Origin of the sequence: Flagellimonas sp. HMM57 (assembly GCF_021390175.1) — a bacterium.
Lineage (GTDB): Bacteria > Bacteroidota > Bacteroidia > Flavobacteriales > Flavobacteriaceae > Flagellimonas.
This window is the reverse complement of the sequence record NZ_CP090004.1, coordinates 2595001-2652671: the sequence shown is the minus strand read 5'-3', so window position 1 is coordinate 2652671 and position 57671 is coordinate 2595001. Positions and strand designations below refer to the sequence as shown.

Annotated in this window: 50 protein-coding genes, 2 tRNA genes and 1 pseudogene (2 of these 53 only partly in view); 26 read left to right on the top strand and 27 right to left on the bottom strand. The window is 38.5% G+C overall.

All coding sequences use genetic code 11. From position 1 onward, the window contains the following. Positions 1 to 215 carry the beginning of a GTPase ObgE gene (gene obgE, locus LV716_RS11620; protein WP_163417983.1) on the bottom strand. 787 nt of this gene lie to the left of the window's left edge, so the window shows 215 of its 1002 coding nt (coding positions 1-215); the start codon lies at positions 213 to 215; the stop codon falls past the left edge of the window. Between the two features lie 38 nt (positions 216 to 253). Beyond that, positions 254 to 1360: an adenylate kinase gene (locus LV716_RS11615; RefSeq protein WP_163417982.1), complete on the bottom strand. Its 1107-nt coding sequence runs from the start codon at positions 1358 to 1360 to the stop codon at positions 254 to 256. 116 nt (positions 1361 to 1476) lie between these two features. Here LV716_RS11615 and LV716_RS11610 point away from each other — a divergent pair, with 116 nt between their 5' ends. The 8 genes from LV716_RS11610 (at position 1477) to LV716_RS11575 (ending at position 8284) form a co-directional block, all read left to right on the top strand. Beyond that, positions 1477 to 2631, top strand: a complete 1155-nt coding sequence (locus LV716_RS11610; protein ID WP_163419430.1) for a 5-(carboxyamino)imidazole ribonucleotide synthase — start codon at positions 1477 to 1479, stop codon at positions 2629 to 2631. A gap of 3 nt (positions 2632 to 2634) precedes the next feature. Next, complete coding sequence (gene purE / locus LV716_RS11605) at positions 2635 to 3123, top strand: 5-(carboxyamino)imidazole ribonucleotide mutase (protein ID WP_163417981.1); 489 nt, start codon at positions 2635 to 2637, stop codon at positions 3121 to 3123. A 214-nt stretch (positions 3124 to 3337) separates the two neighbouring features. Beyond that, on the top strand, positions 3338 to 5368 hold the full coding sequence (locus LV716_RS11600; RefSeq protein WP_163417980.1) for a M3 family metallopeptidase: 2031 nt from the start codon (positions 3338 to 3340) through the stop codon (positions 5366 to 5368). A gap of 54 nt (positions 5369 to 5422) precedes the next feature. After that, positions 5423 to 5926 (top strand): GbsR/MarR family transcriptional regulator, encoded by a 504-nt coding sequence (locus LV716_RS11595; protein WP_163417979.1) that lies wholly within the window; start codon positions 5423 to 5425, stop codon positions 5924 to 5926. A 52-nt stretch (positions 5927 to 5978) separates the two neighbouring features. Further along, complete coding sequence (locus LV716_RS11590) at positions 5979 to 6419, top strand: hypothetical protein (RefSeq protein ID WP_163417978.1); 441 nt, start codon at positions 5979 to 5981, stop codon at positions 6417 to 6419. Between the two features lie 10 nt (positions 6420 to 6429). After that, entirely contained in the window at positions 6430 to 7317 is an 888-nt protein-coding gene (locus LV716_RS11585; RefSeq protein WP_163417977.1) for a cyclopropane-fatty-acyl-phospholipid synthase family protein, read from the top strand. Positions 7318 to 7496: 179 nt separating this feature from the next. After that, on the top strand, positions 7497 to 8051 hold the full coding sequence (locus LV716_RS11580) for a sigma-70 family RNA polymerase sigma factor (RefSeq protein WP_163417976.1): 555 nt from the start codon (positions 7497 to 7499) through the stop codon (positions 8049 to 8051). Between the two features lie 2 nt (positions 8052 to 8053). Then, positions 8054 to 8284: a hypothetical protein gene (locus LV716_RS11575; RefSeq protein WP_163417975.1), complete on the top strand. Its 231-nt coding sequence runs from the start codon at positions 8054 to 8056 to the stop codon at positions 8282 to 8284. Here LV716_RS11575 and LV716_RS11570 read toward each other — a convergent pair. Continuing rightward, positions 8281 to 9105 carry a hypothetical protein gene (locus LV716_RS11570; protein WP_163417974.1) on the bottom strand — a complete coding sequence of 275 codons (825 nt, stop codon included), beginning with the start codon at positions 9103 to 9105 and terminating at the stop codon, positions 8281 to 8283. The genes LV716_RS11575 and LV716_RS11570 overlap by 4 nt on opposite strands. A 125-nt stretch (positions 9106 to 9230) precedes the next feature. Between LV716_RS11570 and gcvP the strand changes: the two genes are divergently transcribed. The 4 genes from gcvP to LV716_RS11550 all read left to right on the top strand — a co-directional run bounded on the left by gcvP (position 9231) and on the right by LV716_RS11550 (position 14733). Next, positions 9231 to 12080: an aminomethyl-transferring glycine dehydrogenase gene (gene gcvP / locus LV716_RS11565; RefSeq protein WP_163417973.1), complete on the top strand. Its 2850-nt coding sequence runs from the start codon at positions 9231 to 9233 to the stop codon at positions 12078 to 12080. A gap of 161 nt (positions 12081 to 12241) precedes the next feature. After that, complete coding sequence (locus tag LV716_RS11560; RefSeq protein WP_163417972.1) at positions 12242 to 13300, top strand: 3-oxoacyl-ACP synthase III family protein; 1059 nt, start codon at positions 12242 to 12244, stop codon at positions 13298 to 13300. Continuing rightward, entirely contained in the window at positions 13301 to 13822 is a 522-nt protein-coding gene (locus LV716_RS11555; RefSeq protein WP_163417971.1) for a methyltransferase, read from the top strand. Positions 13823 to 13887: 65 nt separating this feature from the next. Beyond that, positions 13888 to 14733, top strand: coding sequence for a glycosyltransferase family 2 protein (locus LV716_RS11550; protein ID WP_163417970.1), 846 nt, complete (start codon positions 13888 to 13890; stop codon positions 14731 to 14733). A gap of 524 nt (positions 14734 to 15257) precedes the next feature. Here the strand turns inward: LV716_RS11550 and pafA are convergent. After that, entirely contained in the window at positions 15258 to 16931 is a 1674-nt protein-coding gene (gene pafA, locus LV716_RS11545; RefSeq protein ID WP_163417969.1) for an alkaline phosphatase PafA, read from the bottom strand. A 119-nt stretch (positions 16932 to 17050) separates the two neighbouring features. On the opposite strand from pafA, the gene LV716_RS11540 reads away from it, so the two are divergent. The 3 genes from LV716_RS11540 to LV716_RS11530 all read left to right on the top strand — a co-directional run bounded on the left by LV716_RS11540 (position 17051) and on the right by LV716_RS11530 (position 20470). Next, a complete protein-coding gene (locus LV716_RS11540; RefSeq protein ID WP_163417968.1) occupies positions 17051 to 17788 on the top strand; it encodes an ABC transporter permease in 738 nt (245 codons plus the stop codon). Beyond that, positions 17788 to 18555, top strand: a complete 768-nt coding sequence (locus LV716_RS11535) for an ABC transporter ATP-binding protein (RefSeq protein WP_163417967.1) — start codon at positions 17788 to 17790, stop codon at positions 18553 to 18555. Before LV716_RS11540 ends, LV716_RS11535 begins: the two co-directional genes overlap by 1 nt. A gap of 88 nt (positions 18556 to 18643) precedes the next feature. Beyond that, entirely contained in the window at positions 18644 to 20470 is a 1827-nt protein-coding gene (locus LV716_RS11530; RefSeq protein ID WP_163417966.1) for a metallophosphoesterase, read from the top strand. Here LV716_RS11530 and LV716_RS11525 read toward each other — a convergent pair whose 3' ends face one another. The 9 genes and pseudogenes from LV716_RS11525 to porV all read right to left on the bottom strand — a co-directional run bounded on the left by LV716_RS11525 (position 20471) and on the right by porV (position 29965). Then, on the bottom strand, positions 20471 to 21922 hold the full coding sequence (locus LV716_RS11525) for a DUF389 domain-containing protein (RefSeq protein ID WP_163417965.1): 1452 nt from the start codon (positions 21920 to 21922) through the stop codon (positions 20471 to 20473). 2 nt (positions 21923 to 21924) lie between these two features. Further along, a pseudogene (locus LV716_RS11520) lies at positions 21925 to 23003 on the bottom strand (mannose-1-phosphate guanylyltransferase). A gap of 5 nt (positions 23004 to 23008) precedes the next feature. Then, positions 23009 to 23611 carry a SprT-like domain-containing protein gene (locus tag LV716_RS11515; protein WP_163417963.1) on the bottom strand — a complete coding sequence of 201 codons (603 nt, stop codon included), beginning with the start codon at positions 23609 to 23611 and terminating at the stop codon, positions 23009 to 23011. Between the two features lie 21 nt (positions 23612 to 23632). Further along, positions 23633 to 24310: an SDR family oxidoreductase gene (locus LV716_RS11510; RefSeq protein ID WP_163417962.1), complete on the bottom strand. Its 678-nt coding sequence runs from the start codon at positions 24308 to 24310 to the stop codon at positions 23633 to 23635. Positions 24311 to 24357: 47 nt separating this feature from the next. Next, on the bottom strand, positions 24358 to 25398 hold the full coding sequence (locus tag LV716_RS11505) for a M20/M25/M40 family metallo-hydrolase (protein WP_163417961.1): 1041 nt from the start codon (positions 25396 to 25398) through the stop codon (positions 24358 to 24360). Between the two features lie 119 nt (positions 25399 to 25517). Beyond that, entirely contained in the window at positions 25518 to 27167 is a 1650-nt protein-coding gene (locus tag LV716_RS11500; RefSeq protein WP_163417960.1) for a pyruvate dehydrogenase complex dihydrolipoamide acetyltransferase, read from the bottom strand. A gap of 4 nt (positions 27168 to 27171) precedes the next feature. Then, the gene (pdhA, locus tag LV716_RS11495; protein WP_163417959.1) at positions 27172 to 28170 is read right to left on the bottom strand and encodes a pyruvate dehydrogenase (acetyl-transferring) E1 component subunit alpha; all 999 of its coding nucleotides are present in this window, start codon (positions 28168 to 28170) and stop codon (positions 27172 to 27174) included. Positions 28171 to 28251: 81 nt separating this feature from the next. Beyond that, positions 28252 to 28743 (bottom strand): cytidine deaminase, encoded by a 492-nt coding sequence (cdd, locus tag LV716_RS11490; protein ID WP_163417958.1) that lies wholly within the window; start codon positions 28741 to 28743, stop codon positions 28252 to 28254. A 76-nt stretch (positions 28744 to 28819) separates the two neighbouring features. Then, entirely contained in the window at positions 28820 to 29965 is a 1146-nt protein-coding gene (gene porV, locus LV716_RS11485; protein WP_163417957.1) for a type IX secretion system outer membrane channel protein PorV, read from the bottom strand. A 403-nt stretch (positions 29966 to 30368) separates the two neighbouring features. Between porV and gldJ the strand changes: the two genes are divergently transcribed. The 3 genes from gldJ to LV716_RS11470 all read left to right on the top strand — a co-directional run bounded on the left by gldJ (position 30369) and on the right by LV716_RS11470 (position 33817). Beyond that, positions 30369 to 32024 carry a gliding motility lipoprotein GldJ gene (gene gldJ / locus LV716_RS11480; protein ID WP_163417956.1) on the top strand — a complete coding sequence of 552 codons (1656 nt, stop codon included), beginning with the start codon at positions 30369 to 30371 and terminating at the stop codon, positions 32022 to 32024. Between the two features lie 65 nt (positions 32025 to 32089). Beyond that, complete coding sequence (murF, locus tag LV716_RS11475; protein WP_163417955.1) at positions 32090 to 33364, top strand: UDP-N-acetylmuramoyl-tripeptide--D-alanyl-D-alanine ligase; 1275 nt, start codon at positions 32090 to 32092, stop codon at positions 33362 to 33364. A gap of 81 nt (positions 33365 to 33445) precedes the next feature. Further along, a complete protein-coding gene (locus tag LV716_RS11470; RefSeq protein WP_163417954.1) occupies positions 33446 to 33817 on the top strand; it encodes a thiol-disulfide oxidoreductase DCC family protein in 372 nt (123 codons plus the stop codon). 11 nt (positions 33818 to 33828) lie between these two features. On the opposite strand, the gene LV716_RS11465 is transcribed toward LV716_RS11470, so the two are convergent. The 5 genes from LV716_RS11465 to LV716_RS11445 form a co-directional block, all read right to left on the bottom strand. After that, a tRNA-Val gene (locus LV716_RS11465) sits at positions 33829 to 33903 on the bottom strand. A 33-nt stretch (positions 33904 to 33936) separates the two neighbouring features. Continuing rightward, positions 33937 to 34347 carry a 6-carboxytetrahydropterin synthase gene (locus LV716_RS11460; protein WP_163417953.1) on the bottom strand — a complete coding sequence of 137 codons (411 nt, stop codon included), beginning with the start codon at positions 34345 to 34347 and terminating at the stop codon, positions 33937 to 33939. A 77-nt stretch (positions 34348 to 34424) separates the two neighbouring features. Then, the gene (locus LV716_RS11455; protein ID WP_163417952.1) at positions 34425 to 35135 is read right to left on the bottom strand and encodes a hypothetical protein; all 711 of its coding nucleotides are present in this window, start codon (positions 35133 to 35135) and stop codon (positions 34425 to 34427) included. A 78-nt stretch (positions 35136 to 35213) separates the two neighbouring features. Next, on the bottom strand, positions 35214 to 36629 hold the full coding sequence (locus LV716_RS11450; RefSeq protein ID WP_163417951.1) for a RagB/SusD family nutrient uptake outer membrane protein: 1416 nt from the start codon (positions 36627 to 36629) through the stop codon (positions 35214 to 35216). 11 nt (positions 36630 to 36640) lie between these two features. Beyond that, the gene (locus tag LV716_RS11445; RefSeq protein ID WP_163417950.1) at positions 36641 to 39661 is read right to left on the bottom strand and encodes a TonB-dependent receptor; all 3021 of its coding nucleotides are present in this window, start codon (positions 39659 to 39661) and stop codon (positions 36641 to 36643) included. A 375-nt stretch (positions 39662 to 40036) separates the two neighbouring features. Between LV716_RS11445 and modA the strand changes: the two genes are divergently transcribed. Genes modA through LV716_RS11425 form a run of 4 tightly spaced genes read left to right on the top strand, consistent with a single transcriptional unit; the run spans position 40037 to position 42750 of the window. Next, on the top strand, positions 40037 to 40810 hold the full coding sequence (gene modA / locus LV716_RS11440; protein WP_163417949.1) for a molybdate ABC transporter substrate-binding protein: 774 nt from the start codon (positions 40037 to 40039) through the stop codon (positions 40808 to 40810). Further along, the gene (locus LV716_RS11435) at positions 40803 to 41204 is read left to right on the top strand and encodes a molybdopterin-binding protein (protein WP_163417948.1); all 402 of its coding nucleotides are present in this window, start codon (positions 40803 to 40805) and stop codon (positions 41202 to 41204) included. The genes modA and LV716_RS11435 overlap by 8 nt, the downstream gene beginning before the upstream one ends. Further along, entirely contained in the window at positions 41204 to 41875 is a 672-nt protein-coding gene (modB, locus tag LV716_RS11430; protein ID WP_163419429.1) for a molybdate ABC transporter permease subunit, read from the top strand. The genes LV716_RS11435 and modB overlap by 1 nt, the downstream gene beginning before the upstream one ends. Next, positions 41872 to 42750 carry an ATP-binding cassette domain-containing protein gene (locus LV716_RS11425; RefSeq protein WP_163417947.1) on the top strand — a complete coding sequence of 293 codons (879 nt, stop codon included), beginning with the start codon at positions 41872 to 41874 and terminating at the stop codon, positions 42748 to 42750. Before modB ends, LV716_RS11425 begins: the two co-directional genes overlap by 4 nt. Before the next feature lie 85 nt (positions 42751 to 42835). Here LV716_RS11425 and LV716_RS11420 read toward each other — a convergent pair whose 3' ends face one another. After that, entirely contained in the window at positions 42836 to 43681 is an 846-nt protein-coding gene (locus LV716_RS11420; protein WP_163417946.1) for an abortive infection family protein, read from the bottom strand. Between the two features lie 6 nt (positions 43682 to 43687). Beyond that, entirely contained in the window at positions 43688 to 43897 is a 210-nt protein-coding gene (locus LV716_RS11415; protein WP_163417945.1) for a helix-turn-helix transcriptional regulator, read from the bottom strand. 166 nt (positions 43898 to 44063) lie between these two features. Here LV716_RS11415 and LV716_RS11410 point away from each other — a divergent pair, with 166 nt between their 5' ends. Further along, positions 44064 to 44240, top strand: coding sequence for a hypothetical protein (locus LV716_RS11410; RefSeq protein WP_163417944.1), 177 nt, complete (start codon positions 44064 to 44066; stop codon positions 44238 to 44240). Between the two features lie 141 nt (positions 44241 to 44381). Here LV716_RS11410 and LV716_RS11405 read toward each other — a convergent pair. From LV716_RS11405 to nhaD, 6 genes are all read right to left on the bottom strand, one after another. Continuing rightward, positions 44382 to 44459: transfer RNA gene (locus tag LV716_RS11405), tRNA-Val, on the bottom strand. Positions 44460 to 44533: 74 nt separating this feature from the next. Then, entirely contained in the window at positions 44534 to 45745 is a 1212-nt protein-coding gene (locus LV716_RS11400) for a folylpolyglutamate synthase/dihydrofolate synthase family protein (RefSeq protein WP_163417943.1), read from the bottom strand. A gap of 4 nt (positions 45746 to 45749) precedes the next feature. Then, positions 45750 to 46628 (bottom strand): energy transducer TonB, encoded by an 879-nt coding sequence (locus tag LV716_RS11395; protein WP_163417942.1) that lies wholly within the window; start codon positions 46626 to 46628, stop codon positions 45750 to 45752. Then, positions 46628 to 47014 carry a biopolymer transporter ExbD gene (locus LV716_RS11390; RefSeq protein ID WP_112377411.1) on the bottom strand — a complete coding sequence of 129 codons (387 nt, stop codon included), beginning with the start codon at positions 47012 to 47014 and terminating at the stop codon, positions 46628 to 46630. Before LV716_RS11390 ends, LV716_RS11395 begins: the two co-directional genes overlap by 1 nt. A 9-nt stretch (positions 47015 to 47023) precedes the next feature. Further along, positions 47024 to 47716, bottom strand: a complete 693-nt coding sequence (locus LV716_RS11385; RefSeq protein ID WP_163417941.1) for a MotA/TolQ/ExbB proton channel family protein — start codon at positions 47714 to 47716, stop codon at positions 47024 to 47026. Positions 47717 to 47773: 57 nt separating this feature from the next. Continuing rightward, positions 47774 to 49162: a sodium:proton antiporter NhaD gene (gene nhaD, locus LV716_RS11380; protein ID WP_163417940.1), complete on the bottom strand. Its 1389-nt coding sequence runs from the start codon at positions 49160 to 49162 to the stop codon at positions 47774 to 47776. A gap of 248 nt (positions 49163 to 49410) precedes the next feature. Between nhaD and LV716_RS11375 the strand changes: the two genes are divergently transcribed. From LV716_RS11375 to LV716_RS11365, 3 genes are all read left to right on the top strand, one after another. Further along, positions 49411 to 50553, top strand: coding sequence for an acyl-CoA dehydrogenase family protein (locus tag LV716_RS11375; RefSeq protein WP_163417939.1), 1143 nt, complete (start codon positions 49411 to 49413; stop codon positions 50551 to 50553). Between the two features lie 324 nt (positions 50554 to 50877). After that, positions 50878 to 55383 (top strand): glutamate synthase large subunit, encoded by a 4506-nt coding sequence (gltB, locus tag LV716_RS11370; protein ID WP_163417938.1) that lies wholly within the window; start codon positions 50878 to 50880, stop codon positions 55381 to 55383. An 8-nt stretch (positions 55384 to 55391) separates the two neighbouring features. Next, a complete protein-coding gene (locus tag LV716_RS11365) occupies positions 55392 to 56858 on the top strand; it encodes a glutamate synthase subunit beta (RefSeq protein ID WP_163417937.1) in 1467 nt (488 codons plus the stop codon). 64 nt (positions 56859 to 56922) lie between these two features. On the opposite strand, the gene LV716_RS11360 is transcribed toward LV716_RS11365, so the two are convergent. Continuing rightward, positions 56923 to 57671 carry the 3' end of a T9SS type A sorting domain-containing protein gene (locus LV716_RS11360; RefSeq protein ID WP_163417936.1) on the bottom strand. Its footprint extends 985 nt past the window's final position, so the window shows 749 of its 1734 coding nt (coding positions 986-1734); its start codon lies off the right edge, out of view — the gene reads right to left on this strand; it ends in the stop codon at positions 56923 to 56925.

Here is a 57671-nt window from a genome sequence, read left to right as displayed (position 1 = left end):
TGACCAGCTTTAAAGTGCTTTTTAAATTTGAAAGTGACCAACGTCCAAAGATTGCTGTTACCACGAACAATAACGTGGCCTCCACGTCCACCGTCACCACCATCTGGGCCTCCTTTAGTAATGTATTTCTCGCGATGTAAATGTACTGAACCTTTACCACCATTACCGGAAGCAACATGTACTTTTACATAATCAACAAAATTACCTTCGGTCATGGTTCTTTTGAAAAGATGGTTAAAAAAAGAAAATGAATTTATAGGGTATCGATAACCTCGCCCAAACGCTCGGAAATCTCAGAAATCTCTCCTATTCCGTTTACCGAATGAAACTTACCCTGTTCTTCGTAATATGCTTTTAAAGGGGCCGTTTTTTGATTGTACTCATCAAATCGGTTGCGTATTTTACCTTCATCCTGATCATCGGTACGTCCACTTAGCTTTCCGCGTTCCAACAAACGTGCAACTAAAATATCATCATCCGCTTCTAAAGCAATAGTTGCATTGATCTGCATATCCTTCGAGCCTAAAAAGTTATCCAATGCTTCAGCTTGTGCCGTTGTTCTGGGAAAGCCATCAAATATAAAACCAGCAGCATCCGGATTCTTCTCAACTTCTTGTTTTAGCATATCAATGGTAACTTCGTCCGGTACTAAATCCCCTTTATCCATATAGGATTTTGCAAGCGCACCAAGTTCAGTTCCGTTTTTAATATTGTACCTAAAAACATCCCCTGTGGAGATATGCTTCAGATTGTATTTTTCTTTTAAAACATCGGCTTGGGTTCCTTTTCCCGCTCCCGGCTTTCCAAAAAGCACTAGGTTGATCATAGTTGTTTGATTTAATTGATATACTTCTCTTAAATTTCTTCCTAATTCGTTGTAATCCAATCCATATCCCACAATAAAAGTATCTGGAATTTCCATTCCTACATAGTCGATGGCATACTCTCCATTATAGATATCCGACTTGTAAAACAATGAAGCAATCTTGAATTCCTTTGCGTTGGTTTGGGAAAACAGATGTACTAATTTTTTCAAGGTTCTGCCCGTATCTATTACATCTTCCAAAATAATCACACTACGCCCTTCAATATCTTCGGGCACATCCAATAAGGTCTCTACGATTCCGGTTGAAGTCAAACCCTGATAAGAGCTTAATCGAACAAAAGAAACCTGACACGGAAATTGATATGCCTTTAGAAAATCGGAAACAAACATGAAAGCCCCATTGAGCACACCCACAAAAATGGGGGTCTCATCCTTGTAGTCCTCCGCTATTTCCGCTGCTATTTTTTCTACGGCAGCTAAAATTTCCTCCTCCCCTAAATAGGGCTTAAAAACCTTATCATGAAGTTTGATCAAATCGTCATTAATTTATCAGGTTGGCAAAGATAACACTTTTAAGAGCGCTTTGTCCTTTGGACTTGCATCGCTTCAAGGAATTCACGTATTTTTGTTTTCATTCCAATTACAAATCAATGGACTTTTTCTCTTCCAATTTTAAACTCGGTATTTTAGGCGGTGGTCAATTGGGCAAAATGTTATTGTACGAAACCCGAAAATGGGACATTCAGACTAAAGTAATGGATGCTTCCCTAGATGCTCCTTGTCGAATAGCATGTGATGAATTTGTACAGGGAAGCCTAATGGATTTTGATGCTGTTTATCATTTTGGGAAAGCTGTTGATCTATTGACCATCGAAATCGAAAATGTCAATGTGGATGCACTGGAAAAACTAGAAAATGAAGGGGTACAAGTATATCCTCCCACAAAAACATTGAGAACTATTCAGAATAAGGCAACGCAAAAATTATTTTATACAGATAACAAAATCCCTACTTCGCCATTTTCTCGATTTGCCTACGCCTCAGAAATCGAGGACAGCATTTCCAATGGTGGACTTCAGTTCCCGTTTGTGTGGAAAAGTGCCCAGTTTGGATATGACGGACAAGGTGTTAAAGTGGTCCGTTCCTTAAGGGATTTAGAAGGATTGCCCAATGTGGAATGTATTGCCGAAGAACTAGTTGATTTTAAAAACGAGCTGGCCGTCATTGTGGCACGAAATACTAAAGGAACCGTAAAAACCTATCCTGTGGTTGAAATGGAATTTCATCCTGAAGCCAATCAAGTGGAATATGTTATCTGTCCTGCTAGGGTTGAAGCAGCAGTGGCTAAAAAAGCTACAGAGGTCGCTTTAAGGGTATCTGAAGGACTAGAACATATTGGGTTGCTTGCCGTGGAATTGTTCCAAACCAAGAACGATGAAATTCTAGTGAACGAAGTTGCGCCAAGACCCCATAACAGTGGCCATTACAGCATTGAAGGAAGTTACACCAATCAATTTGAGCAACACATTAGAGCTATTTTGGGATTACCTTTAGGTAAAACGGAGAGCAAGGTTGCTGGTGTCATGGTAAATCTGGTAGGTGCCGAAGGGCATACAGGAGATGTCGTCTATGAAAATATAGATTCCATTCTTAAAATGGATGGGGTCACTCCCCACGTATATGGAAAAAAACAGACACGCCCATTTCGAAAAATGGGACACGTAACCATTGTGGACGAGGATATGGATAAGGCAAGAGCAACCGCTCAAAAAGTAAAGGAAACCATTAAAGTAATAAGCAAATAAACTATGAGCAAAGTAGCCGTAATCATGGGAAGTACAAGCGACCTTCCCATAATGCAAGATGCCGTTGAAATTTTAAAGGGTTTTGACATTGAAGTGGATGTCGACATTGTTTCTGCGCACCGTACCCCAGAAAAACTATTCGATTTTGGCAAAAACGCCCATAAAAATGGATATTCCGTTATTATAGCTGGTGCAGGCGGTGCAGCGCATCTACCTGGCATGGTAGCTTCTTTATCGCCTTTGCCCGTAATAGGAGTACCCGTAAAAAGCAGTAATTCCATTGATGGCTGGGATTCGGTACTTTCCATTCTTCAAATGCCCGGCGGAGTTCCCGTTGCCACAGTAGCTCTTAACGGAGCCAAAAATGCAGGTATTCTTGCCGCCCAGATTATTGGGGCTTCGGACAAATGTGTACTGGACAAAGTTGAAATCTATAAACAAGGTCTAAAAGAAAAAGTCATCAAAGGAGCGGAGGAAATTCGAAATAAGTAGTCAGTAGTCAGTAGTCAGTAGTCAGTAGTCAGTAGTCAGTAGTCAGTAGTCAGTAGTTAGTAGTTAGTAGTTAGTAGTTAGTAGTTAGTAGTTAGTAAAAAGGTATATCAACTACCATAAAATCAATTGAATAAAATTCAAGAATCGAACGATCCAAAAATCCATTTTACAGTATTTTTCCCAATACTCAATACTAAAATCTCATATCTAGAAAATGAACAATCCCCTTCTTCAACCTTTTGATCAAGCTCCCTTTGAGCAGCTAAAGAATGAACATTTTAAACCAGCTTTCGTACAGGCTATCGAAAACACCAAAAAAGAAATTGATAAAATTGCCAATAACCCAGAGGCGCCTACCTTTAAAAACACCTTGGAAGCTCTGGATTTTTCAGGTCGGCAGTTGGATAGAATCTCCAGCGTTTTCTTCAATCTGAATTCTGCCGAAACCAATGATGAAATTCAAAAGATTGCGCAAGAAGTCTCTCCACTATTATCCGAATTCAGTAATGATATCACGTTGAATGAGAAACTTTTTAAACGAATTAAATCAGTCTACGAGCAAAAAAATTCCTTGAATCTTTCCGTAGAACAGCAAACCTTGTTGGAGAAAAGGTACAAAAGCTTCAGTCGTAATGGTGCGAATCTTGGTGATGATGCTAAAAAAAGGCTTCGAAAAATCGATGCCGAATTATCAAAACTGAAATTAAAGTTTGGAGAAAACGTTCTGGCAGAAACCAATAAATTCGAATTGCTCCTTACAGATGAGAAAGATTTAAGTGGCCTCCCTAACGGAGCCAAAGAAGCAGCAGCGCAGCTGGCAAAAGCTAAAAATAAAAAGGGCTGGCTCATAACATTGGACTACCCTAGCTATATTCCTTTTATGAAATACGCTGACAACAGAGAACTGCGCAAGAAACTTTCGCTCGCCTTCGGCAGTAAAGGATTTCACAATGATGAGCTAGATAACCAAGAGAACGTGCTAAAGATTGCCACACTCAGGCATGAGAGAGCCAACCTCCTAGGGTACCAAACCCACGCACATTTTGTTCTCGAAGAACGCATGGCGGAAACACCAGAAAAGGTACATGAATTTCTAACAGAGCTCTTGGAGAAAGCCAAACCAGCCGCAAAAAAAGAATTTGCGGCATTAGAGGGTTTTGCAATAGAACTTGATGGTATCTCTCAATTGGAAAAATGGGATAGCACCTATTATTCAGAAAAATTGAAACAAAAACTGTTCAATTTAGATGATGAAAAACTAAAGCCCTATTTTAAGTTAGAAAATGTAATCGATGGGGTTTTCAAAGTTGCCGAAAAACTGTTTGACCTCAACTTCAAAGAAGTTTCAGGTATTGAAAAATACCACGAGGATGTAAAAACATATGAAGTTTACGATAGTTCTAAAAATCTGGTTTCACTGTTTTATGCCGATTTTCACCCAAGACCCGGAAAACGGGGCGGAGCTTGGATGACTTCGTACAAGCCGCAATATACCTTAGATGGTAAAAATAGTAGACCCCATATTTCCAACGTCTGTAATTTCACCAAGCCCACTACCTCAAAACCATCGCTACTAACGTTTAACGAGGTGACTACGCTTTTCCATGAGTTCGGGCATGCGTTGCATGGAATGTTGGCAAATACCACTTATCCAAGTCTTTCGGGGACATCAGTTTATTGGGACTTTGTAGAACTCCCAAGTCAAGTGCTGGAAAACTGGTGCTATGAAAAGGAAGCTTTGGAACTATTTGCATTCCATTACGAAACAGGGGAACTGATTCCCATGGATTTGGTCGAAAAGATAAAGGAGTCCGCAACGTTTCAGGAAGGGATGGCAACGCTCCGTCAATTAAGTTTTGGCCTTTTGGATATGGCATGGCATGGAACCGACCCCTCGAATATTAACAATGTAAAAGAATATGAGTCCAAGGCTTTTGAAGGTACCAACTTGTTCCCTGACACACTTGAAACCTGTATGAGCACAGCTTTTTCCCATATTTTTCAAGGAGGCTATTCTTCTGGCTATTACAGCTATAAATGGGCAGAGGTTTTAGATGCCGATGCATTTGCTTATTTCAAGCAAAATGGCATATTCAACAAAAACATAGCGAGTAAGTTCAAGGAACATGTTCTTTCCAAAGGTGGCACCGAAAATCCTATGACGCTCTACAAACGTTTTAGAGGAGCAGAGCCCAGAATAGAATCTTTATTGGAACGAGCAGGACTTATTCAAAAAGTGAGTTGATTTTTATACTTTCAATAATTTTTGAAATCACAAAAATATTCTTATCTTTGCTATATGGAATATCAAGAGGCAAAAGATAAGTTTATAAGTACCTGGGGAAGCTTGGGTACGCTTTGGGGCATAAATAAAGCCATGGCCCAGATACAAGCCTTACTTTTTATTTCCACCAAACCATTGACTACTGAAGAAATTATGGAGGAACTTCAAATTTCAAGAGGGAATACTAGCATGAACGTTCGCCAATTAATCGATTGGGGCATTGTGACCAAAGAGTTAAAGGCAGGAGAACGTAAAGAATATTTTTCCACCGAAAAAGATGTACAGGAATTGGCTAGGGTAATCGCCAAAGAACGTAGCAGACGAGAAATAAAACCCGTAATCAAGACTTTGGAGGAAATAAGCTCAATAACCGACGATGGCACCGAAAAAACCAAAGAGCTGGTTAAACAAACAAAAGCTTTACACGATTTAGCCAAAACTGCTGACAACCTTTTGGATAAGGCAGTGAATCATAAACAAAATTGGATGAGCAATACGTTGCTCAAATTATTAAAATAATTTTTTTGAAATTTTAATTTCAATATTTTCTGAAACTTTTAAAATACTGATCATGAAATATAATGTTCCAGATTGGCTTATTATTTTAGGTGGGATTGGTCAAATCTTTACCGCGCTGATCTATCCCTATATAAGGCACAAGGTTTTTGATTGGTACAACGATGTAAAACAGCTAAAACCCTTAAATCAGGAAATTGCAAAAACCTACGGGAGGTACATTCAAGGGTTAAACTTTTCTTTTGGCTGTATTGCCATTCTTTTGACCACCGACCTACAAAACGGAACCCGATTGGCCATGGCCCTAACTGGATTGATAGGAGCTTATTGGATAGGGAAAGTTGCCACCCAAATAGCGTATTACCCCATGTACACCATCCCACAACAACCTATATTCAAGTTTGGCAGTTACTTTATGAACACCCTGTTCACGCTATTCGCAGTGGTCTTTGCCTGGTTGTTCGTCAACAATTGCTTACAATATTTCAACAGTTAAAAATTCCGTTATGAAAGATCTAACCCTAGAAAAACAATACTACGCTACTGAAAACAATCCAAAAATAGAAGTGGATATTATCGACTTCTATAACGAAGCAACGGAGGATTATGAATTCTGGAGCAAGGATTTCAATATGCATTTTGGGTATTTCAATCTTTTTAAAACCAACCCATTAAAACGGGATGAAATGCTGAATGAGATGAACAAACAAGTTCTAGGTCGATTGAATATAGGTAAAAGCAAAAGCCTATTGGCAGATTTAGGTTGTGGGATGGGCGGCAGTATGAGATACGCATTGAAAAGGAATAAAAACCTTTCCGCAATTGGCGTTACCTTATCCGAATTCCAGGTAAATGAAGGCAATAAACTTTTAAAGGATTTGAACGCAGTTATTTTAAAGGAAAACTACAATAGGACTTCTTTGGTCTCTAACTCTTGTGATGGTGCCATCGCTATAGAAAGCTTCTGTCATTCAGGACATGATAAAGCTTCATTTGCTGAAGCCTATCGAATTTTAAAACCCAATTCGAAACTTGTCATTGCCGATGCGTTTCTGAAAAAAGATGCAGAACAACTTTGTTATGGCAGTTCCATGGCATACAACAAACTCTGCGATCATTGGAGTCTTGAAAAATTGGGAGCTATTAAAAACGTAGTCAACGATTTAAAGAAGGTTGGGTTTAAAAACGTAGCAGTAGAAGATATCTCATTTAGAGTTGCTCCTTCCGTACTTCATGTTCCCTTTGCCATAGTCGGTTTTATGTTCAAAAAACTTTGGAGGAACAGAACGTTAAAAAAAGAAAGTTTGCATAATCTTAAGGGTTCGTTCTATGCTTTGCTATCTGGCTTGCACATGAAAAGTTTTGGGTATTATTTGATTACCTGTACTAAATAGATAATTTAAAAATAGTTGGGGATTTCATATTACGTATCAGTTTGTGATCCTTAAAATCATAACAAAAAGCCAAATTCCAAGTTCATGAACATTTTGTGATACTTTTTAAAGTCGTTTGCAGTGTACAAAGCATGAAATCATTAATTAAAATCTAGTACTTTTGGTACTTCTTAAAAGATATGGCAGCAAACGAACTTAAACCAGATACTTGGATTGACCTTTATGCAGATTATCTCTTCAACTATGCAGTAGCAAGAGTTAGCGATGCGGAAATTGCGAAGGATTTAGTTCAAGAAACATTTTTCGCAGGACTCAATTCGGCAAAAAACTATAAAGGTGACGCAGCCGAACGAACATGGTTAATCGCAATTTTAAAAAGAAAAGTTATTGACCATTACAGAAAAATAAATTCTAAAAAAGGAAAGGCAGAAGTTCGTGTAAATTATAATGCCAGTACAGATTCTGAAGGAGATTGGCTGGAAGAACAGGTTGCAGACCCTTTTAGCAAGGAAGGTGACAGTGCAATGGAAAACGAAGAGCTGGGTGTTGCCATTCAGGAATGTATTTCAAAATTACCCAAAAAACAGTCTTTGGTTTTTAGCATGAAAACTATTCAGGGAATGAGTACCGAAGATATTTGTAATGAATTGGGAATTAATCCGTCCAACTTGTGGGTGATGATCCATAGAGCACGTACTGCACTTATGGGCTGCCTGAATCAAAATTGGTTTTAGTTATGAAGATTTCGTGCGAGCAGGCCTCGAACATATGTAATAAGTCACAATATAAAGAAGCTAGTTTTTGGGAAATACAAAAACTGAAGCTTCATATTTTAATGTGCAAGACATGCGCAAAATTTACCAAAAAAAATACTGCATTGACTTCGCTTTGCGATAAAGCGGGCCTTAATGTGCTTTCAGAAAATGATAAAGAGGAAATGCGCAAAAAACTGAAAGAACATCTTTAGAAAATCCTGTTCAAAATTAGATTTGAGCAAAACCAAATGACTGGTATACCCTCTACCCAAAATGAAGCAAAATAGTTAGGTTTCATTTTATCTTTTAAAGTAAATATTCCTATCAAAATAATGGTTACCAAAAGACTGGATACAACTTCTTTTTTGGTTAAATCGTCCTTTAAAAAGCTCATAGCAAAAAAACCGAAGATCAATAGAATTCCCAACGCTTTTGTTTTTGCCACACCTAGCACTTGGGGCAATGTTCTCAAACTTTTATTATCCCAATCCATATCCCGTATCTCAAAGGGTAAAATAAGTATGAGCACTAAAACAAACCTTTGAACCAAATACAGCCAAATATCATCCGTTAGGGTCAGTTTGGCATCCAGAGCAGGCAATAAAACCGTAAACCCGGCCCATACCGAGGCAACAATATAAATTTTGAAACCACCAAGACTTCTTAAATTTTTTGCGTTGGGCAATAGCGGTACAGCATAGAGCGTGGAAATGAAACCTAAAACAGTAGTTGCGATCCATATTTCTTTTTTTAAATGCAACAAGAAATAGAAAGCCAATAGAAAACTTAAAAAACTTAGAATCTGGATATTTTTTTGATACACATTCGATACAATCAAATATTTCTCTGCCTCCACTCCGTATTTAACAAAGTTATAGCACACTATGGTACCGCAGAAAATAAACCCGCTTAAGTAAAGATTTGATGAAATGTTTAACATTTGGTTCGTTACACCTGCTAAAGAAACCACAGCTAGTGCCACATGAATACTGGCGTCCAAATAAAAATTAAAAAAGTTTTTTAACAATTTCATTAAACAGAATTAGCCCGCTTGTAAAAAAGGTTGATTTCTAGTTGACAACTTTGAATCCGCTGTCACCAAAATTGCCCATTTTCATTGAATTAATCCCTAATTTTGTGGACTTTATTAAACTAGCTATGAATACAGAAGTATTTGCCCACAGACACATTGGGATTTCAGAAAAAGACCTTGAGCACATGTTCAAAAACATTGGGGTTGAAAACATGGAGCAACTGATTTCTGAAACTATTCCAGATGATATTAGACTAAAAGAACCACTGAAACTCCCAGAAGGAATAAGCGAACATGAGTTCCTTTCCCATATTCAACAGCTATCAGAAAAAAATAAGGTTTTTAAAAGCTATATCGGGTTGGGATATCATGAGAGTTTAACACCATCCGTTATAAAAAGAAACATTCTGGAAAACCCAGGATGGTATACTGCTTATACTCCATATCAGGCTGAGATTGCCCAGGGCCGATTGGAAGCCTTGTTGAACTTTCAGACCATGGTATGCGATTTAACAGGAATGGCATTGGCAAATGCTTCACTTTTAGATGAAAGTACTGCTGCAGCGGAAGCAATGACCATGCTGTTCGATGTTCGTTCAAGACAACAAAAGAAAGATGGTGCACTTAAATTCTTTGTTTCCGAAGAAGTGATGCCCCAAACCTTAAGTTTGCTTCAAACACGATCCACTCCACTTGGAATTGAATTGATAATAGGCAACCATGAAGAATTTGATTTTTCCGAAGGATTTTATGGTGCTTTGCTGCAATATCCGGGCAAACACGGTCAAGTACATGATTATGCGGATTTTGTACAAAAGGCAAAAGTAAATGATATTAAAGTTGCCGTTGCCGCAGATATTCTCAGCTTGGTTTTATTGACGCCTCCTGGTGAGTGGGGCGTGGACGTTGTGGTAGGCACTACGCAACGCTTTGGAATTCCTTTAGGATATGGTGGACCACATGCAGCGTTCTTCGCTACTAAAGAAGCTTACAAAAGAAGTATTCCTGGAAGAATTATAGGCGTTACAAAAGATACCGATGGAAACCGTGCCCTGCGAATGGCATTACAGACCAGGGAGCAGCACATTAAAAGAGATAAGGCGACTTCCAATATTTGCACCGCTCAGGTCTTATTGGCCGTGATGGCGGGAATGTACGCAGTTTACCATGGACCGGATGGACTAAAATTCATCGCCAACAAAGTACACAATACAACAAAACTTCTTTCCAAAGAACTCGAGGCATTGGGATTACAACAAACAAACACTGCTTTTTTTGATACTATCAAAATAAAAGTTTCGGATTCAAAAAAACTGAAGACTATTACTGAAGAGAATAGTATAAATCTCAACTATATCGATGCTGAAACAGTTTCCATTTCTCTGAATGAAGCTGTTTCCCAAAATGACCTTGAACTTTTAATTTCCTGTTTTGCTGAATCTGAAAATACGGAACAGGAAAATTCTTCTGCTGATATTACGGACGCAATTCCAAGTTCTTTGCAAAGAAAAGCTCCATTTTTGGAGCACAAAGTCTTTAACTCCTATCATTCCGAAACAGAATTGATGCGTTACATCAAAAAATTGGAACGAAAAGATTTGGCATTGAACCATTCCATGATTTCTTTGGGCAGCTGTACCATGAAACTCAATGCAGCATCGGAAATGCTTCCGTTGAGCTGGGCAAATTGGGGTAATATCCATCCTTTTGTACCGCTTGATCAGGCGGAAGGATATCAAGTAGTTCTAAATGAACTTGAAAAGCAATTGAATATTATCACAGGATTTGCAGCTACATCATTACAACCAAACTCGGGAGCCCAGGGCGAATACGCTGGATTGATGACGATTAGGGCATATCATGAATCCCGTGGAGAAGGACACCGAAACATTTGTATCATTCCTGCCTCTGCCCATGGAACCAACCCTGCATCGGCCGTAATGGCGGGCATGAAGGTGGTCGTTACAAAAACAGATAAAAAAGGAAATATAGATGTTGCCGATTTAGAAGAAAAAGTACAATCGCATGCTGAAAATCTTGCTGCTTTGATGGTGACATATCCGTCTACACATGGTGTATTTGAATCTTCAATCATTCATATAACCAACCTAATCCATCAAAACGGCGGTCAAGTGTATATGGACGGTGCCAATATGAACGCACAGGTCGGCCTTACCAATCCAGCCGTTATCGGTGCCGATGTATGTCATTTAAATCTACACAAAACCTTTGCAATACCGCATGGCGGAGGCGGGCCCGGTGTAGGACCAATATGCGTAGCCGAACAATTAAAACCTTTTCTTCCCACAAACCCTGTGATTGAAACTGGAGGAGACCAAGCAATAACAGCAATATCCGCAGCACCTTGGGGTAGCGCACTGGCCTGTTTAATCTCGTACGGGTACATTAAAATGCTTGGAACAAAAGGACTCACAGAGTCCACAGAAATTGCAATTCTAAACGCCAACTATATCAAAGAAAAGCTCAAAGGCAAGTTTGATGTTTTATACGCAGGGGAAAAAGGAAGAGCTGCCCATGAGATGATTATAGATTGTAGGCCCTTTAAAGTAAACGGTGTAGAAGTAACAGATATCGCTAAGCGTCTTATGGACTACGGTTTTCATGCTCCTACGGTATCCTTCCCCGTTGCAGGAACCATGATGATAGAACCTACGGAAAGTGAGAGTCTTTCTGAATTGGATAGATTTTGCGATGCAATGATAGCAATTCGAGAAGAGATTGATGAGGTAAGTACGGAAGATTATAACAATGTGCTTAAAAATGCACCGCACACCTTAGAAATGGTAACTAACGATAATTGGGATTATCCTTATAGTAGACAAAAAGCGGCTTTTCCATTGACTTATGTTCACGAAAATAAGTTTTGGCCCACAATTAGAAGGACCGATGAAGCGTTTGGGGATCGTAATTTAATCTGTACTTGCACGCCTATTGAGGCATATGCCGAAGCATAGCCCAACCACTATAAAACCTATAAAAATTCCTGATTTTATTGGAGAATCGAGAGCTTTTATGTTTTACCGTTTAAAAGAATTACGCTTGAACATCGTAAGCATTATTATGCATGCATAATAAACTTGTCTACTGTGATTAACTTTACGTTTAAAACCTCGACATGAAAATTGGCATCACCGGCACCGGAAGTTATATTCCATCTGTTATCACAAAAAATGAAGACTTTTTAGACCATGAATTTCTAGGAAGTGATGGAGCAACTTTTGGAGATAACAACCCTGTCATCATTGAAAAATTTAAATCCATCACAGGAATTGCAGAACGGCGTTATGCGCAAGCTGAGCTAAAAACTTCGGATTTAGGGTATTTGGCAGCAGAAAAAGCTATTGAAGATGCGGGAATAGAGAAAGAATCGCTGGACTATATCATTTTTGCCCACAATTTTGGTGATTTGACACCTGGAAAAATTCAAGGGGATACATTGCCAAGCTTGGCCACTAGAGTAAAGCACCTACTAAAAATTAAAAATCCTAAATGTGTTGCTTACGATATGATTTTCGGTTGCCCTGGCTGGATTGAAGGAGTCATACAAGCCAATGCATTTATCAAAAGTGGTTTGGCAAAAAAATGCCTTGTTATCGGTGGCGAAACGCTTTCCAGAGTAATAGATGAGTACGACCGTGATAGTATGATTTTTTCTGATGGCGCTGGCGCTACTGTCATAGAAGGTGATTCGACGTCCGGTGAAATTTTGGGCCATACCTCGGCTACATACGCCAATGAGGAAGCATATTATCTGTTTTTCGATAAAACATATGCCAGTGAAGGGTGCTCTGATACGAGATATATAAAAATGCACGGGCGAAAAATTTATGAGTTCGCCTGTACCCATGTCCCAAAAGCTATGGCAACTTGCTTGGATGAAAGCGGAGTGTCCGTTGACGAAATCAAAAAGGTCTTTATCCACCAGGCTAATGAAAAAATGGACGAAGCCATTATAAAACGGTTTTATAGAATATATGGTAAGAGAGCTCCAAAAGACATTATGCCCATGAGTATCCATAAACTGGGCAATAGTTCTGTAGCAACAATTCCCACACTCTTTGATTTGGTGCGAAAAGGGGAACTGGACCAACATGAAGTAAAAAAGGGAGATGTTGTTATATTTGCAAGCGTTGGCGCTGGTATGAACATCAACGCCATTGTTTACAGATATTAGATGTACGAAAACAACTTTCCCAACAAACGTTATAAGCACACATTAGCCTTTTTACAAAAGCACATAAATACTTCGGAATCTATTTTAGATTTGGGTGTGGAAAATCCGTTTTCTGAAATCATGAAATCCAAGGGATATCAGGTTGAGAATACGGGAGGAGAGGATTTGGATGTAAATTTTGAAACCATTGTCGATTCTAATGCAGAAGTGGTTACCGCTTTTGAAATTTTTGAGCATTTAGTTGCCCCCTTCAATGTCTTGAAAGAAACTAAAGCACAAAAATTGGTGGCGAGCATACCTATGCGATTATGGTTTTCATCTGCGTACCAAAGCAAGACCGACCCCTGGGACCGACATTACCACGAATTTGAGGATTGGCAGTTTGATTGGCTTTTGGAAAAAGCAGGATGGACTATAAAAGATACGGCCAAATGGACAAACCCCACAAAAAAATTAGGTTTTCGCCCCTTGTTACGACTTTTTACTCCAAGATACTACATTGTCTATGCAGAGCGTGAATAACTCATGAATTGTTTGAAAGCATTAAATCATTGGCATATCTCTATAGTTTTTTGGAATTTTAGCGTATGCGAATAAGCATTATCATTCCTGCCCATAACGAAGAGGCCTATCTTACAGCATGTCTAAACTCGTTGGTTGCACAAACCCATTTGCCAGATGAGGTTATCATTGTGGATGACAATTCCAGTGATAAAACCTTTTCCATTGCCTCAGATTACGCAAAAAAATATAACTTCATTAAAGTTTTACAACGTGTGTCAACAGATGTACATATACCTGGAAAAAAAGTGGTGAACACCTTCAACTTTGGTTTGCGACATGCTTCAAATTATGATTTAGTAGGAAAGTTTGATGCCGATATTATCCTTCCATCTAATTATTTCGAAGTCATGTTAAATCATTTCCAAAGCAACTGGAAGTTAGGAATGTGCTCCGGATTACTTTACATAAAAAAGGGAGAAGAATGGGTTTATGAAAATATCGCGGATAAAAACCATATTCGTGGTCCCATTAAACTCTATCATAAAGCTTGCTTTAATAAGATTGGCGGATTGCGTCCTGGAGTTGGTTGGGATACCGTAGATGTGCTCTTGGCCAAATACCATGATTTTGAAACAAAAACCGACCCTGGGCTAAAAGTGAAGCACCTTCGTCCTACGGGACATGGTTACAGCTCCAAAAATTATAAAATTAAAGGCCAGGCTCTGTACAAAATGAGGTACGGAATCCTGCTTACGAAAATAGCTGCGTTAAAGATGGCATGGCAGGCAAAAAGCCCAAATCTCTTCTTTCAAATGCTTATAGGTTACTTCAAAGCGGTCATTCATCAATTGCCAAGATATGTCTCTAGAGAAGAAGGTAGCTTTATCAGAAAATATCGATGGAAAGGTATTTGGTCAAAACTGTCTTAAAACATTTCTGAAAAACAACTTTAAGATAAACATTCCATTTGCTGATTATATTATCATACAGAAATCTGAAATTTCACTTTATTTTTTATCTCTTAATTGATATATTTTAACATTTTTATATAGTTGATTATCAATTGTTTAATTCATAACAGGTATTCATCAATTCAAACTATAATACATTACACTTGCAGACTATTTTTAAAGCAAAACTATATGCCTTCGTGATGAATGAACTACGTGATATCATAAACATTTTTTAAGTAGGATTTTTTCTTAGAAATTACTCTCAGGTTTTTGTCTTTTTAATTGCAGTAAGTCAATTACAGACGTAAATTTCTGGTCAGGACTATTTTGATAACAGGGTAGAATACATGGTGGGTTATTTCTGTACCCTATAGAATATACTTGCCTCATGACGAAATTGCTGATAAGAAATGTAATGGATACGCTGGAACCAGTAATGAAATTGATGCCTTACATATAAATTGAATGCAACCAAAATATAAGAGATGGTTTCATTTAAATCAATCCAATACCTCAGCTATTGGTTCACCTGTTGTCCCGTTCGGGAAAGCAATACCAAGCAATGTGGCAATTGTTGGTGCAATGTCAGGAATCTCCGTTCTTTTTGCGGTACTTCCTTTTTTTATTCCGTTTCCGTATAGCAACAAAGGTACATGAGTGTCATAAATCATTGGCGAACCATGGGTAGAACCTGTTGCCATGTAAGAAGCAAATCCTGGGGGCTGAACATAAAGTATATCGCCAGACCTTTTTTGGTTCCATCCATTTTGTAAAATATAGGGTAATCCAGAAGTGTAGGCATTATTCCACATTTGATAACCTGTATATACTTTTTCGATACCATCGTATGTAAGCATTTCACCAGCAATTTCTTCCTCTACATCATCTAAATCCATATCAAGGTTTGCAATCACTTTTTTATCCAGAAAGATTTGGGAATTGCTCATCCCTTTGACAATGTCCGTTGTTCCATATTTATACATCAAAAACTCGTCAAATCTTTTTTTGTTACTATCAAAATCCAGATATCCCGCTGGAATTCTTTGATCTTTTAAATATGCTGGAACATTTATGGCTCCGTGATCTGCAGTTAAAAATACCGTATACTCACCTTTACCAACTTTCTCGTCCAGAGCGGCAAGGATTCGTTCCAGATCCAAATCCAATCGTAAGTAAGTATCTTGAATCTCTTTGGAATTGACTCCAAATTTATGTCCGATGTAGTCCGTACTTGAAAAACTTATTGCCAGAAAATCAGTAATGGCATCTATGCCTAAATTCTCTTTCTCCAAAGCTTCCAATGCAAAATCTGCAGTAATACTATTTCCATAAGGCGTATACTTCAAAATCTCAAAATCCTTGTTCTTATCCAATAAGTTCGGAGTACTGTGCGGAAAAACCGGGGTTACTTCGTCTTCAAATGGACTTTCATAGTTGTTATTATCACTACCACTTTCTAAATAAGTGGCAATATCCTTTAATGTAGTCCAAGGTTTTTTGTATTCTTCTATTTTCCCCGATGCATTAAAATCCATAACCCATTTAGGAAGTTCTTGCATATAATAGGAACTACTAATCCATTTACCTTTGTTATCCCCTTCAAACCAATAGGCTGCGTTGGCCATATGGCCTCCGGGCAGTACAGCTCCTCTATCTTTTACGGCCACAGCTATTACTTTGCCACGTTTTTGGGTATGTAACCTCAATTGATCGGTTATGGTCGTGGTCAACATATTATTAGGTGACATCTTGCCAGCATTTGAGGTTGTACCTACAGAATTATAATTATCATCGCCTGCGCAATATAAAGACCTGTCCCTTACCTTATCATACCAATCGTTGCCAATGATTCCATGAACGGCTGGCGTTGTTCCTGTGTAAACAGATGCGTGCCCAGGACCCGTACTGGTTGGGGCATAGTTAAAATGATGATTTTTACAGTTAAATCCATCGTTCACCAAACGCTTAAAACCACCTTCTCCATAATGATTCCAAAAACGCGTTAAATAATCATATCGCATTTGATCAACAACAATACCTACTACAAGTTTTGGTGATTGGGCAATTTGAACAGGTTGCTCCTCAACAATTGCATTCTTTTTTTTACGCTGGGCCATCATGCAAGCAGATATGGAAAGAGCAACTAAAACAAGTAAAAATGTATATTTCTTCATGGAAAGGATTTGCTTATAAACGGGTACAAAACTATTCAATAAAACCTATTAAATTTTAAATCAAGGTTAAATGCACGGCAATATTCTTATTTTTATGTCCGCAAGTCTACATTTAGCGCATGAATTATCTTGAAGCGATTGGAAAATACTTCATTATGACATGGGAGGTTTTTAAAAAACCCACCAAATGGTCAATTATGAAATCCCTTATTTTGAAAGAAATCGATGAGCTAATTTTTGGCTCTTTGGGCATCATCATATTTATAGCATTTTTTATAGGGGGCGTTGTTACCATACAAACTGCTTTAAACCTCAACAATCCATTTCTACCAAAAAGTCTAATCGGTTTTGCTGCACGGCAATCGGTCATACTTGAATTTGCACCCACATTCACTTCAATAATTATGGCAGGAAAAGTTGGCTCCTATATTACTTCAAGCATTGGAACCATGAGGGTTACCGAACAAATAGATGCCCTAGAGGTAATGGGCGTAAATTCCTTGAACTATTTGGTATTCCCAAAGATCATAGCTATGCTAATGTATCCTTTTGCCGTTGCTGTAGCCATGTTCATAGGAATTTTAGGGGGATGGATTGCCGCAGTTTTTGGAGGTTATGCCCCGAGCGGAGAGTTTATAAAAGGGCTACAAATGGATTTTGATTCGTTTCATGTGACCTATGCATTCATAAAGACATTGGTATTCGCCTTTGTAATTGCAACGGTACCTTCCTATCATGGTTTTTTTATGAAAGGTGGTGCTCTGGAAGTTGGTAAGGCCAGCACCACATCCTTTGTTTGGACCAGTGTTGTTATCATTATTCTCAACTACATTCTTACACAATTAATGCTAGGGTAATGATACAGGTAGACAATATACACAAGTCATTTGGAGATGCTCACATTTTAAAAGGTATCAGCGCAACTTTTGATAGCGGGAAAACCAATTTGATCATAGGACAAAGTGGATCGGGAAAAACCGTCTTTTTAAAATGCCTTTTAGGACTCTTTGAGCCGGAACAAGGTAATATTAATTATAACCAACGTTTATACTCCAGTCTTTCAACAGCTGAGAAACGAGACTTAAGACAGGAGATGGGAATGGTATTCCAAGGAAGTGCTCTTTTCGATTCTATGACGGTCGAAGAAAATGTTATGTTTCCCCTTAATATGTTCACAAAGCAAGCAAAAGCTGAAAAGCAAGATCGCGTAGATTTTGTACTGGAACGTGTTAATCTAGTAGAAGCCCATAAAAAATACCCTTCAGAAATTTCTGGTGGAATGCAAAAAAGAGTTGCGATTGCACGAGCTATTGTCATGAACCCAAAATACCTTTTCTGTGACGAGCCCAACTCAGGTCTTGATCCTAAAACAGCTATTTTAATAGATACCCTTATCCAAGAAATTACAAAGGAATACGATATCACTACCATAATCAATACCCATGACATGAACTCTGTTATGGAAATTGGTGAAAAAATCATCTTTCTCAAAGATGGACTTAAAGAATGGGAAGGGACCAACAAAGAAATCTTTAAAACGGATAATGAGGCAGTCACCAATTTTGTGTATTCTTCAGAACTTTTCAAAAAAGTACGTCAAATGTACATTGAGGAAAGAAATTAGGCACTTCGGCTTCAAATCGTAACTCTACCTTAAACTTAAAAAGTAGTTTTGTTCAGGATGATTGTAGAATTTAGGACAAAATTAAAGCATGAAGCCATATTTTTTAGTACCCGTCCTATTACTTTATTTTTCAATAAGTTACGCACAAGATAAACCAACCATCTATATCGACATTCCCACGGAACAAAAGCCTTGGAACCACATAGATTGGAATGCCTCGCCAGAACAATTTCAATTTGCCATTGTAACGGACCGTACCGGGGGAAGAAGACCTGGAGTCTTTGCAAAGGGCGTTGAAAAGCTAAACTTACTCCAACCAGAATTTGTAATGAGCGTAGGTGATTTAATAGATGGTTATACACGGGATACCGTGCGGCTTAATGCAGAATGGAATGAATTTCAAGGTTTCATAAAAAATCTCAAATCCCCCTTTTTCTATGTCCCCGGCAACCACGATATCACCAATGAGGTCATGGAAGAAAAATGGAATGAACTATTTGGGGTCTCTTATTATCATTTTGTATATAAAGACGTGCTTTTTCTTTGCTTGAATTCCGAGGACAACCTTCGCGGTGCAGGCAGAGGCACCATTGATGACAAGCAGTACGACTACATCAAAAAGACTTTGGAAGACAACGCAGATGTAAAATGGACCCTTGTTTTTTTACATCAACCGCTATGGGTCCAAGAAGATACCAAACGATGGAAGGATGTTGAAGCCTTGTTACAAAAAAGAAATCATAATGTTTTTGCGGGACATTATCATCGTTATTGGAAATCTCAAAGAAACAATGGCAAATACATAGCACTTGCCACTACTGGTGGGGGAAGTAGGCTCAGAGGCAAGGCTTATGGCGAGTTTGATCATGTGGTATGGGCCACCATGACAGATGATGGGCCTATTTTGGCCAATTTATTTTTAGATGGAATTTGGGATGAAGATATTACCACGGAAGAAATGGTAAAACTCGTTAGGGACAGACCCTTTCCCGTTCGTATAGAGCCCGTTTATCTCGAAGAAAAACAACCTGAGACCATTATGGCAACCGTAAAGGCTACCAATAGCACAGATACCCGAATGCATGTAAAATTGACGGGGCATGCCAATAATGATCTGTTCTATGAATTGGAAGAAGATTTATTTGTAGTTGAACCTAATGATGTAACCACCTTCAACCTTAACATCCGCAACATCAACAGCAAAATGTTGGATGCTTTTTCTAAATTGGATATTGAAGCCGAAATCACTTATGAATTTAAGGACAAACCCAATGTTGCTTTTACGTCAAACTTAAAATTCATGCCATTCTATAAAAACAAGGTCACTGCTGTTTCAAAAATAAGATTGGACGGAAATCTCAAAGAATGGGACACCGATTGGATAAGTGCAGACAATATGGATGGGTCTCCTTTTGATTATGATGGCAATGATGATTGCTCTTTGAAGTTTGCTACAGCATTTGATGACAAAAATTTTTACGTGGCAGTTGATTTAACGGATGACGAATTTTTGGTCAACGATGAAGGCTCATATTGGAAACAAGATGGTTTGATACTAGCTTTTGACGCCCGCCCCATCCATCTAAGTGCTTTTAATGAAGGACAAGGGAGAGGAAGTGAATGGATATCATATCTGCGTACATTTAGGTCGGAAAAAACCGTTTATCGCGAAGAAAGACTTCCTGTTAAGATATTGGCGGCACAAAAGAAAACGGATAAAGGAATGCACATGGAATTTTCTATTCCAGTATCATATCTTAACGGCAAATATGGTGATGATTGGTCTTCACTACGTTTTGGAATCGGATATTCCGACTATGACACAGAAGATGAGAATCCAACGTATCATTTTTGGTTTCCGGCATGGAACGATGAAGAAGATATTCCAGGTTCTGGAATGCTATTTAAAGAATGATTAATCAGTCTCACGGACAACTACGGTCGAATCTTGCAATCTTAGCTTTAGCCATCGGGACAGTTTCTGTTGATCAGAGGTTTTTTGGCTTTTACGAAGGTTTTCTTTCCATTTTACTTCAAAAACGGGCACGGTATCTAGCTTATTGAAGTCTGTTTGTATTTGGTATGAAAACCCCAAACCAGTAATATTCCCATAATTAGCCTTGGCCTCTGCGCTTATGCTTTTGAATGGAATTTGTTTTTCAGCATTCTTGGTTAGGTGGGCCAGTTCAGCTTCCAACAATCGTATTTGTTCATCCTTGGTTAGCAAATCTGCCTTATTTCGTTCATAGAGTTCACTAACGTAGTTGAATTTCTCTTCAGAATCATCCCTGCCACCTTGTAAAACCCTAAACTCTGCATCTTTTAATCTAGAAAACTCATTTTTTTGGGCTCGCCACGTGTTGATAACGTTATCGGGAATCAATTCATCGCCCATACAAACAAGTTCTATCAATGAAGTTCCATCATCTATGTATTGAATTTTTGTTAGATTATCCACATAACGTCCAGATGAATTAAATTGATAAATCTCAATAGTATCTTTTAAAAACTCCTGTGCCTGCTTCTTAAAAAGGGATTCCTGAAAAACTTGATAAAAGGTGAACCCTGCCGGAATCATAACCGCAATCCCAGTAATAGATGCCATTCTAGCAATAAAGCGACGTTTTTGGGAATTGGCATAGCGCACCATTGGAAATCGTAAAAACTTGATGACCAGAAAAGTAGCCAAGCCAATAAACATGGTATTGATGATGAACAGATACATTGCACCCCATGCATACTCCAATTTCCCTATAGCCAAACCAAAACCTACGGTACAAAGTGGTGGCATAAGTGCGGTGGCAATTGCCACACCAAAGATAACGCTGGCAATGGTTCCTTTTTTTGCCCGTGCGATAACCAGGGCCAGTCCTCCAAAAAAAGCGATCAGAACATCCCGAATATCAGGTTTGGTCCTTGCCAAAAGCTCTGAAGATTCATCGCGAAGCGGAAATAGGTAAAAAAAGAGAAATGCAGTAATGACGCTTAACACAACCATTACTGCAAAATTCTTTAGCGATCTTCGTAGAGTATCAATGTCATTGATGGCCAAGGAGAGCCCCATTCCCAAAATTGGACCCATTAAGGGAGAAATTAACATAGCTCCAATAACAACAGCTGTTGAATTGGCGTTCAATCCTATGGAAGCTATAAATATGGAACAAATTAAAATCCAAGAAGTATGTCCTTTAAAGGGAATGTCCGCAATTATGGATTCTTTGGTTGCCGCCGCGTCTGTGTTGGAACGTATCTCCAAAAGTTCAGAGAGAAACTTTCGGACACTGCTAAGAAGACCTTTTAGGTCTTTTTTTACTTCATCCCCACTATCTTGATTGGGCGTTTCGCCACCAAATAAATGTTCACTCATAATTATGCATACTGATCACCAAATTTCCCCTTCACTTGACCAAGGATTTTCTTGATATCCTGTTCTTTGGATTTTGGGCAAATAAGCAATACCTCTTCTTTATCTACAATGATATAATCTTCCAATCCATCTATTACGACCACTTTCCCTTTTTCAGACCTTATTATATTGCCTTTGGCATCTTGAAGCAATGTCCCGCTGTTAACAGTGGCATTTCTATCATCGTCTTTATCAAGCTTGTCATATAATGCCCCCATGTCCCCAAATCGTTCCAATCAAAAGTGGCAGGCAATGTAAATATGGAATCTGAACGCTCCAATATAGCGTAATCTATCGATATGTTTTCTGCTTTTGGATAATTTTCATTGATGTACGTCTGTTCATCAGCAGTGTTGAACACCCCATATCCAGATTCAAATAATTCATATTGATTTTGTTGGTATAGTTTAAAAGCGTTCACGATTGTATTGACACTCCACATAAAAATACCAGCATTCCACAGAAAATTGCCTTGCTCCAAAAATTCTTTAGCCGTTTCATAATCAGGCTTTTCTCTAAATTGAGCTACTCTTTTAAGTGGATTCTCATCTTCTTTTTCAAACTCAATATACCCAAAACCCGTATTGGGAAACGTAGGTTGAATACCAAGTGTACATAGCACATCTTCCTGCTCGCATTTATCAAAACAAGTAGTTACATCTTGCTCAAAAGCATCTTCATCCTCAATCCAATGATCACTGGGTGCAACGATCATCACAGCGTTTGGATTCATTTTTTTGATTTTTAAGGAAGCATAAAGAATACAGGGTGCCGTATTCCGCATGGCGGGCTCCAAAACAACTTGTTCTTGCTTTACTTGAGTCAACTGCTCCAGAACCAATTCATTGTAACGCTCATTGGTAAGAATTAGAATATTCTCCGTAGGGATGAATTTATTCAGCCTATCAAAAGTTTTTTGAATCAAGGTTTTTCCCGTTCCCAACATATCGTGAAATTGTTTGGGATAGGAAGATGTACTTACAGGCCAAAAGCGGGAACCTACTCCTCCTGCCATTAAAACTGCGTAATAATTTTGGTTCATTTGTTTTAGTCTTTGATCAGTTCAACTTCTGCATTGGGCTGGAACAAATATACTTTTCCAGTACCCAATTCTACACATTCGTATCGTTTTATTCTTTTTTTGCCTTTTTTAAATAGTTTTCCGTTGTACAGGCGAAATGTACTCCCAAAAGGCAGTTCATAGACATAACTGTTCTTTCTTTCTTCGGAATCAAAAGTCTTTAGTGCTATCGACAGACGTACATCAGTGCTACTACTTGCTTTTGGATTTTTAAAATGGTTTGCAATGATGGGAAGCAATTGGGAAGGGAACACCTCTGGCCTTATAAAGGGAATCATTAAATGTTGAAACGTTTGTTTCCATTCCAATCCATGAGGTTTAATATGACGACCATATTGTTCAAAGGCCACTAAATGGGCAATCTCATGCACTAACGTAATCAAAAAGCGATATTTATTCAGGGACGCATTTACAGTGATTTGATGTAATCCATTAGGCATTCTCCTGTAATCGCCATGACGTGTTACCCTATGATTTACGATTTTTAAATGTACCCCATGTAGTTCTATCAAACTAAAGCATGGTCCAACTGCACGTTCTGGCAAATATTTTTGTAACGTGGTACTCACAGAACTAAATTTAAGATTAATCTACGGAGTACTATTGCTTATTTGCAACAATTTGCCATTATACAATTTTTGACCAGTCAATGAAAAATCCTTAATGTAAGTAGCCATTTCTTTTGCTGTAACTGGTGCTTCGTAACCGGGAAAAGCCTCTTCCAACATTTCAGTTTGTACTGCACCCAAAGCCAGCACATTAAAACTTGGGCCAGTTTCTTTAAACTCTTCAGCCCAAAGTTCCGTTAATGTAATTACTGCGCCCTTACTGGAACTATATGCCGAAAGTCCAGGAAACTTCATGCTCCCTTGCACACCACCCATGGAGCTAACGGTAACCACATGACCTGTTTTGCCCATTTTGGGCAGTACTGTTTTGGTCATCTCGGCGACACCAAATACATTCACTTTATATACAGCTTCAAACTCTTCTTGGGTAGTTTCTAAAAAGGGCTTGTTCAACAAACTGCCCGCATTGTTGATAAGCACATCCACAGTATCCCAGTCTTGAAGGAAATTCGTTATTTTCTCAAAATCCTTTGGATTGGACAAATCAAAGGGCATATTACTTACACCAGGCATATTAAGTGCCGCAATAGGTCTTTCGTTACGCGAAAGAGCAAGAACTTGATGGCCATCTTGGGCAAACAATTGTACCAGTTCATAGCCTATTCCCCTACTTGTACCTGTTATAATAATATTTGGCATAACATTTTCAGCTTTAGATTTAGTATTTAAGATGAGGGCAATAAGATTTAATTCATCTTAATTTCTTTGGTAGGAGCGTTCGCAATCTTCTCTACAACAGGAAGCATTTTGTTTATCAATGTGGCCATATGATCAAAATCCATTTCTTCTACTTCATCACCTACCTTATGATAATATTCAAAATTGGTAAAATCAAAAGTACAATAGGTATGGCACGGCACTCCGAATTCTTGATAGAAAGGATAATTATCGGAACGTTGAAATAAACCATATTCCCTCGCTCTTTGAAGGTAACCGACAAGATTTTCACCTGCATATTTATTATTCACATCAGCAAAATTGGATTTCTTATATCCTGTAGCATATACTAAATAGTCTTTCCCAAGAAGTGGAACACCGATCATCTCAAAGTTCAACATAGTGTAAAGGTTAAGTTCTTGTTCCTTGAGCTTTTTTGCTAAATGTTTTGAACCTAGAAGTCCTTTTTCTTCGGCACTGAACAAGACGAAAATCAGACTTCTTTTATTGGTTCTGTTCTTTCCAAAGTAACGGGCAAGCTCCATAACCGCAGTTGTCCCCGATGCATTATCATTGGCTCCGTTGGCAATAGCGTCTCCGTTTTCAATTTTTATAATACCTATATGGTCGTAATGGGCTCCAACCAAAATATACTCATCTTTAAGGACTGGGTCGTTCCCTTCAACTACACCAACAATATTATAGGAAGCTTTTTTGTAATTGGAAAGCGTATCTCGATACGTATCAAAATAAGGAGCAACTCTGTAGGACTTAAAGTAATTCTCTATATATTTTGCTGCCATTTCAATGCCTTCGCTACCTGAATCTCTTCCTTTAAGGTCATCAGACGCCAAATAATTCATAATATCACCTACTCGTTCGGCGTCTGTAAAACTTAGTGCTGTACCAACAGCGTTCGTTTCTTTTGGAGCTTCTTCAACTACACTTCCTTTAACACCTTCAGGGCCACTTGGGTTTGCTTGGTCAGGAACATTTTTAGTCTCGACCATTTGGGTGGAACCACAATTCATTAGTACCAGTATTCCAAAAAAACTAAGAATTTTACTCATTTTGATGACTATTTTGATTTTAAAGATAAAAAAAGCATCCTTTAAAAGGATGCTTCTGTATGATATTGTTTATATACTTTGCTTCGATAAACTCGGTATAAAAAACCAGTTTATGTTAATTAAGCCAGCATAGTAACCGGATTTTCCAAATATGCCCTTAACGTCTGTAGGAACTGCGCGCCAACAGCACCGTCAACGGTTCTGTGGTCACAGGCCAAAGTGACTTTCATGGTATTGCCTACGACAATCTCACCATTTTTAACCACTGGTTTTTCCACAATGGCCCCAACAGAAAGAATTGAAGAGTTTGGTTTGTTGATAATTGAGGTAAATTCCAATATCCCAAACATTCCCAAATTAGAAACCGTAAAGGTACTGCCTTCCATTTCGTCTGGTTTTATCTTTTTCGTTCTTGCCCTTCCTGCCAAATCTTTGACAGCAGTACCCAACTGGGTTAAACTAAGCTGGTCAGCAAATTTTACCACAGGCACTACAAGTCCTTCATCAACTGCTACTGCAACTCCCATGTGGATATGCTTTTTGTAAATAGTTGCTTCATCGGTCCATGATGTATTTACTTGTGGATGCTTTTTCAATGCCATGGCACAAGCCTTTAACACCATATCGTTAAAAGAAACTTTTGTGTCGGGCAAATTATTGATTTGCGAGCGAGAAGCTTTCGCATTTTCCATATCGACCTCTATAGTCAGGTAAAAATGCGGAGCGGAAAATTTAGAAGCACCAAGATGCTTTGCAATTGCTTTTCGCATAGAAGAATTCTTAACTTCTTCTGTATACTCCTCTCCTGCAGGTACGTACATTGTAGGTTGAGGTACAGCGGTTGGCGCAGCACTATCTTCTTTGGGAGAAGGAGCCGCAGCGGGAACTTGTGAAGGTTGATAATTTTCAATATCACGCTTTACAATTCTTCCATAATCTCCAGAACCTTTTACGGCTGTTAAATCTATACCTTTTTCACTGGCAATTTTCTTTGCTAACGGCGATGCCAATATACGTTGCCCATTCTGTGAAGCAACTGGCGCTTTAGCGATTTCTTCCTCTTTTTGGGCATTAGTTTCTTTTGTACTGTCTTCTGTTTTGGAAGCATTTTCCACAGTACCTGACCCGGATGATGCACCAAGAACAGCATCAACATCTGTACCTTCTGGTCCTATTACTGCCAAGACTTCATCCACTGGTGCGGATTCTCCTTCTTGAATACCTATATAAAGTAACGTTCCCGAATAAAAGGACTCAAATTCCATTGTGGCCTTATCCGTTTCGATTTCAGCCAAAATATCTCCTTCTTCAACAGTATCTCCAACTTTTTTTAACCAAGACGCTACCGTACCTTCTTCCATAGTATCACTCAAGCGCGGCATTGTTATAATTTCCACACCTTCGGGAACAACTCCCCCTGTAGGAGCTGTAGCAACAGCTGCTTCTGGTGACTCGTTTGTAGCTTGAGGTTCTTCAGGAGTTTTTTCCGCTTCCGTAGCACTTCCATTTAACAATCCAGAAATGTCTTCTCCGTCTTCTCCAATAATCGCTAAAAGTGAATCAACCGGTGCTCCGTCTCCTTCCTGTATACCTATATGGAGCAGTGTGCCCTCATGAAAGGATTCAAACTCCATAGTGGCCTTGTCCGTTTCTATTTCGGCCAAGATATCACCTTCCTCTATTTTATCTCCTACATTTTTGAGCCACTTTGCCACGGTTCCCTCTTCCATGGTATCACTCAATCTGGGCATATTGATTACTTCTGCCATTTACTTAAAGTTTATGTTGTAAAAATGGATAGTCTTCTTGTTCGTATACGGTATCGTACATCTGTTGTATTGGTGGAAAATCTGACTCTTCCGCAAATTTCTCACATTCGGACACCAATGATTTTACCCTTTTGTCCATCTCTTTAATTTCCTCTTCAGAGGCATATCCCTTTTCAAGAAGGACTTCTTTAATTTGGGTTATTGGGTCTATTTTTTTGTATTCTTCAACTTCTTCTTTGGTGCGATAGTGTTGTGCATCGGACATTGAATGTCCTCTGTATCGATAGGTCTTCATCTCCAAGAAAGTTGGACCGCCACCTGTACGGGCCCGTTCAACTGCCTTATCCACTTCTTTTGCCACTATTGCAGGATCCATACCATCTACTGGACCACAAGGCATTTCGTATCCCAAGCCTAGTTTCCAAATATCTGTTGAATATGATGTTCTGGCCACTGATGTTCCCATAGCATATCCGTTATTCTCACAAATAAAAACCACAGGCAATTGCCACAACATAGCCAAATTGAACGCCTCGTGCAAGGAACCTTGTCGAACAGCGCCATCGCCCATATAGCAAAGTGTTACCGCATCTCTTTTGAAATATTTATCGGCAAACGCCAATCCGGCACCTAAAGGGATTTGTCCGCCCACAATACCATGGCCACCATAGAATCGATGTTCTTTGGAAAAAATGTGCATGGAGCCCCCCATACCTTTGGAGGTACCCGTCACCTTTCCAAAAAGCTCCGCCATCACACGTTTTGGGTCAACACCCATACCAATGGGCTGAACATGATTTCTGTAAGCTGTTATCATTCTATCCTTCGTCAAATCCATTGCATGCAATGAACCTGCCAAAACAGCTTCTTGGCCATTGTATAAGTGAAGAAAACCTCTAACTTTTTGTTGAATATAAACTGCTGCAAGTTTGTCCTCGAACTTTCTCCAGAACAACATGTCCTCATACCATTTTAGGTAAACTTCTTTGGTGATTTTTTTCATTAACGGTTGTATTATATGAAATTCTTCAGTGTTGAAGAAAAACAAAAATACATATATATCTGTTTTGGAAAAAGAATTGGTTTAAGAATCGCTCAAAAATGAACTATTGAATGCCAAAGGCAAAATATCCGCTACTGATTCGCATTTATATATTGGTCCAGATTCACCACGCAGCAACAAGGAAATAGATGTTTTCTGCCGCTGTTCATACTCTATAATAGCTTGTCTACAATTACCGCATGGTCCAGCAGGGACAGTTACTTCATAATCATTGGATGTTGCGGTTATTGCCACTGAAACAATAGCAACCCCTGGGTATCTTGCCCCTGCCTGAAAAATAGCAACACGTTCAGCACAAAGACCGGAAGGATAAGATGCATTTTCCTGATTGTTTCCAATAACAATTTCTCCATTTTCCAATAAAACTGCGGCCCCTACTTTAAAATTTGAATATGGGGCATAAGCACTTTCCCTAGCTTCCTTGGCCACTTGAAGCAGTCGCTGCTCTTTCGAAGCCAGTTCATCCACATCTTTAAAGATGGTAAGTTCAAAACCAATATGTTGTTTCTTCATACTGCTATTTAGGTATTGACCAAAAATAAGAAAACCTGCTGATGAGCAGGTTTTCTTTATAATTATATTGTTTTATCTAGTTATTCAAGAATTCTTCCCCAAAATTAAAGGTAAGGGAAAAGCGTAATGTATTTTCCAAAGGATTACGAACTTGGGATGTTGAGAATAAATAGGAAAGGTCTATTTGAGCGGACTTGAATTTGAATCCCGCACCTAAAGTAAAGAACTGTCTAGCGCCCTTTTCCTGATTTTCATTAAAATACCCCGTACGCAACATAAAAGCCTCTCGGTATTTATATTCGGCGCCAAGTGCCCATGTAATTTCCCTTAATTCCTCGCTGAATCCATCAGGGGCATCTCCAAAAGATTCAAAGACACCGTCAAAAAATGGGATTTGTTGGTATTCATCATTATCCGCTGCTGTTATTTCACCATCACCATTAAAATCTCTTGGCGTTGGCACCAAAAGCTTATTGAATTCTGTATGCAGTCCTAAAATATTGTCTTGATCTAAAATAAAATCGAAGCCAACACCCATTTTCAGGTTAGTTGGCAAGAAGTTTTCCTGACCCCCAGCATCATATTGTAGAGAACCACCAAGGTTAGAGATGTTAAAACCTGCTCTCCAACGGCCACTAAAACTTTCATATGCAATTTCCCTTGAGCGATAAAACCCTGCAATATCCACAGCAAATGCGTTGGCTGCCTGAGAATCTTGGACACCATCTTGAAATCTTAGATTTGAGCTGATAAACCTACCTCCTACGGCCATAGAAAATGTTTGACTAAGTTTTAGCGAGTAGGAACCATCAAAAGCAAACTCATTAGGCTTGACCAAAGTAGCATCTTCCTCGATGGTCTGGCGAAGCTCTATTTCGCCAAGACCAAAATAACGAAGACTAAAAGCGAAGGCACTACGGTCGTTGAGTTTGTTGTAGAAGTTTGCATTTAAAAGGGAAACATCGTTAACAATACTTTCCAAATATGGCGTATAACTAACACCAACTCCTGCCTTTTGGGTTGCAAAAGCGAACTTGGCCGGGTTCCATTGTTGTGAGAATACATCAGCAGAGGTGGCTACACCCATATCACCCATACCCGAAGACCTGGCGTCTGCCGCAATGGTCAAAAAGGGAACTGCTGTAGTAATAACTCTTTCTTGTTGTGCGCTTATTTGAGAGGCGATTGTAAAACATATAGCCAATACTAGTAAGTTTTTCATTTTAAGCGTTTATCGTTTAGTAAAATTGAGGTCGTCGATATCCTAAAACTATAAAATATCCTTAAACGTATTACATGTAAACGAACATTTCAGAGAATTCTTGTAATTGAAGTGCTTTTTTTTCACAAACCTTTAAGACAAACGCTTGCCCATAATAAAAGAGCAAAGCAGTCCATGCCATTTGTTATCGTTAAAACTAATCAATAAGAATACTATTTTACATCCTGTCACGTTTAGATTGTAAGCTGTGTGCGTAAAAGGTTTTTAACAATTCTTTTTATTCACATAAAATATAATGGCCAAAACACCGTTTTAATGCCATTGAAGGATTTTAAAAAATCAAAATCAAGTTAAAGTTACTAAGGGGTAAAACCCTAATTTTTAAAGTACTCAAGCCCAAATTATGAAAAAACACTTTGTTAAAGTCGTACTTTCTTGCGCTATTATTGTAGGAAGTTTTTCTAGCTGTAAAAATTCCTCTTCTTCTTCGAAAAATGTTTCGAGAGCCACGGGATGGAAAATAAACGCCAAAGAAGGTGGGTTTCAATATAACTCTGACTTTAAAGAGCAAGAAACTCCTCCTGGAACTGTATTTATTGAAGGTGGAACGTTTACGAAAGGTAAGGTTCAAGATGATATCATGCATGACTGGAACAACACGCCTACCCAGCAGCATGTACAGTCGTTCTACATGGATGAAACCGAAGTTACCAATGTAATGTATTTGGAATACTTGGATTATCTAAAGGCGGTTTATCCACCAGAAAATCCAAATTACAAGAATATATACCATGGCGCATTGCCAGACACTCTTGTTTGGAGAAATAGGTTAGGTTTTAATGAAACCATGACCAACAACTATTTAAGACATCCAGCATACGCTGAATATCCAGTCGTTGGTGTTAATTGGGTACAAGCTTCCCAGTACGCTGAGTGGAGAACCGATAGAGTGAATGAGGCTATGCTGGAAAGGGAAGGATATTTAGCCGAAGATGCAAAATATAAAGCTCTTAACGGTGAAATTGAAGGTACATTCAGCACCGAAGCTTATCTAAACAACCCTGAATCTGTTTATGCAGGTCAAATAGACTCGTTACAAGGAAAGCAAAAGAAAGATTCTATCAGCACGTTTGCTAAAAGAAGTAGCGGTGTTATTATGCCAGAGTATAGACTACCAACAGAAACTGAGTGGGAATACGCAGCACAGGCTTTGATTGGATCAAGAGAATACAACAACTACAGAGGTAGAAAAAAATATCCATGGGAAGGTGATTACACCAGAAATGGACAGCGTGTAGGTCGAGGAGACCAACTGGCAAACTTTAAACAAGCCAAAGGTGATTACGGCGGAATTGCAGGATGGTCAGATGACGGCGCGGACATTACCGCACAGGTAAAATCGTACAAGCCCAATGATTTTGGTCTTTATGAAATGGCTGGGAACGTATCTGAGTGGGTAGCTGATGTCTATCGCCCCATAGTCGATGACGAAATAAGTGATTTCAATTACTACAGAGGAAATGTGTTCTTGAAAAAAGCCATTGGAGAAGATGGTAAGGTAAAGGTTTTGCGAGACGACATTGTTTATGACACTCTGCCCAATGGAAAAATAGTGGCCATGAATCTACCAGGCGAAATCGAAATGGTTCCTGTTACAGAAGAAGAAACATATTTGCGTACAAATTTCTCTACTAGCGATAATAGAGGTTATAGAGATGGTGACCCAGGTTCGTCTAGATTCTTCGAAAGATTCAGTGATGAGTCTGAAGGTAGAAAAATGTACGATTCGCCCAAACATAAAGTTGAGCGTGATTCCACTGGCAAAATCCTTCGTCAGTATGATACATCTAATTATAGAACTTCTCTTATCAATGACGAAGTAAGAGTTTATAAAGGCGGTTCTTGGAGAGATAGAGCGTTTTGGTTAGATCCTGCCCAACGTAGGTACTTACCACAATATATGGCAACGGACGATATTGGATTCAGATGTGCAATGTCCAGAGTTGGTTCTAAGTCTAAAACCAAGAACAAAACGGTTAGACATAAGAAAGCAAGATAATAATTACCTAATAATTTATTAAAAAGCCCTGACCAAAAATCAGGGCTTTTTTTTATCTTCGATTTATGACCTTAGAACAACTCCACTCCCTTTTTTTAGACCATCCAAACGTTTGTACCGATACAAGAAAAATTACCAAAAACTGTCTGTTCTTTGCTTTAAAAGGTCCAAACTTCAATGGAAACACATTTGCTACGGAAGCCATTAAAAATGGAGCTGCATACGCCATAATAGATGAGGTTGACCATAAAGCATCAGAAAGATGTTTACTGTTCGATGATGCATTGGAAACGTTGCAAAAGCTTGCTACCTTCCATAGAAATTTTAGCACTGCAAAAGTGATTTCCCTAACCGGAAGCAATGGAAAAACAACAACGAAGGAATTGATCAATGTAGTCCTTTCAAAAAAATACAGGACCATTGCCACCCAAGGAAATCTAAACAATCATATAGGTGTACCCTTGACTTTGCTATCCATTAAGCCAGATACCGAAATAGCAATAATTGAAATGGGGGCAAACCACCAAAAAGAAATTGCCTTTTTGAGCGGTATAGCGCAACCGGATTTTGGATACATCACCAACTTTGGCAAAGCACATCTAGAAGGTTTTGGAGGTGTAGAAGGCGTTATAAAAGGAAAAAGCGAACTATTTGATTATCTAACATCCAATGTTAAGCATGTCTTTTTAAATGCCGATGACCCCATCCAACAGGAAAAGCTTAAGACATACACCAAAAAAATAGGTTTTAGTAAGGAGAACCACCAATACTATAACATAAAGTTTATCGATTCCAATCCTTTTGTGATTATCGAAGTAGAAAATAAAAGGATAGAAACACAACTTATAGGCAAATACAATTTCTCTAATTGCGGTGTTGCCATTCTCATGGGGAAATATTTCAACGTTCCCTTAGATGACATTAAAATAGCCATTGAATCGTATCAACCTCAAAATAACCGCTCTCAGATTATTGATAAAAAAGGATATCAGATTATCTTGGACGCTTACAATGCAAATCCGTCCAGTATGAAAGTGGCATTGGAAAACTTCGAAATCATAAAAGCTGAACAGAAAACTTTGGTTCTTGGTGACATGTTCGAACTTGGGGAGGTAGCTGAAGAGGAACATCAAGCAATAGTTGACTTAGCAGAAAGTATCGGATTCAATAATGTACTATTGGTAGGTGAAAATTTCTTTAAAACAACGACCACATACAAAAAGTATAAATCCTTTGGTGATTTTAAAGCGTACTTAAAAGAAAAATCATTGGCCAAAGGAGCCCTGTTAATTAAGGGCTCGCGAGGAATGGCACTAGAACGCACCTTGGACTTCTTGTAGCATTCTTCTTAGATTATTTGTCCATTATTGAAATGACTACGATTTTTTCTCGACCAAACCCCTGAACAATACATTTAGGTCATGGAAAAAAGTATTATCGTTTTTGATGGGGAGTGTAACCTTTGCAATGGAGTAGTAGGTTGGTTACTCAAGTTTGCTCCTGAAGACATCTTCCATTTTGTTCCTTTTCAATCTCCCACAGGTCAGGAATTATTACAACAACATGGCTTTTCAATGGACCAACTGGAAACTGTAATCCTTTTTGATGAAAACGGGAAACACACCCATTCCGATGGTTTTCTGAAGATTATCGCAAAAATACCCAAGTGGAAATTGGTGGCCGCTTTACTAGCGTTTGTTCCCAGAATAATCAGGGATACCATCTATAACCTTGCCTCCAAAAACCGAGTTAAATGGTTTGGAAAATCAAGAACCTGTACTGTAAGTTTTTAGGGGGAAATAAGTGGGTCATACTGGATTCGAACCAGTGACCTCTGCCCTGTCAAGGCAGCGCTCTAAACCAACTGAGCTAATGACCCCAATATCAAAAGTGCCGCAATATCGGAAAAAAGTTACCAATCTCCATATTCTGCAGAATTCTTTTGTGTTTCATGCAACGTTATGTGCAATAATTGTCCTTTTTGAAGTTTTGGCTTCAAAATATCATAGATAACTTTGACAAAATATTCTGTAGTCGGTAAAACCCCTTTAAATTCTGGACAATCAATATTCAGATTCTTATGATCGAATCTATTTTCCACTTCTTCTTTAATAAGTGTTCCCAAAACAGCCAAATCCATCACAAAACCCGTATCTGGGTCCACTTCTCCCCTGATTCTAACCTCTAATCCAAAATTATGACCGTGATAATTGGGACTATTGCATTTGCCAAAAACCTCAACATTTTTTGCATCGCTCCAGTTAGGGTTGTGCAACCTGTGCGCTGCATTGAAATGGGCTTTTCTGCAAATGGTAGCAATCATTCTACAAAAATAGGAAAAGCCTATTCTTCAAAAAAGGGATTGCATAAAATCTAAGGCTTATTCAACACGCGAGAAATTTAAAGCTTTATTAAGTTAGAATAAAACTTAAGTGTTTGAATCAAATCTTCCCTTGAATCGAATGTAAGTTTTTCTTGCTTCATGAACTTATCAATTTTTGATGCCTCAGTTCCAAAAAAAGATTTAAGTTCCTTCTTCTTTTGAGGAACCTTAACCATCTTACCTGATTTTTCACCTTTTAAGAAAAGTACGTAAAAAGCATCTGCCAAAGGAATAAATTTTGCGGGGACTGCTTGCTCATAACTACTTTTCATCGGTTTTGTTTTTTGATACTTTATTCTCGATCTGCTGAACAGTATAAAAAATTGACCAATGTACAGTTGCTCAAGAATCCCTTTTACAGAATCTCCGTTTTTATTTGAAATTTTTTTTGTTTCAAATATTCGTTCTGAGCCATCTAGAAGTTTGATGGTATAGTCTGTTTTTTTAGACAACCCAATGATTTCGTCCTTGTCTTTTTTGACTTCTATTGTATTCTCCAAGATGTCAAAACGGACCAAATAAGATTTCTGGATAGTATTGATCTTAGCGGGCACAAATTCTTCAAAAAGATATTTTGACCCTTCTACTCCATCATATTTTGGATTATTCAACTGTATAAAAAATTCGAGCTCGTTCAACTGTGCAGTTCCCGGTTGGGTTACTTGACCATTCACCATCCCCATTAAAAAAAGTATGGCCAAAGCTGAGAAAACTGTTTTTCTTATCATGTTATGTAAATTAAACAAGAGAAACCATCATAAGCATTTTACAAATGATGGTTTCATCTTCACGGTCAGTTATTTATCTTAAAAATTTCCTGGATTTTGCGTGATGTTGGGATTATTGGTGAGCTCATCATCCACAATAGGAAAAATAACCTTGTCTGCTCCAGGAGCGGACGCCGCTCCACCATCTGGGCGTAAGTTCCTATCGTTTCTTAGAAGATCCATTCTTCGCAACCCTTCAAAACAAAACTCTTTCCTTCTTTCTAAAAGAATAGCATCCAAATCCACAGTTGCCAAGTCAGCCAAGCCGGCTCTAGTTCTCACTGCATTCACATCATTTAAAGGAATATCCCCTATCGTGGTACCTCCTCTTAAATTAGCCTCTGCGCGCATCAGGTACATATCGGCCATGCGCAAAACCATACCATCAGATGCGTTGTTAACAATGTCTGGGTATTTTGATGTAAAAAAAGTATCGTTTCCCCCTGCATCAGTTGCCGCTACTGACAATTCATCAAATCTACGATCTCCAGGTTCTGCAGCGAACGCATCCAATAAATCTTGACTAAATGGTGCATCTCCCCTTCCGCCTGGAGCAGCATTATAAAAGTTTACATATACCTCATCGGATCCTGGCACGGATTCATCCTGCGGACCATCTGTAGGGGTATTGATTACCGAGAAAATGTTTTCGGGAGATGTTGGGTTATCGTCATAAAAATCAAAGTCGGGCACCAAAGCATATTCTCCAGAACTGATTACCTGATCGGCAAAAGTGGCAGCATTTGCCCAATCTTCACGATACAGATAAAATCTTGCGAGAAGCCCCCTAGCAGCACCTGCTTCAGCACGCTCTCCATTATCTTCTGGCAAACTTGCTACGGCATCCAAAAGATCCTGTTCTATTAAAGCATGTACTTCACTGACCGTAGAGCGTTCCAGCTGAAATTCTGAAATATCCACTTCTGGAGCATAAGGCGTAAGCACCAATGGAACACCTAGATTACTACCTCCATTAACTTGAAACGGTTGTGCAAAAAGGTTTACTAATTGAAAATAAGTCAACGCTCTTAAAAACTTGGCCTCGCCAATAAACTGTGCTTTTTCTTCTTCGGATAGATCCAATAAGTCGATATCTGGAAGATTTACAATGATATTATTGGCTGCTCCAATAAGTTCATATCCATCCAGCCAAATATTATCTATAGTCGTATTGGTAGCCAATGTTTCATATTGGTCAATTTCTTGTAAACTTGTAAAACTACCTACAAAATTTACATCATCGGCCATAAAATCTGAAATCAATTGGGGGTTACCATTTAGGTCACCACTTTGATTTTTACTGTAAATACCAACAACGGCTCCATTTATAGATCCACGGGTATCAAAAACAGTTGCTATTTCTACACTATCCTCGGGTGATACATCCAAACGGTCTTCGCATGAAAGGAAAATACCCATGCCCAAGAAAAATATGATTATTTTATATATATTCATTTCTATTATAATTAAAAGGTTAGTCTTGCTCCTATTAAGTATGATTTTGCCTGCGGTGCGGTAAAGAAAGATTCTCCCTGAAACCTTGGGTCGATATCATCCGTAACTTCTGGGTCTATCCCATCCATTTCGTCTTTTTTGAGCGTAAACAGGTTCGTGGCTGTGGCGTAGAACCGTACACCAGAAAACAATCCACCTAATTTCTCCAAAGTTTCACTGGGCATGTTGTAACCCAATGTCACGTTTTTGATACGCAGATAAGATGCGTCCAATTGCTGTTGTGTAGAACGCTGGTTAAAAGGATTAAAGGTTGAGCTATTTGGACTTGGCAAGAATGCATTGTCCCCGGGTTGTCTCCAAATATTCAGGTTTCTTTTCCTCACATTTACAATTCCTCCAATAGCGTCTGCACCATCGGCAAATCGCAATCCATCAATGACAACATCGTTTCCATAGGAATAGTTCATCAACACTGATAAATCAAAATCCTTGTAGCGGAACGTGTTCGTCATACCTCCGGAAAAGTCTGGCAAGGGACTTCCCGTTACAACACGATCTCCGGAATTGGGTGTTGTTGTAATATTTCCATCGGCATCCAACCATTCGGCATCACCGGTTTGTGAATTGACCCCAACATACCTGATCAAGAAGAAATTATTCAAGGACTCCCCTTCAATTGCCCGTTGTATAGGACCATCTATAATTCTTCTTCCTTGTGCATCGGTAGCGGCATCCTCATTCAGCTGAGTTATTGTATTCTCTATTGTTGTGATATTGAAACTAGTTCTCCACTCAAAGTTTTCGGTCAACACATTGATGCTGCTTACATCAAACTCCCAACCCTTATTTTCCAATTCTCCAATATTCCTACTGATGAATCGAAGTCCGGTTTGCGGAGGAAGCACTTGGTTCAACAGCAAGTCGCTAGTGGTCTTTTTAAAGTAAGACACATTGAAGTTTAACCGCCCAGCTAAAAACGTAGATTTTAAACCGATGTCCAAGGTTTCACTTTCTTCCCATTTTAAATCTGGATTTGGTGGTTGATTTGGAACTACACCAGATTCACCATTGTAATCGCCAAATCCTCCAGCATTAAACAAGCCCAACGAAGGAAAAGTACCCAATCTGTCATTTCCAACTGTTCCAATACTAGCGCGTAGGGACAGATAATCTATAAAAGACACGGAATCCATAAAAGCCTCATCAGAAACAATCCACCCTGCAGCAACCGACCAGAAGTATCCAAAACGGTTATTGACACCGAATCTAGATGAACCATCTCGTCTAAGGGAACCTTCTACCAAGTACCTTCCTTTGTAGTCATAGGAAGCTCTTGAGAAAAGCCCGAACAATCGCGATGGGAAACGGTCTCCATTTAGCACAGCAGGTGTTGAACCCGAACCTAAATTTCTAAGTCCATCCGTTAGAAATCCTGTGGATGTTACATTTAACCTTGTTCTTAAGGTTTCTTCATAGTTCAATCCCAATAAGATGTTCAAGCTGTGGTCTTCATCTAGATTTGGCGTATAGTTAAGGGTTTGGTTGGTCAACCATCTTTCTTCCCTAACACTCACTACTTGTCCCAGGCCACCAGGGGTATTAAATTCGGCTTCCCTTGTAGTTTCTTCAACACTTAGCCAATCCATACCAAATTCTGAACGCCAAGTAAGTCCTTCAAAAGGAGTGATTTCGGTAAATGCATTACCAATGACCCTAAAGGTCTTAAGTTCCCTATCATCCAAAGCAACCCTAGCAAATATGTTAGGGATAAAAGATCCAGATTGTAAAAAGTTACCTTCATCATCAAATGCACGTACCACCGGACTTTGTAAAAAGGCAGTTGTAAAAGGAGCATCAATTTCATTTTCCACAAAAACCCGGGCAAGGCGGTTATTCGTAATTCCCAAGTTCATTCCAGCCTTTAGCCAGTTGGTAACATCAGAATCTATATTTATTCTGGCCCCTGTACGTTGTTGATCGTTTCCTATGACAAAACCTTGTGCATCTTGAAAATCCAATCCAAAGAAATAGGATGTCTTTTCTCCGCCGCCACGTACACCTAGATTATAATTTTGTGATACTCCTGTACGTTGCACACCTGCCAACCAATCCGTTCCACCAGACCCAATAGCGCCTAGTCCTAAATCTTCTGGGGAAGTTGGAGTGCCATTTTGGATAGTAGCAATTTCGGATTTCCATTGTCTGAACTCATCCGCACTCAGAATATCTGGCACATCGGTTGATTCTGTGAATTGTGTACTCACATCCAATGTTAATTGTGCCTTGGAATTACGTCTACCTTTTTTTGTTGTGATCAAGATAACCCCATTAGCACCCCTAGACCCATAAATTGAAGTCGCTCCAGCATCTTTTAATACCGTTAACGATTCTATATCATTTGGATTCACATAGGAAAGTGGATTGATATCCGTATTACCACCCCTATTCAAGGTATTGCCTTCGGTATCTGTAACCGGAACCCCATCAATAACGATCAAAGGCTGACTCCCTGAGTTTATAGAGTTGACACCTCGCACCCGAATAACAGCAGCAGACCCCAAAACCCCGGAAGCATTTACAATTTGTGTACCTGCGCTTTGCCCTTGTAATAATTGATCGGCAGAAACCACTTGAAGATTTTCAATGGCCTCTTCTTTTACAATACCAAGATTCTGGATTATTTTTCTTTCTTCTTGATTACCATAACCGATTACCACGACTTCTTCCAACTGGGAGGCATCTTCTTCCATTTGGATATCAATCGTATTTTGACTGCCTATGGTGCGTTGAATTGTTCTTTGTCCCAAGTAGGTATAGACCAAAATTTGTCCTACATCGGCATTAATGGTGTAAAAACCATCAAAATCTGACTGCGTGCCGTTGGACGTTCCCTGAACAACAATATTGACACCAGGCAGTGGTACTCCCGTCTGATCGGTTATCGTACCTGTAATTGTTTTTTCTTGAGATTGTGCGGATGTCATAAAAAACAACATGACCACGAGCATCCCCAATAGCTTTTTTACTTTCATAGAGTTAAAAGTTTTGTTAGTAATTAAATGAGTTAGCGCAACTGAGAAAGGAAGGCGGGAGAACGTGTTTGACAGCTAATTCAAATAATACTCCCTAGTACGAAAACAAAACTTAATGGAAAGTTTTTAGTTATATGGTAGCAAGGCATCTCACCGCCTTACCTTTACAATTGCAGTGACAAAAAAATTGTTTTGGGGTGCAACAGGGGTTGTTTCCGATAAGGGTTTACGGAAAGAATAATCGGGTAGCTTTACCTATTTGTTTATAAATCCAATAATATAGCTTACCATAAAAGAGATAAGCGTACAAAGATGTAAATTAGAAGTTCATATGTAAGACTGATATTATAATCCTAAGTGTACCTATAAAAAGAAATGAGATTTCCCAGCTCTTTACTATATTTTGTTCTAGGGTTGTTCCTTTGGATGCTGTTGGGGTGCAATAATCACGGTACAAGTGAAAAAATTACCATTGCGACCGCAGCAAATATGCGCTATGCCATAGAAGATCTTGCCAAGGTTTTTACGAAAGAAACAGGTATTCAATGTGATTTGGTAATTAGCTCCTCCGGGACCTTAACGGCACAAATAAAAGAAGGGGCACCATATGATGTATTCATTTCTGCGGATACAAAATACCCAAATGACCTTTTTAACAGCGGACTAACTACAAATCCTCCTAAAACGTATGCCTATGGAAAGTTGGTACTATGGACACTGAAGAAACATACAGTACCCTCTATATCAATTTTAAGTGATAACAGTATTGAGCACATTGCCATTGCAAATCCTAAAATTGCGCCTTATGGCAAAGCTGCAACATCGGTATTGAACTATTATAAGCTTTTGGATAAAATTGAAGATAAACTGGTATATGGAGAAAGTATATCGCAAACAAACCAGTTTATACTATCGGGCTCGGCAGAATTGGGATTCACTTCCATTTCCGTAGTTTTGGCACCAGAGTTAAAGGAAAAGGGTACTTGGATCGAGCTGGACAATCATCTTTATGAACCAATAGCGCAGAGCGTGGTTCTAATAACCCATAAAAAAGCGAATTCAAATTCAGCCAAAAAGTTTTATGATTTCTTATTCAGCAAGAAAGCAAAGGAAATTTTGAAAAACTTCGGATATTCGGTAGATGAATAGTTTAGCTGGACATATAACCGATATAAAAGTGCACGGAAGCCTGTCGTTGGTTACAATAGGTTTGCCCAAAAAAGTTACAATACAAAGCATCGTTATAGAAACTCCGGAAACTGCTTCTTACCTTCAAATGGGCAAACCTGTAAAAATACTTTTTAAAGAGACCGAAGTTGTTTTAGGAAGCAACGAAAACCATCTCATTAGTCTGCAGAACAGAATACAGGGTATCATTATGGAAATTGAAAGAGGGGAGCTATTGACAAAAGTTACCATCAATTCCCTTGCTGGAAAGCTAACAGCTATAATCGGCACGGATTCCAGTAACCAATTAGGTTTAAAAAAAGAAGACGAAGTTATCGCCATGGTCAAGTTGAACGAAATCATGCTTTCAGAATGATTGATTGGAGCCCATTAATACTGACCTTTGAGCTAGCAGCAGTGACCACTATAGTTTTATTGGTGATATCTGTTCCTTTATCGGCATGGCTCGCCAACTCCAAATCAAAGGTCAAACCTATTATAGAGACTTTGGTAAGTATGCCACTTGTACTACCGCCAACCGTTTTGGGGTTTTATTTTTTAATGGCCTTTAGTCCAAATAACGCTTTTGGCGAATGGATCAATGAATGGTTGGGAATTAAACTGGTTTTTTCATTTCCAGGACTTGTCATTGCTTCAATACTGTACAGCTTACCCTTTATGGTGCACCCTGTTCAATCTGGCCTGGCCAGTCTCCCAGTCTCAATTAAAGAAGCGGCTTATGTAATGGGAAAATCAAAATTAACAACGTTGTTCAGAGTTCAACTCCCAAATATTAAACCCTCGTTATTAACGGGCATCATACTTTCTTTTGCCCATACAGTTGGAGAGTTTGGCGTTGTGCTCATGATCGGGGGTAATATTCCCGGAAGGACAAAAGTGGCTTCCATTGCAATTTATGACGAAGTAGAAGCATTGAATTATGGGGCGGCCAATTTTTATTCCATGATTCTGTTTGCGATAACCTTCTTTATATTGCTGGCGGTTTATCTGGTTAATGGAAAACACCTGAAAAAGCTAGGGAGATGATCGTATTGGATATTGACAAAAAATTACTGGCTGCCGATGGGGAAATGCACCTTGGACTCAATCTCACCCTAGAGAAGGGGAAATTAATTACGTTGTACGGAGAATCGGGCGCTGGGAAAACCTCTACACTGCGATTATTATCGGGATTAATGAGGCCCGATCGTGGTAAAATTATTGTAAACGGAAAAACATGGTTCGATTCCGATAAAAAAATCTATCTACCACCGCAGAAAAGAAACATAGGCTTTGTTTTTCAAGATTATGCCCTATTTCCAAATATGACCGTACTTGAAAATCTTGAATTTGCCTTGGCCAAGGGCGAGGATAGGAAAAAGTTAGCAGGCTTAATTGAAATGATAGAACTTGGAACGTTACAACATAGAAAACCTGAAACCTTGTCCGGCGGACAAAAACAAAGGGTCGCTTTGGCCAGAGCTTTAGCGGAAAATCCAGATATTTTGTTGCTGGATGAACCATTGGCCGCATTGGATATCAAAATCCGGCTAAAACTACAGGACTATATTCTAAGGGTTCATCGCGAATTTAATCTTACCACCCTGCTTATAAGTCATGATATTGGTGAAATCATCAAGCTATCCGATCATGTTATTTTTTTGGAGAAGGGAAGTGTCGTACGTCAGGGAAATCCAGACGAATTGTTTATAAACCGAAGTGTTAGTGGAAAATTTAAGTTCACTGGTGAGATTCTTAAAATAGAACAGCAGGAAATAGTCTACATTGCTACAGTGCTTATACAAAACAGCGTGGTAAAAGTGATTTTACAAGATTCGGAAATCCAACAGTTGCATGTTGGGGACAAAGTAGTCGTAGCTGCTAAAGCATTTAATCCTATTCTTTATAAAATTGAGGTTTAGACATCGATTGAAACCGACTGAAAATAGTGTCCTTTATTATTATGATTACTAAAATGTTGGTAACTCGATAGGGTTATCAATATTTTTAAAAAGGCAAGTCATCCCAATCAGCTCCTTCCATCTTACGTTTTTCTTCTTCTCGTTTGTTCTTCCTTTCCATCTCTTTTTCAATTGATTCTACGAACTTTATTGTATTTGTTACATTATTAAAAATCAAAATACTTTCTGAATAATTCAAAATTGGGTTATCGTGTGCAAAACTTCTATTATTTCGAATATCATTAAACGCTTCTAAAACGTGAATAGAATATTTTAAGATTCTTTCAGCCATTTGCGATTCAATTTCACCTTTTGATACAACATACTTTACATACTTCCCAAACAATGAATTCAAGGGTTCGTCTTTCTTAATTTCTATTGTGTGATTTTCACATAATTGACGTATTAACTTCATCAAATAGGTATGCAATCTATCCAAAGCTGTTTCAGGTTCGTTTTTCTCAATACTTTCTTTTATAGACTTTGCAAGTAGAGTAAAATCTCTGTCGTAATCAAACTCTTTAATAGCTTCAATCTCTTCTACAATAATTTCTTTTTTAAGTCTTTCAGTAATTTTCAAACATTTTTCATGCAAGTTTTCATTAGAAATTTCAAATCCATATTCTCCTATTTGAGCTTTTGTTAACCAGTAATCCAACAAATCGCTTAAAAGCAATGAAACACGATGATTTGATTCTTCTTTGAAGAATGCCCTTAATCTGTTTGCTTTTGAACCACTTTCATAATCATATTTGGAATCGTAGATATCAATTTTTAAACTATCATAAATAAATTCTTGAAATGTTCTATTCGAAAAATCCATAACATATCCAGACCTCATATCAAATAGTCTTTCAATTATTAATTTTTCTTTATAGCTTAAATCAGCCAAAACACTTTAATTCTTTGTTGAAACAAGTAATTCCCTCACATCTACGCCTAAAACATTAGCTACTTGAAACAAGTTTTCAATTCTTGGCTGCATATCATTTCTACACCATTTTGAAATAGTATTTGTATTCATATCCAATTCATCCGCCAGCCAATTATTGGTTTTTCCATTTTCAGCTAGAACTGCTTTAATTCTATTATAAACTGGTTTACCCATAGTAAATGCTATGATTCAACAGTAAAAATAATCAAGAAAAACAAATGTTTTAAGTATTAAAATATGCTTTTTTAGGAGATTTAAAAACTTTTATATAACTTTGAAATGCTTTTAAGGGAGACAAATAGACCTTTAAAGTTTTTTAATAGAATTTGATAACATAATTATGAGCATTCGTTACACAAAAGCAGAACTTGAACAAGTTGTTTATGCACAATTGGAAAACCTTAATGCAATACACGATTTATTGAGTATTATGAAACACCAAAATGAATTGTTGGAAAAAGCCAACAAGAAATTGAAAAATGAAATTTCTGATTTCAAACAAAATATGTACTCGTAGTTCAAAAAGGAAAGAACCAAACATTAGTGTTTGAAAAAGGACATCACTTCGATGTTTATTACTTGATAAAACAGAAAAATGGGTTTACGATAAAACAGCATTAAATAAAAAAGCCTTCGATTTTATCGAAGGCTTTAATCTTGGTGGGCGCTGAGGGATTCGAACCCCCGACCCCCTCGGTGTAAACGAGGTGCTCTGAACCAACTGAGCTAAGCGCCCTATTTCATTTTCCCAAACGGGAGTGCAAATATAGCATCATTTTTCGTTTACCAAAAAGAAAAAACATAAAATATCTAAACCACTTCTGCAACTACGAATGTGCTTCCTCCCACATACACTAAATCATCAGGTTTTGCATTTTTTTTGGCCTTTTCCAATGCTTTTCCAACCAATTTAAACGTTTCTCCTTCTAAATAAAATTTAGCAGCAGCAGCTTTTAATGCTTTTGCTTCCAAGCCCCTAGGTATGTTGGGTCGTACAAAATAATATTTTGCGTTTTTTGGAAAAAGTGAGAGTACAGTATCTAGATTCTTATCATTTACAAAGCCCAGTACAAAATGTACTTGTGAAAATTCAAGTTTATTGATTTGTTCTAGCACCAATCCCAGTCCTTCCTTATTATGGGCGGTATCGCATATAGTTTTAGGATGCTCGCCCAAAACCTGCCATCTACCCAATAACCCGGTATTTTCGACAACATTCCTCAATCCTTTCCTTATATGCTTTTCCTTAATTTTAAATTCCTTTAATTCTTTTAATACGGCAACTACACCCTTACTATTTTTTTTCTGATAACTTCCAAGCAAGTCTGTTTCGTAGTTTTTTGTATCCATTTCCTCTGCGAAAGTTATCTCAGCATTCTTTTGGGCCGCAATAAGCTTAAAGATACCCTCTGTTTCGGGTTGTTTTTCACTAATAATTACTGGAACTCCTTTCTTTATGATTCCTGCTTTTTCCAAAGCGATTTTCTGTAAAGTATCACCCAAAATCTGAATATGGTCCAGCCCTATGTTCGTGATGAGCGAAACTTCAGGAACTATAATATTCGTAGAATCCAATCTTCCTCCCAAACCAACTTCAACAACGGCGATATCAACCTTTTCCTCCGCAAAGTAGCTAAAGGCCATACCTACGGTCATTTCAAAAAAAGAAAGCTTATTTTCTTTTAAGAAAGGTTCATGGGTTTTTATAAAATCCTTTACGTAGTCTTCGCTTACTTTTTTCCCGTTAATTTTAATCCGCTCCCTGAAGTCTTTGAGATGTGGAGAAGTGTATAGTCCTACTTTATAGCCTGCTTCCTGCAGAACCGAGGCGAGCATATGACTGCTGGACCCTTTCCCATTGGTGCCTGCCACATGTATACTCTTAAATTTCTTTTCGGGATTTCCCAGTAATTCTGTAAAAAAAAGAATATTATCCAACTTGTCCTTATAGGCAACAGCTCCTTTTTGTTGGTACATTGGGAGTTGCTGGAACATCCAGCTCAACGTTTCTTTATAAGTCATGGGGCTATTGACCTAGCTTAAAATTGACGACCACAAAGCCTATTTGTTGTGAAGGAGCATTCGAGTCAAGGTTCCATTTATGTTTCTCAGCAGTCTCTTTCGCTGGCTTTAATAAACACGGAGCATTATTAGTAGTGCCTTTAACCCCTGGAGTAGCCTTTATGACGCTTCCATTACGATCAACAACAATTCTAACAACTACACGACCTTCTTCGTTGCATTGTTGCTGTACTTTTCCTTGAGTGACCAATGAACGACCATTCAATCCATAACCACCTGTTCCGCTTCCACTGCCTGGACTACCGTAATAACTAGTAGCATATGGGTCACCATCTGGCTGCCCTTTGTCACCTGCCCTATTGTCATCGCCTTCGCTTCCTGTGGTCGTGCCATCAGATTTTCCAATGCCTCCTATTAGAGCATCAAGGCTTTTTTTCTTCGCCTCTTGTTCTTGCCTTTTCTGTTCTTCTGCCTGTTTTTTTTCTCGTGCTATGCGATCGGCTTCTGCTTTTGCCTTTTTTGCAGCTTCATCAGCTTTTCGTTTCGTTTCCTTCTGCTGATTGATTTTTATGGTTTCCTCAGATTCATTCGTCAAAACTTCTTCCACAGGTTTGTTTTCGGCGGCTTCCTGCTCCTCTACTTGTTCCGGAATTTCTTCGGCTGGTTTTACCTGTTCTTCTTGTGGCTCTGAACGGACTTTTTCCTTAGGCTGTACTTCGCCAATACCAAAGTCCATGGTGCCAAAGTTTATCGCAATACCGTTTTCAATAGGAGGGTCCATATACGTTAACCCTATATAAAAAAGCAATAGCAACAGTACGCTTAAAAGAAAAGTTGTAAGCGTGAATGATTTTTTCTTGTGTCTCGTATCTAAAAATGACATTATTTTGGCCGCACAGCCAAGATAACCTTGTAACTATTTCTATTGGCAATGTCCATAACGTTTACAGCTTCTTTAATCGCTACGCTTTCTTCTGCCCTTAGAATGATTGTTGGCTTTTCTTGACCTTCAAGTGCCTTTTTTAGTTCAATTTCTATGTATTCCTCGTTTATTCTCTCGTTATTCACAAAATATTCCAGATTCTTGTTTATGGTAACCGATACATTCTGTGTGTTTGTAGATTTACCCTTAGCTTTTGGCAATAATAAATCCAAAGCATTGGGCGCATTGGAAGTAAGCATGAAAAACACCAACAACAAGAACACGATATCCGTCATTGAAGACATGCTAAACTCTGGACTGACCTTATTTCTTCCTTTTAATTTCATTTTGAAATCCTAGATAGGTTCGTTCAATAAATCCAAAAACTCAACTGCATTGGCCTCCATTTTGTGAACCACTTTATCAGTTCTGTTCACCAAATGATTGTAACCAATATAAGCTATGATTCCCACTACCAAACCTGCAACCGTTGTAGTCATCGCCGTATAGATACCAGAGGCCAATGACCCCATTTCAGCCTGACCGCCGCTACTGGCCATTTCATGGAACGCCAAAATCATACCAATTACGGTTCCCAAGAAACCAATCATTGGAGCAGCCCCTGCTACCGTTGCCAAAACACTTACATTTTTTTCCAACTTGTATACTTCAAGGGTTCCTGCGTTTTCAATGGCGGTGTTGATATCATCCAGTGGTTTCCCAATTCTGGAAACACCCTTTTCCGTCAACCGTGCCACAGGTGAGTCGGTCTGGGCACACAATAATTTTGCCGCTTCCAGCTTGCCGCTCATGACATGATCACGAATCTGGTTCATGAAATTTTTATCGATTTTTGAAGCGGCCTTTATAGCAAAAATCCGTTCAAAGTAAATGTAGAGTGCCGTAAAAAGAAGAACGAAAAGCACCGCTATAATTATAATACTCCCTGTTCCTCCATCAACTATCAAATCAATAACAGAAAGGGTTTTTTCTTCTGACATGGATGCACCCAAATCAGCCCCTTCTTCTAAATCTTGAAAAAAAACCATATAAAATCCCCAATTTAAGTTGCAATAATAACGGAGATTTTTGACCTAAAGTATTTTTTAGAAAAAATATCGCATTACTATAAAGCAAATAGCTCCTGAGATAAATCCAATAAAAGCCAACCAAGCTATTTTCTTTAGATACCAAAAGAAGTCTATTTTTTCCATACCCATGGCCACAACTCCAGCGGCAGAACCAATAATCAACATACTTCCACCGGTTCCCGCAGAATAGGCTATAAAATGCCATAAAGGATTATCCTGAGGTTCTGAGAACATCCCCAAACTTGCCGCTACTAAAGGAACATTATCTATTACTGCGGAGCCTATTCCAAGTAGAATGACCACTAAGTCAGAAATCTGTGTACCTGCTATTTCGGTTCCTAGTAAGGGCATACCTTGTTTTAGGCTATCTGCGAAATTAAACAACAGTCCCAAAGATTCCAATGCGGCCACGGCCATAAGAATTCCTAAGAAGAATAATATACTGGGCAACTCAATTTTAGTCAATGCACTATGTACAGGACCGCTGTGAGAACCAGCATCACTATCAATATCCACTGATGAGATGGTAATTTTCGAATTACTATAAATTTCAGCAAAAGTGGCGACTACGGCCAATGAAAGCATCATACCTACATATGGTGGCAAATGTGTTACCGTTTTAAAAATTGGAACAAATACAATGGCACTAAGGCCCAAGTACAGCATCTTGGCCCCATAGCTGGATTTAGGTCCACCATTATCCTCATCAAAATCAATTTCTCCTTTGAAAGCTGGTAGAAATGATGCTATAAAAGTCGGTACCAACATACATAGTAAAGAAGGTAATAATAAATAACCTATTAGCTTTCCTGTGGTTACTTTATCACCTATCCATAACATGGTCGTGGTAACGTCACCAATTGGAGACCAAGCTCCACCGGCATTAGCAGCAATTATAATTAAACCTGCATACCATAGCCTATCATTTCGCTCCCTAACAATTTTTTGCAAAATGGATATCAATACAATAGTAGCCGTAAGGTTATCAATAATGGCCGAAAGAATAAATGCTAAAAACGCAAAAATCCATAATATTCTTCGTTTGCTTCTTGTCTTGATAAATGATTTGATAGTTGCAAAACCGTCAAAGTAATCTATGATTTCCACAATGGTCATGGCCCCTAAAAGAAAAACCAAGATTTCTGAGGTTTTACCAAGGTGATGCAATAATGACTCTTCCAGAATATGCATTTTATCTTCATGCCCCAATGCTGAAAATCCCTCGACCAGTCCATGTTTGGCAGAATCAAACCATGAGGAAAAACCATCTATACCAAAGGCCATCATGGCCCATAAAATAGCCATCATTGCCAAAGCAGGGATTAGCTTATCTATTTTTAAAGTATGCTCTAAGGTTATGGCAAGGTAGCCGAGAACAAATATGATAATTAGAATGGTCTCCATTATTCAGTTGGTTTATTTATATGAAACTTTAGTTCTATTGTTAGGTACAATCCACTTCGCTAAAGATATTCAAAATGAAATTTCCCTCATAATCTAAATCTTATAAATTATTCGCAAAAAAATGTATCAGATCATTGAATAAAAGAAACCAAAATCATTGAATCATTCTCATTTTCAGGAAGTATTTTTCAGAAAATTACCATCTTAAAGCTATATTTGCAGTCTATTTTTAATTATTTCTCAGTTTTATGGAATTTAAACTTTCTGAAGAGCAGTTAATGATACAACAAGCTGCAAAAGATTTTGCACAAAATGAACTATTACCAGAAGTAATAGAACGGGATGACGCTCAAAAATTCCCGACTGAACAGATTAAGAAGATGGGAGAGCTCGGTTTTATGGGCATGATGGTGAACGAGAAATATGGAGGCAGTGGATTGGATACGCTCTCTTATGTTTTGGTCATGGAAGAATTGTCCAAAGTAGATGCTTCTGCTTCGGTAGTTGTGTCTGTCAACAATTCTTTGGTATGCTGGGGGCTGGAAACCTATGGAACTGAAGAGCAGAAACAAAAATATCTAACCAAATTAGCTTCGGGAGAAATCATAGGAGCCTTTTGCCTATCAGAACCTGAGGCAGGGAGCGATGCTACATCCCAAAAGACCACAGCAATAGATAAAGGTGACCATTACATCTTAAACGGTACTAAAAACTGGATCACCAACGGTAGTACTGCAGAAGTGTATCTAGTAATTGCCCAAACCGATGTCGCAAAAGGCCACAAAGGAATAAATGCACTTATTGTAGAAAAAGGAATGGAAGGTTTTGAAATTGGCCCTAAAGAAAATAAGCTGGGGATTCGGGGCAGTGATACCCATTCTTTAATTTTCAATGATGTTAGCGTACCTAAAGAAAATAGAATAGGCGAAGATGGTTTTGGATTTAAGTTTGCCATGAAAACATTAGCAGGCGGCAGAATTGGAATCGCAGCGCAAGCCTTGGGTATAGCTGCAGGTGCCTACGAGCTTTCAAAAAAATATGCAAAAGAGCGAAAAGCATTTGGGACAGAAATTGCAAATCACCAAGCTATTGCTTTTAAACTTGCAGATATTCACACTAAAATTCAAGCTGCTCGTCATTTAGTGTACCAATCGGCTTGCGATAAGGACAATGGAGATGATTATACCCTTTCTGGTGCCATGGCAAAACTATACGCTTCGGAAATTGCTATGGAAACTGCTGTAGAAGCAGTTCAGATTCATGGTGGCAATGGTTTTGTAAAAGACTATCATGTAGAACGAATGATGCGAGATGCAAAAATTACCCAGATTTATGAGGGAACTTCCGAAATTCAAAAAATTGTTATTTCCCGAAGTATTCTAAAAGACTAGCTAAATTCAAATAACACCTAAAAACAACCCCCTACCAAAATTGGGGGTTTAGTTTTTATTATGATTCTTTTAACACCTTGCACGCTCTTTTTTGTAAGGTATCAAAACTTGAAAAGGTTAAAAAAATCGATTATCCCCATTATTTTCCATAGAGCGACATCCGTTTAAATTGGTTTTGAGATAATCTTAATTTAACATTGCTTAAATTTTCGTTTTAAATATATTTCAAGTCTTTTATACTAAAGCTATTGATTTATCTGAATAATATTCAAAACCTTGATGTATTGTCATCTAAAATGATATTTTTGAGAAAATACCATAAAGATGACGTTAGAAAAACAAGGTTTGTACCTACCTGAATTTGAACATGATAATTGCGGCGCAGGTTTTATTTGTAGTCTAAAAGGAAGAAAGTCAAATGACATTATACATAAGGCACTCGAAATCCTGGATAAGCTAGAACATAGAGGGGCAGTTAGCTCTGATGGTAAGACAGGTGATGGTGCGGGAATCCTAATAGATATACCCCACGATTTCTTCACGGAAGTATGCAAGTTCAGCTTGCCAGAAGCCGGAGAATATGCGGTAAGCAATGTGTTTTTACCGCAAAAGGAAAATCAACGAAATTTTTGCATTGCGAAACTAGAAGAAAATATAAAAAAACAGGGGCTACAATTATTAGGTTGGCGTGATGCCGCTGTAAATCGGTCCGTTCCGGGAAGAATTGCCTCAGAAACAGAACCTTTTGTAAAACAAGTTTTTATTGGTAAAGGTGAAGCACTGGACGATTTCCAATTCAACCTTAAGCTCTTCATCGCAAGAAAGACTACGGAGCATGCAATCATCAAAAGCAAGCTTTCGCAGAATAAATTCTTTTACCTACCTAGCCTTTCTACAAAAATTATAATCTTCAAAGGATTATTGGTCCCACAGGACATCAGTAGATATTACGAAGACCTCTTGGACCCTAGGGTTGTTACGCGTTTGGCTTTGGTGCATCAGCGATTCTCCACCAATACTTTTCCAACATGGGATTTGGCACAACCATTTAGGTACATGTGCCATAACGGGGAAATAAATACCTTAAGGGGAAATGTGTCCCGAATGCGCTCCAGAGAAGAATTGCTCAAAAGTGATTGGTTTGGCGATGACATAAAAAAAATCCTTCCAATAGTACTTCCAGGAAAGTCGGATTCAGCTAGCATGGACATGGTCGTAGAATTATTACTTATGACAGGACGTTCGTTACCCGAGGTGATGATGATGTTAGTACCGGAAGCATGGGAAAAAAATACAGAAATGTCCGAATCTAAACGAGCATTTTACGAATATAATTCGTGTCTTATGGAACCTTGGGACGGTCCAGCATCCATTCCTTTTACGGATGGAAATTACATTGGCGCCGTTTTGGACAGGAACGGGTTACGCCCATCTAGATATTCTGTGACCAAAAAAGGGTACGTGATCATGTCTTCAGAAACTGGAGTAGTCGAGTTGGAGCCAGAAGACATTGAATTCCATGGAAGACTTGAACCTGGAAAAATGTTCTTGGTCAATATGGAAGAAGGCCGTATCGTAAATGATGAAGAAATAAAAGAATCTGTTGCTAAAAAGCATCCCTATAAAAAATGGTTGAAAAATAATCTCGTTCACTTAAAGGATATTCCATACAATGATTGCCCGGTTTTTTACGGGGAATTCCCTTTAGAAACCAGACGTGCCGCTTTTGGATATACGTTAGAGGATATCAATACCATTATTTTACCCATGGCAAAAAATGCCAAGGAACCTATTGGTTCCATGGGATCAGATACACCAATCGCTGTTTTATCGGAACGCCCACAATTGCTTTACAATTATTTTAAGCAATTATTTGCTCAGGTCACCAACCCGCCACTAGATGGAATTAGGGAGGAACTAATTACGGACATTAGTCTTACGTTGGGAAGTGATCAAAATATTTTCGACATCACGGAACTGAACTGTAGAAAACTAAAAATTCAAAACCCGGTTATTTCAAAAGAGGACCTTGATAAAATAAAGAACTATGATGTAAGTCCAGATTATAAGGTAATATCCATTTCAATACTATACGAAGTAGCCAAAGGTCATAATGGTCTGGAGAACGCTCTGGAATCAATTTTGGACAAAGCTTCAAAAGCTATTGACGAAGGAGCTAACATTATCATCTTATCAGATAGAATGGTGAGTACTGAAATGGCTGCGATTCCTGCACTTTTGGCCTGTTCTTTCGTTAATAGTGGATTGAGCAAGTTGGGCAAACGCTCTAAACTTAGCATCATTATCGAATCTGCAGAGCCCCGAGAAGTACATCACTTTGCATTATTGTTCGGCTTTGGCGCTAGCGCCATCAATCCTTATTTGGTCAACGAAATCATAGGACAACAAATTCAAGAAAATGATATTACAGAATACACTTTTGATGAAGCCATAAAAAATTATAATAAGGCCGTTGGGAAAGGTATCCTAAAAGTGATGAACAAAATTGGAATTTCAACATTGAATTCTTACAGAGGTTCCCAATTATTTGAATGTATAGGTATTAATACCAAAGTCGTCGATAAATATTTTCCAAATACACCAACACGTATTCAAGGAATAGGACTATATGAAATTGAAAAAGAAATAACCAAACGGCATAAAAAAGCATTTGACAAACAACAGTTAGCAGCAAATCTTGATATAGAAATTGGAGGAGAGTACCGTTGGAGAAGAGATGGTGAAAAACACATGTTTAACCCTGTAAGTATAGCCAAGCTTCAAAAATCCGTTAGAAACAATGAACCGGAAACTTATAAAGAATACTCTAAACTGGTCAACAAGCAATCAAAAAACTTAATGACCATTAGGGGACTGTTCGAGTTTTCCAATTATGATCCAATTCCAATTGAAGAAGTAGAACCCTGGACCGAGATTGTTAAACGGTTTAAAACGGGTGCTATGTCTTACGGAAGTATAAGTAAGGAAGCCCACGAAAATCTTGCTATTGCCATGAACCGGATTGGTGGAAAGAGCAATTCAGGTGAAGGCGGGGAGGATTCGGCCCGTTTCTATAAAAATCAGACAGGCGATTGGAAAAATAGTGCCATCAAACAGGTAGCTTCGGGTAGATTTGGGGTAACCTCCAATTACTTGACCAATGCCAAAGAGATTCAAATTAAAATGGCACAAGGCGCAAAGCCAGGAGAAGGTGGACAATTACCTGGCCCAAAAGTAAATCCAGAGATTGCAAAGACAAGGAATTCTACCCCTTATGTAGGCCTAATTTCCCCACCGCCGCATCACGATATTTATTCCATAGAGGATTTATCACAATTGATATATGATCTGAAATCAGCCAATAGAGAGGCACGAGTCAATGTAAAACTAGTTTCCGAAGTTGGCGTAGGTACCGTTGCTGCCGGAGTTTCCAAAGCGAAAGCAGATGTCATTCTAATTTCTGGCTTTGATGGTGGTACCGGAGCATCTCCCCTTACTTCTTTAAAACACGCCGGACTCCCATGGGAATTGGGAATTGCGGAAGCGCAACAAACTCTAGTCTTAAACGATTTAAGAAACCGTATCGTACTTGAATGCGATGGACAGCTAAAAACTGGTAGAGATGTAGCTATTGCATGTCTTTTGGGTGCCGAGGAATTTGGATTTGCCACAGCACCTCTGGTTGCATCAGGATGTGTAATGATGCGTGTTTGCCACCTAAATACATGCCCTGTAGGCATTGCCACCCAAAACCCAGAACTCCGTAAAAAATTCAAGGGTAAACCAGAGCACGTTGTCAACTACATGTATTTTGTGGCTCAGGAATTACGAGAAATCATGGCTAAACTTGGCTTTAGGACCATTAACGAAATGGTAGGCCAAGTCCAGAAACTCGATAGAAAAAAAGCCATAGAACATTATAAAGCTGCCGGTATCGATTTAAGCCCCATACTTTATCAAGTGGATGTTCCAGAAGGTACTGCCTTTCATAATACAACACAGCAAACGCACCATATTGAAAATTCGATTGAATTTGATATTATCGCAAAGGCACACCCCGCATTGTTTCGAAAAGAAAAAATATCACTCGATTTCCCTATTCACAATACGGACAGGGCCGTTGGGGCAATAATCAGTAACGAAATTTCAAAAATCTATGGTGCCGATGGTCTACCGGACAACACGTTAAAACTAAATTTTACAGGTTCAGCTGGACAAAGTTTTGGTGCATTTGCCACTAAGGGACTTACAATGATAGTTAATGGAAATACCAATGATTATTTGGGAAAAGGTCTTTCTGGGGCAAAGTTAATTATCAAAGTTCCTTATAAATCGACTATAAAACCTGAAGAAAACATCATTACCGGTAATGTAACGCTATACGGAGCAACCTCTGGTGAAGCCTACATAAATGGTAAAGCCGGAGAGCGCTTTTGTGTAAGGAACTCAGGTGCAAAAGCCGTTGTAGAAGGTATTGGTGATCACGGTTGCGAGTATATGACTGGGGGTATTGCAGTTATTCTAGGAGAAGTTGGAAGAAACTTTGGTGCAGGAATGAGTGGTGGTATTGCTTATGTACTGGATAGAGATAAATCGTTCAAAAGACGCTGTAATGGAGAAACATTGAATCTATTGCCTATAGAAGAGGAACAAGATATAGCTCAGCTAAAGGAACTTGTTGAAAATCATTATAACGCCACATTGAGTCCATTGGCGCAAGACATTTTGGAAAAGTGGGAAGACTACTTACCAAAATTTATAAAAGTATTTCCAGAAGAATACCGTCAAGCACTAATACGATTGGAAAAAGAAAAATTACAAACTTTATAATTTGAGACATGGGAAAGACGACTGGGTTTATGGAGTTTGACAGGAAAGACGAAGCATATGCTCCTGTTAAAGAAAGAATTAAAAATTACAAGGAATTTACTGTTCCTTTAAAAGAAAAAGAATTAAAAAATCAAGGTGCTCGCTGTATGGACTGTGGTATACCATTTTGCCATAGTGGTTGTCCCTTAGGAAATCTAATTCCAGATTTTAATGATGCCGTCTATAGTGGTAAATGGGAAAAGGCCACAAAGATTCTTCATTCTACCAATAACTTTCCCGAGTTTACTGGTAGACTTTGCCCTGCTCCGTGTGAAGAAGCATGTGTATTGGGCATCAATGAAGACCCCGTTTCCATTGAAAATATAGAGAAGAATATTGTTGAGACTGCATTTAAGAACGGTTGGATAACACCGGAATTACCATCTAAGAGAACAGATAAAAAAATTGTTGTTGTAGGTTCTGGACCCGCAGGGTTAGCAGCTGCCCAACAATTGAATAGAGCGGGACATTTAGTAACCGTTTTAGAACGTGATGAAAAAATTGGAGGACTATTACGGTATGGTATCCCAGATTTTAAAATGGAAAAAAACGTCATTGACCGAAGGCTTGAAGTCATGAAACAAGAAGGAATCATATTCAAGACCGGTGTTCATGTTGGTGTTGATGTCAATGCAGATGACCTTAAAAATGATTTTGATGCTATTGTCCTTTGCGGTGGAGCAACAATAAGAAGAAAGCTTCCCATACCCGGTTCTGATTTAAAAGGAGTGGTACAGGCAATGGATTTTCTTCCCCAAAACAATAGAAGAGTCGATAATATACCATTTAACGGAGAAGAGCTCATAGCAACAGGGAAAAAAGTAATCGTCATTGGCGGTGGTGATACCGGCTCTGATTGCATCGGCACTTCCATTCGACATGGCGCAGTTTCTGTTACAAATTTCGAAATTATGCCCAAAGCTACTTCGGACAGACCTGAAAATCAGCCATGGCCATTTTGGCCTATGCGTTTGCGAACCAGTTCCTCACATAAGGAAGGAGCAGAACGTATTTTTAGTATTTCTACGAAAAAATTCATTGGTGACGAAAACGGAAACCTCAAAGGTTTGCTTACTTCTGAAGTTTACTGGGAGAAAAAAGTAGGAGAAAGACCAATTCTAAAAGAGGTTGAAGGTTCGGAAAAAGAATGGGAATGCGATTTGGCATTATTGGCATTGGGATTCACAGGTTCTGAAACTACCATTGCAAATCAGTTGGGATTGGAGATGGATTCCAGAACGAATATAAATGCATCTGCAAGAGACTACAAAACAAATGTTCCTGGGGTTTTTGTAGCTGGGGATCAACGAAGAGGACAATCATTGATAGTTTGGGCAATATCAGAAGGAAGACAGGCTGCACACCACATAGATGCCTATTTAATGGGAAAATCAAACTTACCCCTAAAAGGAGATGGTGATTTACCTAGAGTCTAAAACCAAAGGTACTTTAAAACAAAAACTCCCGGAAGCTATGTTCTGGGAGTTTTTTAATTAATGGTTATCGTATTATTAATCGGTGTGTCTCTGTCTTATCCGATGCTATCATTTTTAGGAAATATAACCCAGCCGGATATTCTTCTACATTAAAAGAGGTACCAATCCTATAATTTCCAGTGTGAACAATTTTACCTTCGGTCGTAATTAATTGAATACGCACTTCCTGATAGTTTTCATTCTCTAAACGAAAAGTTGAGTTTGTTGGGTTTGGATAGAAAAGGGTTTGATATGGTTTCTCATTAAGCACATCAAAAAGTTCAAAATCTTCAGGCAATCTTGTTTGCAATGGTATTGGTACGGATTGAAACTCATAAGCTCCTATATCAAATTGGCTTCCCACGGGTCTTGTTGCATTATCTATATCAAAAATAATCCCTTGAGAGGTAAGGCTTGACCCTCCATCAACAAGAGCTGAGCCCATAGAAGCAGGACTAAAATCATTGTTTAAAACATCTGTTAGACCCAAGGTATCGATCTGCCTTGTCATGATATTAGAATAAATATTGGTCAACAAACTATCTCTTGTAACTTTCTCGTTAAAGTCGAAATAACTTTCCTGATTCTGTTTCCAAGTATTTCCTCCTTCAAAATCATATCCCGGATCCACTACCAAGTTGTTTATAAAATAAGAAGGCACTTGACTTTGATTATTATATAGATTGACCGGATCAGCAGGATGTAAAATTGTTGTATTATAATGGACCCCTGCTCTTTCTGGTTCTATTATGGTATTGTTTGCAACATAATACC

Bases quoted from the DNA above. Each gene is read 5' to 3' on its own strand.
- LV716_RS11455 (WP_163417952.1), bottom strand. From the start codon at position 35,135: ATGATAAGAAAAACAGTTTTCTCAGCTTTGGCCATACTTTTTTTAATG.
- murF (WP_163417955.1), top strand. From the start codon at position 32,090: ATGACCTTAGAACAACTCCACTCCCTTTTTTTAGACCATCCAAACGTT.
- LV716_RS11610 (WP_163419430.1), top strand. From the start codon at position 1,477: ATGGACTTTTTCTCTTCCAATTTTAAACTCGGTATTTTAGGCGGTGGT.
- cdd (WP_163417958.1), bottom strand. From the start codon at position 28,743: ATGAAGAAACAACATATTGGTTTTGAACTTACCATCTTTAAAGATGTG.
- pdhA (WP_163417959.1), bottom strand. From the start codon at position 28,170: ATGAAAAAAATCACCAAAGAAGTTTACCTAAAATGGTATGAGGACATG.
- LV716_RS11400 (WP_163417943.1), bottom strand. From the start codon at position 45,745: ATGACTTATAAAGAAACGTTGAGCTGGATGTTCCAGCAACTCCCAATG.
- LV716_RS11435 (WP_163417948.1), top strand. From the start codon at position 40,803: ATGAATAGTTTAGCTGGACATATAACCGATATAAAAGTGCACGGAAGC.
- LV716_RS11535 (WP_163417967.1), top strand. From the start codon at position 17,788: ATGATACAGGTAGACAATATACACAAGTCATTTGGAGATGCTCACATT.
- LV716_RS11555 (WP_163417971.1), top strand. From the start codon at position 13,301: ATGTACGAAAACAACTTTCCCAACAAACGTTATAAGCACACATTAGCC.
- LV716_RS11510 (WP_163417962.1), bottom strand. From the start codon at position 24,310: ATGCCAAATATTATTATAACAGGTACAAGTAGGGGAATAGGCTATGAA.
- LV716_RS11500 (WP_163417960.1), bottom strand. From the start codon at position 27,167: ATGGCAGAAGTAATCAATATGCCCAGATTGAGTGATACCATGGAAGAG.
- LV716_RS11470 (WP_163417954.1), top strand. From the start codon at position 33,446: ATGGAAAAAAGTATTATCGTTTTTGATGGGGAGTGTAACCTTTGCAAT.
- modA (WP_163417949.1), top strand. From the start codon at position 40,037: ATGAGATTTCCCAGCTCTTTACTATATTTTGTTCTAGGGTTGTTCCTT.
- LV716_RS11585 (WP_163417977.1), top strand. From the start codon at position 6,430: ATGAAAGATCTAACCCTAGAAAAACAATACTACGCTACTGAAAACAAT.
- gltB (WP_163417938.1), top strand. From the start codon at position 50,878: ATGACGTTAGAAAAACAAGGTTTGTACCTACCTGAATTTGAACATGAT.
- nhaD (WP_163417940.1), bottom strand. From the start codon at position 49,162: ATGGAGACCATTCTAATTATCATATTTGTTCTCGGCTACCTTGCCATA.
- LV716_RS11375 (WP_163417939.1), top strand. From the start codon at position 49,411: ATGGAATTTAAACTTTCTGAAGAGCAGTTAATGATACAACAAGCTGCA.
- porV (WP_163417957.1), bottom strand. From the start codon at position 29,965: ATGAAAAACTTACTAGTATTGGCTATATGTTTTACAATCGCCTCTCAA.
- LV716_RS11595 (WP_163417979.1), top strand. From the start codon at position 5,423: ATGGAATATCAAGAGGCAAAAGATAAGTTTATAAGTACCTGGGGAAGC.
- LV716_RS11365 (WP_163417937.1), top strand. From the start codon at position 55,392: ATGGGAAAGACGACTGGGTTTATGGAGTTTGACAGGAAAGACGAAGCA.
- LV716_RS11445 (WP_163417950.1), bottom strand. From the start codon at position 39,661: ATGAAAGTAAAAAAGCTATTGGGGATGCTCGTGGTCATGTTGTTTTTT.
- LV716_RS11530 (WP_163417966.1), top strand. From the start codon at position 18,644: ATGAAGCCATATTTTTTAGTACCCGTCCTATTACTTTATTTTTCAATA.
- LV716_RS11460 (WP_163417953.1), bottom strand. From the start codon at position 34,347: ATGATTGCTACCATTTGCAGAAAAGCCCATTTCAATGCAGCGCACAGG.
- LV716_RS11540 (WP_163417968.1), top strand. From the start codon at position 17,051: ATGAATTATCTTGAAGCGATTGGAAAATACTTCATTATGACATGGGAG.
- LV716_RS11425 (WP_163417947.1), top strand. From the start codon at position 41,872: ATGATCGTATTGGATATTGACAAAAAATTACTGGCTGCCGATGGGGAA.
- LV716_RS11600 (WP_163417980.1), top strand. From the start codon at position 3,338: ATGAACAATCCCCTTCTTCAACCTTTTGATCAAGCTCCCTTTGAGCAG.
- LV716_RS11525 (WP_163417965.1), bottom strand. From the start codon at position 21,922: ATGAGTGAACATTTATTTGGTGGCGAAACGCCCAATCAAGATAGTGGG.
- LV716_RS11505 (WP_163417961.1), bottom strand. From the start codon at position 25,398: ATGAGTAAAATTCTTAGTTTTTTTGGAATACTGGTACTAATGAATTGT.
- LV716_RS11550 (WP_163417970.1), top strand. From the start codon at position 13,888: ATGCGAATAAGCATTATCATTCCTGCCCATAACGAAGAGGCCTATCTT.
- pafA (WP_163417969.1), bottom strand. From the start codon at position 16,931: ATGAAGAAATATACATTTTTACTTGTTTTAGTTGCTCTTTCCATATCT.
- purE (WP_163417981.1), top strand. From the start codon at position 2,635: ATGAGCAAAGTAGCCGTAATCATGGGAAGTACAAGCGACCTTCCCATA.
- LV716_RS11575 (WP_163417975.1), top strand. From the start codon at position 8,054: ATGAAGATTTCGTGCGAGCAGGCCTCGAACATATGTAATAAGTCACAA.
- LV716_RS11580 (WP_163417976.1), top strand. From the start codon at position 7,497: ATGGCAGCAAACGAACTTAAACCAGATACTTGGATTGACCTTTATGCA.
- LV716_RS11390 (WP_112377411.1), bottom strand. From the start codon at position 47,014: ATGAAATTAAAAGGAAGAAATAAGGTCAGTCCAGAGTTTAGCATGTCT.
- LV716_RS11560 (WP_163417972.1), top strand. From the start codon at position 12,242: ATGAAAATTGGCATCACCGGCACCGGAAGTTATATTCCATCTGTTATC.
- LV716_RS11590 (WP_163417978.1), top strand. From the start codon at position 5,979: ATGAAATATAATGTTCCAGATTGGCTTATTATTTTAGGTGGGATTGGT.
- LV716_RS11450 (WP_163417951.1), bottom strand. From the start codon at position 36,629: ATGAATATATATAAAATAATCATATTTTTCTTGGGCATGGGTATTTTC.
- gcvP (WP_163417973.1), top strand. From the start codon at position 9,231: ATGAATACAGAAGTATTTGCCCACAGACACATTGGGATTTCAGAAAAA.
- LV716_RS11395 (WP_163417942.1), bottom strand. From the start codon at position 46,628: ATGTCATTTTTAGATACGAGACACAAGAAAAAATCATTCACGCTTACA.
- LV716_RS11570 (WP_163417974.1), bottom strand. From the start codon at position 9,105: ATGAAATTGTTAAAAAACTTTTTTAATTTTTATTTGGACGCCAGTATT.
- LV716_RS11410 (WP_163417944.1), top strand. From the start codon at position 44,064: ATGAGCATTCGTTACACAAAAGCAGAACTTGAACAAGTTGTTTATGCA.
- gldJ (WP_163417956.1), top strand. From the start codon at position 30,369: ATGAAAAAACACTTTGTTAAAGTCGTACTTTCTTGCGCTATTATTGTA.
- LV716_RS11415 (WP_163417945.1), bottom strand. From the start codon at position 43,897: ATGGGTAAACCAGTTTATAATAGAATTAAAGCAGTTCTAGCTGAAAAT.
- LV716_RS11385 (WP_163417941.1), bottom strand. From the start codon at position 47,716: ATGGTTTTTTTTCAAGATTTAGAAGAAGGGGCTGATTTGGGTGCATCC.